This window comes from Olsenella profusa, from assembly GCF_016900315.1.
Lineage (GTDB): Bacteria > Actinomycetota > Coriobacteriia > Coriobacteriales > Atopobiaceae > Thermophilibacter > Thermophilibacter profusus_A.
The window spans coordinates 57,480-115,150 of the sequence record NZ_JACSNQ010000005.1 but is presented as its reverse complement, the minus strand read 5'-3'; the positions used below and the strand labels follow the sequence as shown (position 1 = coordinate 115,150).

Below are 57,671 nucleotides of genomic sequence, written 5' to 3'. Positions count from 1 at the left end.
ACGACGGTCTCGGCCGGGAAGGCGCGGTGCGCGCCGGCGTCGTCCAGCCGGTAGATGCCGGGGTAGACCTCGCCGCGCATGGCGTCGCCCGCCACGGCGAGCTGCCCGCGCACGCCGGCGTCCCACGCCGCCCACGCCATCGCGTCGAGCGCCGAGGCGCCAAAGAGCGGCCGTCCGAGCCCGCACGCGATGCCCTTGGCCGTGGCCACGCCGATGCGTACGCCCGTGAACGAGCCCGGGCCGCGGCCGGTGAGGACCGCGTCCACGTCCGCCATCGCAAGGCCCGCCTCCGCGAGCGCCTCCTGCGACGTGCTCACCAGCTCCACGTTGGCGCGACGGCGGCACAGGTGGTCGCGCGCGGCCAGCACCGTGACGGCGCCGTCCGCGCCCACGCGGCAGACGGCGCACGCCAGCATATCCGTGGACGTGTCGACGGCAAGGACGGTCTTCTCGGCGTTGTCGGCAGGGGCGGCGGGCACGGCGTCAACGGCGGACGCAGCCGACCCAAGGTTCTTCTCGCTCATGGCGGCCCTTCTCACACAAGATGCAACCTCACCAGTTTAGCCGGTTGGGCTACCGCTGGCACAGCGCGCCCCGGCCGCGGCGAGAAGAACCTCAGCGCACGGAGGCTCGCGCGGCGACGCCCTCGATGAAGTCCGCCACCTCGGCGCAGACGTCGTCGAGCTGCTCGTCGGTGAAGCCGTGGCCGGCCCCGGCGACCACGGTGAGCTGGGCGTCGCCGTAGACCTCGGCCGCGCGCTCGGAGTAGGAGAACAGCACCACGTCGTCGGCGTCACCGTGGTAGATGCGCACTGGCCCCTCGTAGGCGCCGATCAGGTCAAGCGGGTAGAGGTCCAGGATGTCGGCGTAGTAGCGGCGGCCGACCGTCGTCCCAAAGAGGCCCTCCGCGGTCTCGGGGACCTCCTCCTTGCTCGCAAAGCGCTCCCGCGCGTCGTCGGGGATGGAAAAGGCCGGGTAGATAAGCACGAGGCCCGCAACGTCTTCCGGGCGCCTCGCCGCCACGAGGGCCGAGACCATCCCGCCCTGGCTCTCCCCCATCAGAAAGAGGTTCTTCTCGCCAATAAGGCCCTGCTCACGAAGGCCGCCCATGACCGCCTCGAGGTCGGCCTCCTCCGTGAGGACGGACATGTCGAGGAAGTCGCCCTGGCTTGAGCTGCCGGGCGAGCCGCCACAGAAGTCGAACACGTAGCAGGCTATCCCCACCGCGGCAAGGCGCTGGGCGTCGCGGGCGGTGTCATGGTAGCTGCTGCAGAAGCCGTGCGAAATCACGACAAGCGGGGTCTCGCCCGCCTCGAAGCCGCGGGGCCTGAAGAGCTCCCCGTAGATGCGCATGCCGTTACGCTCAAAACAGAGCTCCTCGCGCCGATAGCCGAGGGCGCTCATCTGGTCCCCCGGCCCCGCGCAGCCCGGAAGCGCGGCGACAAGGACCGTCAGCGTCGCGGCGATCGCCGCTCTCCTTGAAACGCACCGTGGCATGTGAGCCTCCTTCGTTTGTGCGGGGCGGCACCTCTGGAGGCGACTCCCGATGCCGGCCCCCTACCCTTGCAACACACTCTGGCGAGAAGAACGTGACTTTGAGCGAGCCACGCCAACGCACCTCGTGCAAAGTCACGTTCTGGTAGTCCGTTCCGTGATTTTGAGCGAGTCGCCTTAGCGTATCTCGTCCAAAGTCACGCTTCCCGCCTCAAAAGCGTGACTTAAAGCGAGTCGGCACGGCACGACTCGCGCGAAGTCACGTTCTTCTCGCCAGAAGCGTGAGTTTGAGCGAGCTGGCGCTGCACGTCTCGTACAATGTCACACTTCACACCACCGAAGCGTGACTTCAAGCGAGACGAAAAGACGCGCGGGGCGCCGGTCCACCCGGACCGACGCCCCTCATGATACGAAGGGGCTGTCCCCTTGTCTCACCGGTGCTTGAGGACGCTGCGGGTGACGAGCGCGGCGATCACCACCAGGCCCACGGCGCCCACGGCGGTGGCGCCCCAGCGGATCTGGTCGGCCTTCTGCATGCCGCCCACGCCCGAGGAGTACGTGCTGCCCGGCATCGCGCCGTTCATGGAGTGCGTGTTGGCCATCACGTAGAGCAGGTGGTGCACCGCGTCGCGCGCGTAGCGGTACTGCGTGGCGTCGCTGGAGTCGAAGGACCAGGTGTTGGTGGGGTCACTGGCCGAGAGCTTGGAGTCGGCGCCGGACTCGATCATCTGGCCCGCGTTCATGAAGACGCCCGTATCCGCGTTGTCCGTGATGATCCAGCCGTCAAAGCCCCACTCGTTGCGGACGATGCCGGTGATGAGGTCGTAGTCGCCGCCGACCCACGTGGCGCCGATGCGGTTGAAGGCGGTCATGAGACCCTGGCACGCACGGATGGTGGTCGTGGCGTTCTCGTAGGTGCCGTCGCCCGCGTCGCGGACGTAGTTCACCTCCACGTCGCCGACCTTCATGCACATCTCGAACGGGCGCAGGTAGAGCTCACGGGCAGATTGCTCGTTAAGCCAGGTGGCCATCGAGAACTGGCCGTTTCGGTCGCCGCGGTGGTTCTCCTGGTCGTTGAAGGCAAAGTGCTTGATGAGGGTGTACACGCCCTTCTCGGCAGCGCCCTTGACCTCCTGCGAGGCCATCGCGCCGGAGAGGAAGCCGTCCTCGGAGAAGTACTCGCCGTTGCGGCCGGAGTAGGGGGTGCGGTGGATGTTCATGGCGGGCGCGTACCAGCCGGTGGCGCCGCCGTAGAGGCTCTCGTTGCCGATCATGAGGCCCAGCTGGTAGGCAAGCTCGACGTTCCAGGTCTGCCCCACCATCATCGGGTTGCAGAACGTCATGCCGATGCCGCCCCAGCTCCAGCCGGAGGTGGAGTCCGCGTCCGTGCCGGCGGGCTTGTCCACGGAGGCGATGTAGTCGGTGCCGTAGCCGGCCCTCCTGATGAGTGACTCGTAGTCCTCGGGAGTGAGCTGGTCGAGCAGGTCCTCCCACAGCGGGTCGTCGTAGGAGAGGCCGCGCATCTCGATGAGCGTGAGGCCGTTGTCGGCGCCGTAGGTGAGCTCGCCGTCCCAGGGCTGGACGTCCGGGTTGCCGGAGTCGGTGGAGTCGAGCTGGGCGATGAGCTCGTCGGAGGCCACCTTGCCGTAGGTGTAGCTCACGCCGTCGTCACCGTTGATCTCGTTGCCCCAGGTGGAGACCTGCGAGGTGGGCTCGCCGTCGTGCGTGGGGAAGGTACCGGTCCAGTCGGAGCGGGTAAGGTAGGCAAGGTCGCCCGCGGCGTCGTCAAGACGGTTGGTGACCTCCTCGCCCGTCAGCGTGTCCGTGGCGTAGGTGGTGGTGTCGACCTCGGTGTTGTCGGGCACGTAGGTGGCCACCAGCGCGGCGTTGCCGTCCACGGCCGCGCCCTTGGCGGCCAGCACGTTGTTAACGGCGTCGTGGGAGTTGCGGCCGGCGGTCACGTAGTAGGTGCCGGCGTCGAGGATCCACGTGCGGGCGCCCTGGTAGTCATAGGAGGCAAGCTGGGACTCGTCGAAGGTGACCTCGACGGTCTGGCTCTCGCCGGGCTCCAGCAGGCGCGTCTTGGCAAAGCCTACGAGCACCACCGAGGCCTTCTCCACGCCGTTCTCACGGTCGTAGTCGGTGTAGGGGCTCTGGGCGTAGAGCTCCACCACGTCCTTGCCGGCCACGTCCCCGGTGTTGGTGACGGTCACCGTGGCGGTGCACTCGTCGCCGTCCCAGGCGGTGGAGAAGCCCGACCAGTCGAAGGTGGTATAGCTGAGGCCATAGCCGAACGGATAGCACACCTCGGCGTCGTAGTCATAGTCACCGGCGTTGCCCTGTCCGAGCACCGCGTCCTCGTAGCGGGTCTCGTAGTAGCGGTACCCGACGTAGATGCCCTCCTCGTAGCTCACGTAGTTGTACTTGGTGAGGTTGCCCTCGTCGTCAAGGTACTGGTAGTCGCCGAAGTTCTGGGCGGCCGGGGACGCGCTCGCGTCGGCGGCAAAGGTGTCGGTCGTACGGCCCGAGGGGTTCACCGCACCCGTGAGCACGTTGGCAAGCGCGTTGATGCCGTAGCTGCCCAGAGACGGCACGAACAGCACGGACCTGATGTTGGGGAACTGCTCGAGCCAGTCGAGCTCCACCGCCGCGTTGCTCGTGATGAGCAGCACGGTGTTGTCGAAGTTGTCGTTCAGGTACTGCAGGATCTCCAGCTCGGTGGAGTCCGGCTCGATGTAGCTCCGCGCCTGGTCCTCGGGATTCGTCGCGTGGTTGTACATTGAGCGCGGCATGTCGCGGCCCTCGCCCGCCACGCGGCGGAGCACAAAGACGGGAGTTGTGCCCTCCATCGAGTCGAGCACGCCGGCGTCCTGCATCACGGAGAGCGGGCACTCGTTGATGGAGAAGTCCTCGTCGTCGCCGTAGCTGACCGAGCCCTGACCCATCACGTACTCGGACCCCTCACCGTTGGCGTAGAAGTCCACGAGCGTCTGGTTCACCTTGAGGCCGGCCGCCTCCATCGCGGGGGTCACCGCGTCGACGGTCTCCCCCTCGACGCCGAGCGTGGAGGCCAGGATGCCCTGTGAGCCCGCGCCGAGCAAGCGCGAGTTGCCGCCCACAAAGGAGAGCGTGGTGCCCTCGGCCAGCGGCAGCGAGCCGTCCCTGTTCTCGAGCATCACGATGCCCTCGCCTGCGATCTGCTCGTCAAGCGCGTGCTCCACCTCAGCGAGCTCCTCGCGGGAGGAGTAGTCAGCCTTGTTGTATTCCAGGTCCAGGCCCTCGGTGTTGACGCCCGAGTTGTCCCAGCCCTGCTCCACGCCCAGGTAGGAGTTGATCATCTGCGCGTAGCCGGGCAGGATGGCGTTGGCGGCCACGATGAGGGCCACGCACACCACGGCCAGGACGCCGCCGACGGCATAGCCGACGAAGCGTCCCTTCCCGCCCTTCTTCTTACTCTTGTCTGCCATGTGGTACTCCGTTCACAAGGGCCGGACCGGGCGAGAAGAACCTCTCGCCCCGGCCCGGCTGAAGATGGGTCTTTTAGAAGAAGTCAACGTAGAGCGGCTCGCCGGTCGGTGCAAGCTCAAATTCCGCCGACCCCTCCTCGACGTCGAGCGAATCGTAGCTCGTACCGTTCGCATCGTTATAGGCGCTCAGGAGGTCGTCAAGCGAGATGCGGTGGGTGAGCATGACGGGGAACGTGCCGTCACCATAGCCCTGGTTGGGCTGGTGCCAGTCGTAGACCAGGCCCTCCTGCTCGTAGACCATCTCGCCGTCGGACTCCTTGGCGGCAACCGCCTCGCCCTTCTCGTTCTTGATGACGAGCGTGCCCGCGCCGGAGCCGGAGCCCTCGACCTCCCAGGTTCCCGAGCAGGCAAAGCTGTGGAAGTTGCACAGCTTCACGGTGCCGTCGGCATAGAGTGCCATCGGGATACCCTCGGACTGGTGCTCGGAGTAGAAGTAGGCGTCCTTGGTCGTCGCCGTGCAGAGCGGGACAACGGTCCAAGTGGCTTCGGCGGCAACGTCCTCGTAGCCGGAGGGCACGTACTCCGCACCGGCCGCCACGACGCTTCCGCCAACCAACCAGCCGGCGAACGTCTTGCCCTCAAGCGTGAACGGGCACTCCGGTATCGTCACCGCAACGCCGTTGTGAATGTCCATGGCCGCCGGGGCGTCCCCGGTCGCAGCGTCGTCGCCCGCGGAGAAGGAGAGCTGGTATGTTGGCTGCTCGCCCGTATCGAAGCTCGTCCCCAGGGCGGAGTTGCAGGCGCTCACAAGGTCGTACTGGGCGATGCTGCCCGGCGCGACGGCGCCGCCCTCCAGCGTGAGCTCCCAGCTGATGAAGCCGTCGGAGACCGTCGGCGCGCTAACTGAGCAGCCGTCCTCCATCGTCATCGTGAGGCCGTCCTCGGTATAGTCCCAGGTCCCATGATAGGAGGTCTTGGGCAGCACGTCGAAGAAGCCCGCAGAGCGCGCCGCAACGAAGGTCTTGTCGCCATAGAAGGAGACAGGCGCGGAGACCTGGGTGTCGTCGGCCACAGAGACCGCAGTTGCGATGGGCAGATTGCCCGTGAAGACGTAGTCGCTCGTCAGCCCGTTGACCGCGAAGGAGTGCGCATAGTTGTACATGACGCGGTGCACGGCCTCGAAGAGCGCGTCCTGAACGACGGGGTCGTTCTTGTACTCGTCGCGCAGGAGAATCTCGTGGCAGTTCTTGCGGCCGGCGTTGTCGCTCGTGGTGCCCAGCCAGAGGTGTGTGCCGTTGAGCAGGCCGTCAGGGGAGTCCATCTGCGGAGCTTCGAACTGGTCGGTGATCGTGATGCCCTTGTAGCCGAGCTCGCCCTCGAGCCAGTCGACCAGGAACGCGCGGTTCTCGCCGGTCCAGTTGATGCCCAGGCGGTTGAAGCCGCTCATGACGCCGTTGGCTCCGCCCTCGACGATTGCCTTCTCAAACTGACGGAAGTAAATCTCACGCCACGCCTGCTCGTTACCCCAGGACGGAACGCCGTGACGGTACTCCTCCTGGTCGTTGCCGGCGCAGTGCTTGGTATAGACAAGGCAGCCCTTGTCAACGATCGCCTTCGTCTCCTCGGCGCAGGAGCGACCACCCAGGTAGGGGTCCTCGGAGTAGTACTCCCAGTTACGCCCGGAGTACGGTGCACGGTGGGTGTCGCAGCTCCAGCCGTAAAGCGAGACGTTCTTGTCCTCCACGGTGGAGGAGTGGAGCATGGTCTCACCGGTCAGCTTGCCGGCAAGCTCGTGAATTTCGGAACTGAAGGTGTTGGTGACGGTCTCCTTGGAGGTCATGATGAAGCCGCAGATTCCCGACGCGGTGAACACGGCGCCGAACCAGCCCGAAGAGCCGTTTCCGGCAGTTGTGCCAGGCTTGCCGAGGGAGGTGACGGGGGCCTCGGGCTCGTTGATGAAGTCCACCATGTCCTCGTAGCTCATCTGCGAGACGAACTTCTCCCAGTCCCCGTCGTCGTAGTCCTTGTCCTTCATGTCAACGAGCTTGAGGCTGCCCGAGGTGCCGAACTCGTGCGTGGGCACCGAGCTTGCATCGCCAGAGCCACCCTGGTAGGTAATCGGCTTGGCGAGGTCGGCGATGGCGTCGGTGTAGACGAGGCGGCTCGCCTCCTTGGGGAAGGTCCCCTCCCAGTCGGAGCGGGACAGCCATGTGATGGAGTTGTTCTCGCTCATGAGCGGGTTCTTGTTGGGGTCGACGTCATCGAAGAGGTTTGTGATCTCGACACCGGTCTGAGCGGAGACGGAGTAGGTGTCGGCATCGAAGTCGGGGCTGCTCCAGACCCAGACGAGGGAGTCGTCGCCATCTGCCGTCATACCATCGGCCGTGGTCTTGCCCTTGGCAGCAAGAACGTTGTTCACGGCGTCGTGCGCAGAGCCGGCAACGGTGAAGTAGTAGTCGCCGTCCTCGAGAACGTAGGTCTTGGCGGTGTTTGCGTCATAGGTGGCGAGCTCGTGCTTGGAGACGGTGATGGTAAGCGTCTCGGAGGCGCCGGGCTCGAGCTCCTGGGTCTTCTCGTAGCCCTTGAGCTCCACGGAGGCCTTCTCCACACCGTTCTCGCGATCGTAGTCGGTATAGGGGTTCTGCACAAAGACGAGCGCGGCGTGCCTGCCAGCAACCTGCCCGTCATTGGTGACGGTCACCGTGACAGTGAAGGCGTCGTCTCCCTCCTCCACGGCAAAGTCGGAGTACGAGAAGCTCGTGTAGCTGAGTCCGTAGCCAAACGGGTAGGCCACGTAGGAGGCATAGTCGAAGTCACCGGCGTTGCCCTGGCCGAGAACCTTGTCCTCGTAGCGGGTCTCGGGGTAACGATACCCAACATAGATTCCCTCGGCATAGACGTAGTCGTGACGCCAGTGGTTGCCATAGAACTGACCGGGCTGCCACTTGTCGGACTCGGCCTGAACCTCGGCAAGCTTCTCGTCAGAGACCTGGGAGAGGTCGGCGTCGATGCGACCGAAGTTTGCCATGACGGGGTTGGCCTGGTTGTCCTTATAGATGGTGTCGGCGAGGCGGCCGGAGGGGTTGGCGGCACCGCTCAGCACGTCGACGAAGGCGGGGCAGCCGTATGCGAGCGGGGAGCCGTAGCCGGTGGAGGTGATGTTGCCAAACCACAGCAGGGCGTCGATGGCGTCGGACCAGTCACCGTCCTCCCAGCTGATGGTGTTGGAGGTGGTCACGGCAACGATCATCTTGGAGAAGGTGCCGTCACGACGCAGCGCGGCCACCTCGTTGAGCATGTCCTTCTCCTCCTGGGAAAGCGCGAGGTAGTCGTGGTCGACGTACCACTGGGCGTCGCAGCCCTCGTGGTCGCGGCGGCCCAGAAAGACGATGGCAACCCCGGAGGCAGAGTCGAGAATGCCAGATGCCTCGACGTCAGCCCAGGGGTTCTCGTTGACCTGCCAGCTGTTGGAGTACGTGGAGCCGTTCGTATAGAACTCCCAGGACGCGTCATCGAAATCGAAGCCGGCATCCTTGGCCGCGGCGTCAAAGCCGGTCATCATGGACGGGCCCGCGTTGCCAAACGCCATAATCTTGCCGTCGGCCGGGGAAATCGGCAGCGCGGAGCCCTCGTTCCTAAGCAGGACAGTGCCCTCAGCGACGATGCGAGAACCAAGCGCCATACCATCGTCCACGAGCTTCTGCTCGCCCTCAGCGGTGTAGTCGTACTCACTTTCGTAATAGAGGTTGTCGGTTACGGCAGCCGGCGCCACAGACTCGCCCGAGGTCGCCTCGCCCTGCTCGCTGCCAGGTGTGCAACCCGCAAGCCCCGCCATCACGGCAGCGGCCGCGGTGCCCAGCACGAAGCCCCTGCGCGTGACACCGCTCTTCATCCTTCTCATGGTTCCCTTCCCTTCTATACCGCCCGCCCTGCGGGCGCTCCCACCTGCCCTTTGTTGGCAGGATCTACCGCGTCCCCTTCAAGGGGCCAATCACGAGGACCGGCCCGGGGAAGGGGGAGGAGAAGCGCCGAGGCGCCCCGTACCTACGATAGGAAGCTGAAGGCCCGCCAAATTCCCCAAACGCCAACCCACCCGTTCGCGCGCACCACGGGTGCGGCATGTCACCAACCGCGCTTTTCTCGTCACGAACTGCAGATTTCGACTCACCGCGAGCGGCAACACATTGCCGGTGAGCGGCAAACACCTTTTGGCAGGCGAGGCGTTGCGACTTGTTGTCATATGCCCCGCCGCAGGGTACGTACACTCCCCAGCGTTCTTCTCGCCATGTTGCCCGACGTTTTCCCAGGTAGACAAGCTGGCGAGAAGAACATCAATGATGCAATAGTGTACGCACCCGAATTCGGCCGGATGTCAGGCGTACGTACCTGGGAGCCGCATCCGGCGCAGACGGGACGCGTCAGGCGGCACCTTAGAGCATGATTGCGTTCTTGTTGCTGAGGTAGTCCATGTAGGCGCGCCGTGCCTCGGCGACCTTTGAGCGGCCGATGGGCACGAGGTCCTTTCCCACAACGAAGCCCTGGGGCGTGAGCTGGCGCACGTGGGCAAAGTTGACGAGGAATCCCTTGTGCACGCGGAAGAACCCGTACGGCGCAAGCCTCTCCCCCATCTCGTCGAGGGTCGTGAGAACCTCCTCGGTCCGGCCGTTCACCAGGTGGACGATCTTCTCGCGCCGGTGCGCCTCCACGTAGGCGATCTCGTCGATGTCGAAGGTACCCATGGCATGCGCCATCTTGAGCGTAATCGTCCGGTTGGTGCCCTGCTTGCGGCGCTCGCGCACGAAGGTCTCGATGGCCTCGGCCATGTCAGCGTTGAAGTGGCTCTTGCGCACAAAGCCGAGCGGCCGCAGGGAGAGCGACTCGAAGACGCGCTCCTCGCTGTTCGAGACATAGATGATGTCAGTGCCAAAGCCGATCTCGCGCAGGGCTCGGCCAAACTGGATGCCGTCCACACCGGGCATCTCGATGTCAAGGAGCACGAGGTCAAAGCCCACGGAGTCCATGCGCTTGGCCAGGTCCTCAAGCGCGGTGTAGACCTCGATCTCGGCCTGCACGCCGCGGTGCGCAAGCTCGCGCTCGGCAGCGGTGGCGATGGCGTCCGCGGCGAAGCGCTCGTCGTCACAGACGGCAACGTGGTACTGAAGCATTTCCCGTCCCTCCCCGATGGGGCCCTCCCCGGCCCCGCGAACGGCGCAAAGCGGCTGTCACCTGGCGTCGTTCGGCAGTGCAAGCATCACCCTAGCCACAAACTCACCGTCTGCGTAGGAGAAGTCGGCAGCCCCATCGTACTTCTCGGCGACGGTCCGGATGATCGAGGTGCCAAAGCCGTGCCGCTCCCGGCTGCTCTTGGTGGTCACCAGGCCCCCGCGCCCGTCGAAGGTGGGCGCCTGGGCCGATGGGTTGGAGACGGTCACCACGAGCGCGCCCTGGTCGGCGACGATGCCCAGCCGCACGCACTTCTCGTCCGTGGCCGAGCACGCCTCGATGGCGTTGTCCAGCAGGTTCATCAGCAGGCTGCAGAGGTCGATTTCCTCATAGGGCAGCTCGCCCGGCACCGCGATGCGCGAGCTGATCTCCACGCCCGCCGCACGCGCCTTGGAGACCTCGAGGTTCACGATGTCGTCCACGAGCTCGTTGCCCGAGCTCACCCAGGAGAACGTGGGGTTGGCGCGCATGGACATCTCGCCGAAGAACTTCTCGGCACGGTCGTACTCCTTCTGCTCGAGCAGCATGCGGATGTAGGCGTACTGGTTCTTGACCTCGTGGCGCAGCTGGCGCAGGCTCTCCCCGCTCTCGCGGTAGGCCATCAGCGCCTCGTGACGGCCCTCCATGAGGTGGCGCTCCGCCTGGAGGCGTTCCTTCTCGTGGACGAGCGACGCCAGGTGCAGCTCGGCCCAGTAGACCACGAGCTGGGCGATCTGCCCGTTGAGGCAGGAGAGCAGGCTCTCAAGCGCGCTCGACGAGTACGGGACGAGCCCGAAGTCCGAGCGCAGGTAGAGGATCGCGCGCTCCGCCAGGCCCGAGACGCACACGATGAGCACGGGCACCACGAAGGCCAGCGAGACGCCCTCCTCGTCGAGGGTGGTGCTCCGCTCCAGCAGGACGAGCGTGCCGCGCAGCAGGAGCATGTAGGCAAGCGAGGTCACCGAGGCGAGCCAGATGCCGCCGTTGAGGCTTGCGTTAACGATGTCCGCCACGGAGAGCGAGTAGAGCCAGGCGCACATCACAAGCCCCATGCGCACGAGCTGCGCGGGAAGCCGGCGGTCACAGAACAGCGCCCCACACGCGAGCGCGGGCAGGATGGTCCACGTGATGGAATTGGGGAAGATGACGTCACTTAGGGTACCAAGCATCCACACGATGGGCAGCGCCAGGGCAAAGCGCAGCGGCAGCAGCCACAGCAGTCGCCGGCCCGCGCCATGGAATCGCGTGAGGAGAAGAACGAGCGAGAGCGCCCAGGCGATGTTGTAAGGCGAGCCGACGCTTCGGACGAAGGTCGCCGCAAAGTGCGCCGCGAACCCCTGCAGCAGCTCGACCATGACGCCCCTCCCCTCGGTAGATTTCAGGCGAGTTTAAGTGTACCCACCGGCGTCGGCCGCACGGGGGAACGAGGGAACGGGAGCGCACCACCCGCGCGGCTTGCGTCACAAGCGAGGGCAACGGGCGACGCGGCGAGACACACGACGTGCGGACACCTCACCCGACGTCACGTTCTTCTCGCCAGAAGCGTGACAATCAGCGAGCCGCCAGCTGGCAACTCGCGCGAAGTCACGCTTCCTGCCCCAAAGCGTGACTTGAAGCGAGTCGATACAGTGCACCTCGTCCGAAGTCACGTTCTAGCAGCCTGTTCCGTGACTTTGAGCGAGTCGGCGCTGCACGTCTCGTCAAAAGTCACACTTCGCGACTCCAAAGCGTGACTTCAAGCGAGCCGACAAGATACAGCTCGTCCAAAGTCACGTTCTTCTCACCAGAAGCGTGACAATCAGCGAGTCGGCGCCTATGTGTTGGCGTCGTGCTCGGCGGCAACGGCGCTCATGAGCCGCACGAGCGGCCAGGCGCGGTTGAGCTTGGTGAGCATGGCCTTGTGCCCCACCACGCACCCGGCCTCGCGCGAGCGGGCGAGAAACTCGTCCACCTGCACACTCGTCAGACCGCAGAGCAGCACGAACTCCGCGCATGGCGGCTCCGGGCCCGCGTAGGGCACCGGCGTCGGGCGAAAGCCCACGAGCCGCGCGAACGCGCCGGCAGGGTCCCCCAGCCGCTCGTAGGTCGCCGTCCGGGCCACCACGCCCATCTCGCGCAGGACCGCGCGCACCGCCGCGCCCTTCTCGCCAGAGGGGTCAAGCCCCCAGAGCACCGCGCACGGCACGGGCCCCGAGGGCTTGACCTTCTTGGCGTGGGCAGCCTTCTTCTTAGGCTTGCCGGCCATGTCTTAGCCGAAGTAGCGCTCGAGCAGGCCCTTGAGAGCCTTGCCGTGGCGGGCCTCGTCACGAGCCATCTCGTGGACGGTGTCGTGGATGGCGTCGAGACCGTTCTTCTTGGCGCAGGCGGCGAGCTCCGTCTTGCCGGCGGTGGCGCCGAACTCGCAATCGACGCGCCAGGCGAGGTTGGCCTTGGTGGAGGCCTTCATGTTGGGCTCGAGCTCCTCGCCGAGCAGCTCGGCGAACTTGGAGGCGTGCTCGGCCTCCTCGTAGGCGGCCTTCTCCCAGTACAGGCCGATCTCCGGGTAGCCCTCGCGGTGGGCGATGCGGGCCATGCAGAGGTACATGCCGACCTCGGAGCACTCGCCGGTGAAGTTGGCCTTGAGCTGCTCGAGGATGTAGGCCTTGTCCTCGTCGGAGATGTCGGGGTTGTCCTTGACGGTCTTGGCGTAGATGCCGTACTCGTGCTCGGCGGCGAGCTTCAGCTCACCCTCGACCTTCTCGAACTGGCTGGCGGGAGCCTTGCAGACCGGGCACTCCGCCGGCGGCTCCTCGCCCTCGTAGATGTAACCGCAGACCTTGCAGACCCACTTCATGGTGTTCTCCTCTCGTCGTTTGTGGGGCGAGGCCCCCTCGGCCTCTCCGCCCTCTCCTATGCACGCGGCCACGGGCACACCCGCAGCCGTTGATGCCCTACGCGACCTCCCCCGAGGCCGCCTGCCGGCACGCCGGGCAGATGCCGTCGAACTGCAGCGTGTGACCGCAAATCTCATAGCCCGTCGCCTCCGCGGCAGCCTCGTTCACGCCCCTGACCTGGGGGATCATGACGTCGTCCACCCGCCCGCAGCTCACGCAGCGCACGTGGTAGTGGTCGAACGTCTGGTGGTCGAAGCGGTCCGCGCCGTTGTTGATGCGCACGCGCAGGACCTTCCCCTCGTCCGAGAGCCGGTTGAGCGTCCGAAAGACCGTGGCCCGGCTGATGGACGGGTGCTCGGCGTGAACGGCCTCGAAGACCTCGTCGGCGGTGGGGTGGTTGGCCAGCTGGCGCAGCTCGTCCTCAATGATGGCGCGCTGGATGGTGTTTCTCGTGGCCATGTCCCCTCCCTTCGACTGAGTACAGTATACCTTATTGAGATTAGATTGCAATTGAGAATCTATATTAGTTTTGGTGTGGCGAGACGGGCGGCCGCCCGTTAGGAATCAGGGCTCGTTAGTGCGAAACCCTCTCGTCTGGTTAGGATTCCAGGGATGTTAGGGCCCCGAAAACCAAACTCCCCGGGATTCCTAACGCTCCACGTAGCCGAGAGGGACGGCGAGAAGGAACGGCGAGAAGAACATCAACCAGAAACCCGGCGAGAAGAACCTCGCGCCGCACCCCTACGCCAGCGCGGCGAGCAGCTCCTCCCCGCGCGCGTCGTGCGCGACGAGACGAACCTCGCGCGGGGGCTCCTCGCCCGCCGCGGCGGCGTCCTCAAGGCGTGTCACGAACACGTCCACGCGGGCGTCGCCGATCTCGTCGGCGAACTGCTCGCCCCACTCGATGGCGCAGACGCCGTCGGCGCCGAGCACGTCGAAGATGCCCGTGTCCTCGAGCTGGTCCGCCGAGTCAAGGCGGTAGAGGTCGAAGTGGTAGAGGGGCATCTCCGCGCCCTCGTAGACCATCTCGATGGTGAAGGTGGGGCTCGTCACGTCGGCATCCACGCCCAGGCCCGCGGCGATCCCCTTGGTGAGCTGGGTCTTCCCGGCCCCGAGGTCGCCCGTCAGCACCAGGACGTCGCCCGCCCTCAGGGCCCGCCCGACCTTCTCGCCAAGGGCGATGGTCTCCTCGCGCGAGCCGGTCACAAAGCGTCTCTCGCTCACTGGGCACCTCCCGCGGGCGTAGCGGGCGCGGCCGAAGCACCCGGGGCACCCGGCACGCCTGGCGCCGCCTGCCCGGCCTGCGCGCTCGGCGCCGCCTCGCCCTCTGCCGGGTGCTCTGCGAGCCACGCGCCCACCATCCGCAGGTCGGCCTCGAGCATCGGCTGCCAGTCGGAGTGGTAGATGCAGGCGGCCGGGTGGAACGTCGGGCACACCACGAAGTGGCCGGTCTGGTAGAGCTGCCCGCGCAGCGACGTCACGCCCGCGCTCGTGCGCAGCACGAACTGAGACGCAAAGTTGCCCAGGCAGACGATGACGTCCGGCCAGATGCTGCGAATCTGCTCGCGCAGGAACGGCGAGCAGGCCTCGATCTCGTCCGGCCTGGGGTTGCGGTTTCCGGGCGGGCGGCACTTGATGACGTTGGCGATGTAGATCTCCTCGCGCGTGAGGCCGGCGCAGGAGAGCAGCGAGTCGAGCTTCTTGCCCGCCGCGCCCACGAAGGGCTCGCCCTGGAGGTCCTCGTTGCGGCCGGGGCCCTCGCCGATGAACATCACGCGGGCGCGCGGGTTGCCCACGCCAAACACCAGGTTGGTGCGCGTGGCCCCCAGCGGGCAGAGCTGGCAGTTGCCCATGAGGTCGCGGATCTCCTGCAGCGTGACCTCGCGCGGCCGCTGGTGCTCGTGGCCAGGAATGTGCATGACGGACATGAGGTCGAGCCCCCTTCTCTGCGCGGCGCTGCCCCGTTTGCCGGTACCGCTAGGTGTAGATCTTCTCAAGGCGCATCCCGAAGTCGCAGACAATCTCGTAGTTGATGGTGCCACGGAGCTGGGCCATCTCCTCGGCCGTGATGCGCTCGTTGCCGTCCGTGCCGATGACCGTGACCACGTCGCCATACTCCACCGGACGGGACGGCCGGTACGCGCGGGCGCTGTTGACGTCCACCGCGAACATGAACTGGTCCATGCAGATGTTGCCCACCTGCCGACAGCGGCAGCCGTCCACGATCACGTCCATCTGGTTTGAGAGCTCGCGAGAAAGGCCGTCCGCATAGCCGATGGGCACAGTTGCCACCTGGATGTTCTGCTTGGGCACGCGCCACGTGAAGCCATAGCCCACGCCGTCGCCGACGCTGGGGTAGATCACGCGTGTCACGCGGCCGCGCACGCTCATGACCGGCTCGAGCTCAATGCGCACGCGCGTGGTGTCAGCCGGGTGAAGGCCGTAGAGGCCGATGCCCACGCGGCACATGTCGAAGTGGCACTCCGGGTGCAGCACGGTCCCGGGCGTGTTGTCGCAGTGCACGAGGCCCGTCTCAAGCCCCGCCCCCTTAAGGGCCGCCACCGCCTCGCGGAAGCGGTTGAGCTGGAGGGCAAAGTCCCAGTCGTCAGGGACGTCGGCGGTGGCGAAGTGCGTGAAGGTGCCAGCGCACTCCAGTCCGCGGTGAAAGTCGATGGTGCGGCGCAGCTCCACCACGTCCTGGCGGCGCACGCCAATGCGCGTCATGCCGGTGTCGATGGCCAGGTGATAGCGCGCCACGCGGTTCTCGGCGGCCGCCGCCTCGCCCAGGGCCAGCGCGAAGTCGGCCGTGTAGACCGAGGGCATGAGGTCATGCTGCACGAGGGTGCGCACGCAGTCCACTGGGGGCTCGGAGAGCACCAGGATGGGCCACTCGATGCCCGCCTCGCGCAGCGCCACGCCCTCGTCCACGGTGGCGACGGCAAACTGGCTCGCGCCGGCGGAGTGCATGGTCTTCACGCAGGGCACCGCCCCGTGGCCGTAGGCGTCCGCCTTGACCACGCACATGAGCTGAGTCCCCCGGGTGAGCTGCCGCCGGAACGCCGTGGTGTTGCGACGCAGCGCGGCGAGGTTCACCTCGACCCACGCCCACCTGTTGGCGGGGCTCACGACCTTGTCCACAGCTGACCTCCCCTGACGCCCACGTCTCGCGCGCGGCAAAGTGCCCGCGCCCCTAGAGTCTAGCCCTCCTGAGCCCCGTCGGGGTACGTCACGTGCTCCTCGAGGGAGTCGGAGGCAAGGCCGATGACGTCGATGACGTCGGTTGCCATGACGGCGCGCGTCCCCACGCGCTCGGCGGCGAGCGTCCCCGCATAGCCGTGGACCTCGCACACGTAGGCAGCGAGAAGGGCCAGGTCGACGTCCTCCCCCGCGTGCTGGGCCAGCATCGAGGCCATCATTCCGGCCAGGACGTCACCGGAGCCCGCGGTGGCCAGAGAGGCCGGGCCGGGCTTGGGCAGGACCGCCCGGCTCACGCCCACGCAGCCCGTGGCCGTGCCCTTGGCGACGACCACCAGCTCGGAGCCACCGTCCGCCCAGATGATCTTACGCGCCGCCTCGAGCTGCTCTGCCAGGGAGTCCGGCGAGGGGACGTCCTTGGAGACGAGCCGGCCGAGCTCGCCGCGATGAGGCGTCAGCACCAGAGGAGCCCTGCGACGCGTGACCTCCGGGTAGGACGGCAGGTCATTGCTGGTGAGGCGCGCGATGCAGTTGAGGCCGTCGGCGTCCACCACCAAGGGGACGTCCGTCTCCAGCAGAGCGGAGACCACGCCCACCGTACCCGCGCTCACGCGCAGCCCCGGGCCCACCAGGACCGCCGAGGAGCGCTCGGCGAGCTTGACCACGACGTCACGGGCCTCCGCCGTGAGCACGCCGTCGGCGTCCTCGGGCAGCGGCACCACGGGAATCTCGAGCAGGTGGGTCTGCGCCGCGAAGGCGGCCGAGGCGGGCGTCGCCAGCGTCACGTAGCCGGCACCCATGCGCGCCGCCGCGCGCGCGGCCATGACGGCGGCGCCGGTGTAGCGCCGCGAGCCACCCACCACGAGCACCGAGCCGCGCGAGTACTTGTCGACGGAGGCAGCGTGGGAGGGGAGCACCTCCAGGTAGTCCCCCAGATCGGTACGCCAGGCAACCGGGTCGGCGTCCACCACGAGCCGCTCGGTCTGCTCGGCAAGCGGGGCCACCACGATGGCACCGCACACGTCCCGCCCGTCGTCGGCGAGAAGACCGGGCTTGAGCGCGAGCATCGTAACCGTCATGTCGGCGACCACGCACGAGCTCGCGGCGTGACCGGTCTGGCCGGAGAGGCCGCTCGGGACGTCCACGGACACCACGCGTGCCGGGCTCGCGTTGACGCACTCGATCCAGATGTCGAAGGGGGCGCGCACCTCTCCGTGGAAGCCCGTCCCCAGCATGCAGTCAAGCACCACGTCGGCCGTGGAGAGCAGGTCCTCCAGCTCGTCGCGGGACGGTCCCACCACCAGGGAGACCCCTGCGCGCACCGCGCTCTGCGCGACCTGGCGCGCCAGGTCGCCTGAGAGCTGGTCGGGCTCGATGGGGCTCACCACCTTCACGTTGGCGCCCTTGCTCAGGAGGACCTCGGCGGCCACCCAGCCGTCGCCGCCGTTGTTACCCAGGCCCGTGAGCACCACCACGTTGTCGACTCCGCCGAGCTCCAGGACCTCCTGCGCCGCCGCGTAGCCGGCACGGTGCATGAGCTCCGAGACGCTCACGCCCACGCGGGTGAGGGCAACCTCCACGCACTTGACGTCCTCGATGTTGAGTACGGGCTGCATATGCATCACTCCTCGGAAGAAGGCTGTTCATGAGGGTCGGCGTCAGGGGACGCGCCACCAGCGGGGCCGGCGCCCCCGGAAGCATCGTCGGCGGGTGCGGCGTCGGCGTCATCCAGCGCGTCAAGCTCGCCCTCCTGGATGCGCTCGAGCTCGTCGAGAATCGAGCGCGCCTCCTTGAACGAGCTCGCGAGGGCGCGGGCGGCGTCCCGGCGCTCGTCGGGGGCGGGCCGTACGTCGTCGGTCACGGCGATGGCGTTGGCCACGGCGACGTCATGGGTGTGGGAGATGGAGAGCGCTATCTCGCACACGCCGAGCTCGCGGGCCACCTCGGCGGCACGGCCGACGAGCACCGCGCGGGGACGACCGGCGTCGTCACGCGCCACGGAGACGTCACGCAGGCCGATGCCTTCGGAAAAGCCCGTCCCAAGCGCCTTGAGCACCGCCTCGCGGGCGGCGAAGCGGGCGGCGTAGTGCTCCGCTGGCCGGGCGGACCTGTCGCAGTAGGCGCGCTCCTCCTCCGTAAAGACGCGTCGCGCGAAGTTGGGACGGCGCGCCAGCACGCCCTCCATGCGCGAGATCTCCAGCATGTCCACGCCGATGCCCGCCGTCGCCATGGCCTACTCCACCGTCACGGACTTGGCCAGGTTGCGTGGCTTGTCCACGTCACAGCCGCGGGCGCGCGCCACGTAGCGCGCCAGAATCTGCAGGTGCACCACCGCCACGATGGGCACGAGCAGCTCGTCGGCGACCGGCGGAATCCAGAGCACGTGCTCCACGAGCGAGGCCACGGACTCGTCGCCGTCGGTGGCCACCGCCACGCACACGGCGCCACGCGCGATGACCTCCTGGATGTTTGAGACCGTCTTGTCGTGCACGCGGTCCTCCGGGACAATCGCCACCACCGGGAAGCCCGGCTCCAAAAGCGCGATGGGCCCGTGCTTCATCTCTCCGGCCGGATAGGCCTCGGCGTGCAGGTAGCTGATCTCCTTGAGCTTGAGCGCGCCCTCGTAGGCCGTCGTGGAGTTGACGCCGCGCCCCAGGAAGAGCGCCGAGTGCGCGCGGCGGAACACCGCAGCGGCGCGCTTGTCCTGCCAGCCGCGCGAGATGACCTCGCGGATGAGGTCCGGCAGCGTGCAGAGGTCACGATAGTGGCGCTCCACCTCCGTGCGGTCCATCTGTCCCTGTGCCTCGGCCAGGCGCAGCGCCAGGAGCGCGCTCGCCACCATCTGCGCCGTGTAGGCCTTCGTGGAGGCGACGCAGACCTCCGGGCCCGCCTGCACGTAGAGCGTACCGTCGGACTCGCGCGCGGCGGTGGAGCCCAGCACGTTGGTGATGGCAAAGACCTTGCAGCCCATCCCCTTCATGCGGCGCGCCGCGGTGAGCGTGTCGGCCGTCTCGCCGGACTGCGTGATGATGACGCAGAGGGTGTTGGGCGTCACGAGCACGTCCTGCTCGTAGTTGAACTCGGAGGCGTAGTCGCAGATGACCTGCACCTTGGCCCAGGTCTGAATCAGCGTGCGCGCAATGAGGCTCACGTGATAGGACGTGCCGCACGCAATAAGGTAGACGCGGTCCACGGCGGCGAGGTCGGCCTGGCTCATGGAGAGCTCGTCGAGGTGAACGCCGTGCTCGCCAAGACGCCCCGCAAGCAGGCGCTCGATGGCCTCGGGCTGCTCGGCGATCTCCTTGGCCATGAAGTCCGCGTAGCCGCCGAGCGTGGCCGCCGAGGCGTCCCAGTCGATGTCGATCGTGCTCGGCACCTCGACGAGCGTGCCGGCCTCGTCGAAGACCTCGACGGCGCCCGACGCCTCAAGACGCGCCACCTGGCCGTTCTCAAGCTGGATGACGTGGGAGGTCACGCTCGCGAGCGGCGTCACGTCGGAGGCGGCATAGGCGCCCTCGGGCGTGGAGGCCACCACGAGCGGCGAGCCGTTGCGCGCGCACACGATCTGGTCCGGCGCGTCGGCACACACCACGGCGAGCGCCCAGGACCCCTCGAGGCGCCGGCAGGCGTTGCGCACGGCCGCCACGAGGTCCCCCTGGCACGGGCCGGCCCACGCGTCCTCAACGAGGTGGGCGATGACCTCGGAGTCCGTCTCGGAGACAAGGGTGTGGCCCTCGCGCTGCAGGTAGCGGCGCAGCTCGCGGAAGTTCTCGATGATGCCGTTGTGCACGATGGCGATCCGCCCCGTGCAGTCGCGGTGCGGGTGGGAGTTCCTGTCCGTGGGGGCGCCGTGCGTCGCCCAGCGCGTGTGCGCTATGCCGGTGGTCCCCACCAGGTTGGCGGTCTCGCAGCGCTCGACCAGGGTGGCCACGCGCCCCGCGCACTTGACGCCGTGGAGCTCGCCGTCGGTGCCGACCACCTCCACGCCCGCCGAGTCGTACCCGCGGTACTCCAGCGTCTGCAGCCCCTCAAGAAGATAGCCGACCGCCTGGTTCCTACCGGTATAGCCAACGATTCCGCACATGCGGGACCTCCTTGGGGTGAGTGCGTTTAGGGTACGGGCACGATTCTAGCAGTGGGCGCAGGAAGCTGGGGGTTCTTCTCGCCATGCCGCCACGGTCCTGGCGAGAAGAGCCTTGCGGCTCGCGGCCGACCCTGCGCCCCAGGCCGCCGCGAGCCGGCCCGGGACACTAGGCCTTGAACGGCTCCAGGGCCTTGAGCACGATGGCGTTGGCCTGCTTGCAGAGCTCGGCCGTGGGGGCCTCGGCAAGCACGCGCACGAGGGGCTCGGTGCCGGAGGCGCGCACGAGCACGCGGCCGCGGTCGCCGAGGAACTCCTTGGCCTGCTCCACGGAGGCGAGCACTGCCTCGTCGGACATCGCCGCCTCCTTGTCCGTCACGCGGACGTTGGCGAGGTCCTGCGGGTAGAGCTTGACCGGCGCGCAGAGCTGGGAGAGGGTCTCGCGCTCGGCGCGGATGACCTCCATGACGCGCAGCGAGGTCATGATGCCGTCGCCGGTGCACTCGATGTCACCGAAGATGATGTGGCCGGACTGCTCTCCGCCGAGGCTGTAGCCCTTCTCGCGCATGCAGGCGTAGACGAAGCGGTCGCCCACCGCCGTGGTCTCGTAGGAGAGATGCGCCTCGTCGAAGGCCTTGAACAGACCGTAGTTGCTCATGACGGTGGGCACCACGGTACCGGCCGTGAGGCGACCGTGCTTGTTGAGGTAGACGCCGCAGATATAGAGGATGAGGTCGCCGTCGACCACGTTGCCGCGCTCGTCCACCGCGATGCAGCGGTCGGCGTCGCCGTCGTAGGCAAAGCCCACGTCCAGGCCCTGCTCCACCACGTGGCGGCGCAGGCGGTCGATGTGGGTGGAGCCGCAGTCGACGTTGATGTTGAGGCCGTTGGGCGCGTTGTTGATCACGCGGACGTCGGCTCCCAGCGCGTCAAACACGGGCTTGGCCACGGAGGACGCGGCGCCGTTGGCGCAGTCCAGGCCGACCTTCACGCCCTGGAGCGAGAAGTTGGCGCTCGCGATGAGGTGGGCGATGTAGCGGTTGCGGCCCTGCATGTAGTCGATCGTGGAGCCGATGGCGTCGCCGGTGGCCAGCGGCACCTCACACTCGCCGTCGATGTAGGACTCGATGAGCTCGAGGACGTCCTCGTCCATCTTGTAGCCCTCGCAGTTGACGAGCTTGATGCCGTTGTCGGTGTAGGGGTTGTGCGAGGCGGAGATCATGATGCCGCAGTCAAAGCGACCGTCGAGGGTCTCGTAGGCGAGGCCCGGCGTGGGAATGACGTGCAGCATGTAGACGTCGGCACCCGAGGCGACGAGGCCCGCCGTGAGGGCGGACTCGAACATGTAGCTGGAGCGACGCGTGTCCTTGCCCAGCACCACCCGGGCCTTCTTGTCCTGGCGGGCGCCGTAGTACCAGCCCACGTAGCGGCCGATCTTGAAGGCGTGCTCGACCGTCAGGCCCACGTTGGCCTCCCCGCGGAAGCCGTCGGTGCCAAAGTACTTCATCATGAACCCCCTTGGGGACGCTGGATCGATGGTCAGACGCCTCTTATTGTCGCACAGGCTGTCGCTCTGCCAATAATCGTCACAGGGCTGAGGCACGAGGGGGCGCCGCCGGCCTCAGGTGCACCCGTCATGTGCACCCAGCCCATAAGCCGTCCTCCCAAGTGCGCTACCAAGCCACCCTGCCGGGTGCACTTGCGCGCCGCTCTCTCATGTGCACCCGTCAAGTGCACTCACCTCTCGGTGCACTTGGCGAGAAAAACCTCGATTTCGGTGCACTTCTCGCCAATTCCGCCTCTTTGGCAGTGCACTTGAGGAGTGCACCTGGAGGAGCGTCAGAAGTGCACCCAAACGTGCTGCAAAACGTGCCTTGGGATCGGTGACGGCGCCCCCGGAGCCGGAAGCACGCCCCGCGGGGCCCAGAGGCACCCGCACCCCTGCCCAGTCGCCCCTGCACGCAAAAAGCGGCCCGCCGCTCGACGCGACGGGCCGTCCTGCAAAAGCCAGTGTAAGACGTAAGGCCTAGCGCTTGGAGAACTGCGGGCGCTTGCGGGCCTTCTTGAGGCCGTACTTCTTGCGCTCGACTGCGCGGGCGTCACGGGTGAGGAAGCCAGCCTTCTTGAGGTCCTCACGGTACTCGCCGGCGTCGAGCAGGGCGCGGGCGATGCCGAGGCGCAGGGCGCCGGACTGGCCGTTGATGCCGCCGCCGTCGCAGTTGGCGAGCACGTCAAAGCGCTCGGCGGTCTCGGTCAGGCGCAGCGGGGCAACGGCGTTGTCCACAAGCTGCTGACGACCAAAGTACTGGGCGGCGTCGCGGCCGTTCACGACGACCTTGCCGGTGCCGGGAACGAGACGGACGCGGGCGACAGCCTCCTTGCGGCGGCCGGTGCCGGTGTAAACAACGGTGTTCTCAGCCATCGGTTAGGCCCTCCAATCAATCTTGACGGGGTTCTGGGCCGTGTGCGGGTGCTCGGGGCCAGCGTAGACCTTGAGCTTGGTGCCCTGCTTGCGGCCGAGGGCGGTCTTCGGCAGCATGCCCTTGATGGCGTGCTCGACGACGCGCTCGGGGTGCTTCTCCATGGCCTCGCGGAAGCTCTCGAACTTGAGGCCACCGAGGTAGCCGGAGTAGCGCCAGTAGCGCTTGTGGTCCGCCTTGACGCCCGTGAGGACGACCTTGTCGGCGTTGATGACCACGACAAAGTCACCGGTGTCGGCGTTGGGCGTGTACTGAGGCTTGTTCTTGCCGCGCAGAGCCATCGCTGCGGTGGTGGCAAGACGACCAAGCGTGGCGCCCTCGGCGTCGATGAGCACCCACTTGCGCTCGACTTCGCCGTTCTTGGCGAACTGAGTCGACTTCTTCACTTGACTCCTCCTACGTGCCTGTTCAGGGGCGGCTTCTGGACAAACCGCCTTTGCTTTTTATCAGAGATTACGGGGCTCTGTGGAAAAGCCGTAAAAGTATACAGCATCGTTCGCGCTGCGAGCTGGGAAATTTCTCGCACACAACCCGTTCAAATGCGGCTCCTCCGACGGCCCCCAGCAGTCACCCCGACGGCCCTCCAACGGTCCCGCGTCAGGCGAGAAGAACCTCCTGCGCGCAGGCGCTCACGTCGACGCGGGCAAAGCGCACGCTCACCCGCGGGGCGCCATGGGCGTCGCCAACTAGATCGGCAAGCAGACGCTCCTCCCTCGGGGCGTGCGTCTCCACGGCCGGGGCCTCCTCGTAGAGCCAGGCCGCCTCCCCGGGTGCAAGCCCCGCGGCGGCAAGCTCAGCCGCGCTCGAGACCTCGCGCAGCTCGAGGTCCTTCTCGCCGGAGCGGACTCTGACCGAGGCGGGACGGCCGTCAACGCGGATGCGGAAGGTGGTTGCGCGCAGCGGGTCGTAGCCCGGGTAGCCGCCCTGCGAGGCCTCGGCCCGAAGCACCGTCTGCCCCTCGCGCGAGCTCAGCGAGAAGACCGTGGAGACCGAGCCGCCGTAGGAGACGTCGTCCACGACGCCGTAGCCGGGCTCGCTGACGGCGCGGTTCTCGAAGGCGTCGCCGTCGTCCTCCTGGAGCACGTAGCGGCCGCTCACGCCCGGGGCCGGGTAGAAGTCCACCACGCGCCGCGTGCGGTCGAGGCCGCGCGGGTTGGACTCGGTCGCGGGGCGCGGGTTGTTGTGGGCCTCGTAGCGCGGCAGGATCGCGCCGGCCCGCACGAAGAGCGGGAGCTTCCAGAGCGGCGCGTCGAAGCCGTCGAGGGTCTGGCCGCCCGCGTAGGCCGCGCCGGAGAAGTAGTCAAACCAAAGGTCCTTCTCGCCGCCGGGGAGGTAGATGGCGTCGCGGACGTCGCCGCCCAGGGAGTCCGGGCGCGTGGCGCGCCACACGGGGGCCACGAGCAGGGAGTCTCCCAGGAGGAACTCGTAGCTCAGCTGCTCGGGGCCCAGGCCCGCGCCCTCGCAGCCGGCCAGCAGGAGCGAGCGGACCATCGGCAGGTGGGCGTCGCCGTTGCCGGCCTCGACGCCCGCGGCCGCCACGGCGCAGGTGTGCAGATAGGGCATGAGCTCGCTCTTGAGCTTGAGGTACATGCGGCAGACGCCGGTGTAGGGGTCACCGTAAGTGTAGGGGGTCTTTGCGAGGGAGCCCCAGCCGTCCATGTCCAGCATGAGCGGCGTGAGCGCCTTCCACTGGAAGTCGCGCGTGGCCACCAGGGGGTCGCCGCCGAAGATCCCGTCCACGTCCGAGGCCACGTTGGGGTTTCCGGAGAGGCCCTGACCCAGGTAGGTGGGAAGGTGCATGCGGATGTACTCCCAGTCCGTGCCGTCCTGGTCGCCGCTCCAGACGGCGCCGTAGCGCTGCGTGCCCGCCCAGCCGTCCACGGTGAGGACGAAGGGCCGGCGGCGCGCCTCCTCGCCCAGGATGTGGTAGGCCTGGCGCGTCGCGTCGAGCGCGAAGGAGTAGCCCGGGCCTACCCACTCCTCGTCGGTCTTGAGCGCGCTGATGCCAGCACGGCCCACCTCGACGCGGAAGTCGCGCAGGTTCTGCCAGGTGACCTCCGGGTCCGGCGAGGGCGTGAGGGCGGACTGGGTCCAGAGCCCCGTCTCCACGCCGCGCCCGGCCGCCCAGGTCGAGAAGCGCGCAAGGTTCTCCACGTTGGCCGCCACCGCGGCGAGGCGCTCCGGCGAGCTGGCGCCGTCCTCGTCCACGCCGCCGGTCATCTGGTAGCCGTTGTGACCGTAGCCGGTGTCGTAGCCGTCGTTGGGCAGGATCCAGCCAAGCGGCATGTCGTGGGCGGCGTGGGCGTCCACCACGGCGCGGGCCGAGAACTCGTAGGGCGTCACGCCGCCGAAGTTGTCCGCTGAGGCGCGGAGCACCTCGTCCGGCCCGTTCAGCGACTCGGCCAGGCACCCCCGCGGCACCACGTAGCCGCGACGACGACCGAGCTCGTAGCGCACGGTCCCTGCGCCGTCCGCCGGGGCCGACCCGTGGACGCACCAGGCCTGGGTGCCCTCCTCCGGCTCAAAGGACCAGGCGTCGCGGTTGTAGGCGTTGAGGTGCCCCAGGTAGAAGGCGTAGTCCGGGAGCAGCGCCGGGTTGCCGGTAAGCTTGTGGTAGGCCGCCAGAAGCACCTGCGCCACCCCGCGCAGGCCACCGCGCAGGGCGCCGGGCGCGGCTAGCAGCAGGTAGGCGTCAAACACGCCGTCCTCGTGGGTGGCCGCCACGACGTCCCCCACGCTGCCAAAGTCGTAGGCGCCCGGGGCAAAGGTGTTCCGCACCACGCCGTAGCCCGCGCTCGACCAGAAGAACGGGCACGGCGAGGCAACCGCGCCGTCGCCCCACTGGTTGCTGTTCATGGGGGTGCTCACTACGCGCACCACCGAGCCGCGGTGCTCGGCGCGCCCGTTCTGCGTGCCCCCGCCAAAGAAGCGTTCCCCCGCCCCAAGGGTCAGGCGCTGCATGGTCGCCTCCGGGGCAAGGGCCAGCGGGGCGGCCTCCCGGAGCAGGCTCACGCCGTCCCGACGCACCTCCACCAGCCCCGATTCCCTGGCGAGAAGAACCTCCACGTCGCCGGCTGCAACGCAGAAGGCGTCCGACCGCTCCGTCACCGTGACGGAGGGGTGTTCGTAGCGGGTGGAGTCATCCGGCTGGGCGGGGATGCGCGCCAGGTGCTCGGGCGAGCGCGGCCGCGCGTAGGGCGAGAACGCGCCCGTGGGGTCCACGGTCACGCGGACGATGCCCGCGTCGAGGAAGGTGATGCGCGCCTCGAGGGTGCGCACGGCGGAGTCGGGGGCCGCGGCATCGGGGCCGGGGGCCGCGGCGAGGCCGGAATCGGCACCCACGCCGACGCCCGCGCCCGCCGCCCGCGCGCACAGCGTCACGAGCGCGCGGCTCGGAAGCGCGGGGTCCGCCCGCACGTCCACCACGCCGGTTACGACCAGCGCGTTCTTCTCGCCAGCCGGTGTCTGCGAGCCCGCCGGGCCGCTCATCGGAGACTGCTTCACGGGACCTCCCCTTGCCGGGAAGCCGCCTAGCGCGCGCTCCCCTCCGCCTCGGACCCCGACAGTGTGCCACGTTCGTCGCCGCAGAGGAAGGCGTCGATCTCCGCGAGGCGCGCCTCGGTCTGGCGGCGCCCGGCGAGGTAGAGGCTGAGCAGCGGCTCGCCGGAGCGCTCGGTGGTGCCCACCGTCACCGGCTCCTCCGGGGCTATGACCAGGCAGCGACCCGCGCGCTCGAGCTCCCAGAGGCGCTCGCGCTGGGCGTTGTAGCGCGGCCCGCGGGTCCGCAGCGCCTCGAGGTAGTAGGGGTAGGCGTCGTAGCGGTGGGACTTGAGCGCAATGGCCTCGCTGCCGGCGCCGCGCACGAAGCCGCGGTCCTGCGTGAGCACCACGAGGGCGCGCTCTGCCGGGACGTGGCCCTCCACCTCGCGCGCGCCGGGCAGGCCCATCGCCGTCTCGTAGGGGATGGAGTCGGTGGTGCCGCCGTCGAGGTAGCGGTGGCCGTCGATCTCCACGGTCTGCGAGACCATCGGCAGCGAAGCCGAGGCGCGCACCTTGGTGATGTCCTCGGGGTAGCGGCGCACGGGCAGGTAGTCCGGCGTGCCAAAGGTCACGTCAGAGACCACCACCCACATGGGAAGCCCGCTCGTGTTGAAGGTGTCCACGTCGCAGGGGTCCAGGTGGTTCTGGACCTCGTCGTACATGAAGTCGGCGCCGGCCATGTTGCCCGTCGTGGCGAGCGACCACAGGGACATGAAGCGCTTGTCGTCGCGGAAGGCGAGCATGTCGCGCATGGTGCGGCCGATCTGGCGCGAGCGGAAGTTGGACGCGTTGACGGCGCCGGCCGAGACACCCCACACGCTGGAGAAGCCGTAGAGCCCGCGCTCCTGCAGCACGTCGAGCACGCCGGCCGTGAACACCCCGCGGAAGCCGCCGCCCTCAAGCACGAGCGCCGGCACGTTGGTGGTCTCCTGCGGCATCTGCTCTCCCTTCGTCGTTTTTCTCGCCATTGTGGCACGGACGCGGGCGCCCCAGCGGCCAGAAAACGCACGAGGGCCCCTCCGTGGGAGGGGCCCTCTCCTATGCGGCGACGATAACAATCGTGCGCCTCAAGGCAAACGCCACGAGGCGTTCGCCTACTACAGCCATGGTGGAGGTGCGGAGAATCGAACTCCGGTCCAGAGCAAATCCCTGACAGGTGTCTCCAGGCTCAGTCGCCGGTTAGGTCTCAGAGGCCGCGCACCCGGTGACCCGCGCTTGGCCTCCCAGTCGGTTCGGGCTTAGCACGCGGCATACCGACTACGTCCGCGCGCGCATCTCCCTGAAATGACGTCGCCCCGGGAACGGGAGCGATCCCCGGTTTGACGCGCCGCTATCTAATTAAGCAGCGAGAGCCAGCTGAGGCTCAAAAGAGTTGTTGTCGTCAATTCAATTTGACGGTACCCCTGTTTAACGTGGCGAGGAGACCACGGCCTGCTGCCCATCTCAGACCCACCCTGTCGAAACCAGTCACCCCCATGAGATGGCGTGGGGACGCTGCCACCATGCGCTTTTCAACGTACAGGCCCTGCGGCCGTGGGGACATTCTACCCGTTTTGCCGGGCGGCACGCACGACACGCAGCGGCGAGAAGGACGTGCGGCGTGCAGCCGACTGCCGCCAGGCGCGCGGCCGACGCAAGGGTCGCCACCAGACACAGGAGCCCCGCGCCCAGCCAAAGGCCGCCCATACAAACGGGCCGCCGCCAAGCGCACTCATACATCAGTGCACTTGGCGGCGATTGTCCCCTTTTGGGTGCACTTAAGCGCCCACGCGCGACTTGCTCGGTACACTTGGCGTCCTGAAAGCCCACCGACGCCTCGCCCGACCTTTCACCGCCCGAGCAGGCGGGTTCTCCCCGCCACGTTCTTCTCGCCGCGCGCCTTTTGCCGGACGGTCCTCGCCGCGGCTACTCCTCGACGAGCTCGAACATGTCCGGGCCCACGCCGCAGACCTCGCAGACGAAGTCCTCGGGCAGCTCGGGGGTGTCAACGGTGACCTCCCAGCCGCAGACGGTGCAGCGGAACGTGTACTTCTTCTCCTCGGCCATGTGCCTCTCCTCTCATCTGCCTCCCGGTCGGGAGGTTGCTGACAAATGCTATCACAGCGGTTGCACCTGATCCGGCGCGGCGTCTGGCGCGCGCTCCCCACGACCAACGCTTCCCGCTCTTCCCGCTAGGCCAAAACCCAAGCCTAGCTCACGCCCTCCACGTACGAGGACGCCTTCGGCGGGGTCTTGCCCTTGAGCGTACCGTGGTAGTAGGCGTAGGTCATCGGCGGCTCGTCCGAGAGGTTGCCCGCGTCCACGACCTCGCCGACGAAGGTGAGGTGCGTCCCCACGTCGACGGCCTGGACCACCCGGCAGCACACGTAGGAGCAGACGTGCTCGGTGGGGTACGGGTCCCCCGTGGCGGCCACCGCGCTCTCGATGCCGTCGAACTTGTCAAAGTCCGCCGAGCTCCTGAAGCCGAAGCGCCCCACGAAGATCATGTCGGCGGTCTCGTCCACCACCGCCAGCGAGAAGTGCCCCGCGTCGCGGATGACGCCGCAGGTGATGTTGTCCTTGTTCACCGTGACGCTCACCTGGAGCGGCGCCGCGGTCACCTGCAGGCCGGTGTTGACCAGGCAGCCCGCCCGCCGCTCGCCGTCGGCTGCCGAGACCACGTAGAGTCCCGACGAGAACTTGAACAGTGCTGTTGCGTCCATGCCCCCTCCTCTCTGGCGCCCGCGGGCGCCCCGCCGGGCCAGGCCCTAGCGGTTCATCTCCTTGAGCGCGCGGGCGATCTCGCGGTCGGAGTCGCGCCTCGCCATGTCCGCGCGCTTGTCGTAGAGCTTCTTGCCGCGTCCGAGCCCGATGGCGAGCTTCACGCGGTTGTGCTCGTCAAAGTAGAGCTCGAGCGGCACGAGGGCCACGCCCCTCTGGCGCAGCTTCCCGTCCAGGTAGTCGATCTGCCGACGGTGCAGCAGCAGGCGCCGCTTGCGGTCCGGGTCCACGTTCCACACCCCGCCGTTCGAGTACGGGTGGATGTGCACGCCGTGCAGCCACGCCTGGCGCCCGCGGATGAGGCAGAACGCGTCGGTGATCTGGCAGGCGCGCTCGCGCAGGCTCTTGACCTCGGTGCCCGTGAGCTCGATGCCCGCCTCGAAGGTCTCGTCGATGAAGTACTCGTGGCGCGCGGAGCGGTTCTTGGCGATGGCCTTCTTGCCCGGCCGGGCGTCGCGCGCGGCCTTGGGCTGGCGCGTGAGCTTACTCTTGGCCATCGCGCGCCCCCTTGCCGGAGGCGGCCGCGTCCGCCGCGCCCGCGTCGCCCGTCGCGTCATCTGCGCCGTCCGCGCCCGCCTCCGCGGCGACCTCCTCGTCCGCGTCCCGGATGAGCTCGAGCAGCGCCTTTGCGGCTGGCTCCCCCACCAGGTCGCGGGCGCGCAGCGTGAGCGTGGCCGCCTCGTTGCGCTGACCGGCGGCCGCAGCGTCGGTGGCGCACATGAGCAGGCACACGGCAATCTCCGCGTTGGCCCCGTCGGGCAGGCCCTCGGCGGCAAGGAGCTCGCTCATCTCGGCGTCGCTCACGAGGTCGGGGTCATGCTCGGTGCCGGCGGCCTGGTCAAGGGCCGCTTCCAGGGCGCCGTCCCGCACGTCGAGGGCGCGCGCCGCGCGCAGGGCGGCCGCGGCGGCACGGGGCTTCTCGCTTGTCTCGAACCAGCCCGCAAAGTTCACGAACGCCCGCGCAAGGTGGCGCGCGTCGCTCGCGCGCTCAAAGACGCTGTAGGTGAGCGCCAGGTACTCCTGGGTGTCCCCCGCCACGCGATAGAGGTCCGCGAGGTTAAGGCGGTAGCTGCAGTCCATGGGGTTCCAGCGCACGGCGCGCTTGAGCGCCTCGGTCGCCTCGTCGTAGTCGCCCGTCTGCACGTTGGCCAGGGCGAGGTCCCCGTAGAGGCGGTCGAGCGGCTCGCCCACGTCGCGCAGCTCGCGCGGGTCGCTCTCCACGCGGCGGTACGCCAAGCGCTCGAAGAGCGTCGGGAAGCTGAACCACTGCACCTCGTCGGTGGTGGGGCAGTTTCTGTCCACGTACTCCTCGGCGTCCTCGGCAAGCCGCGCGAGCAGCTCGGCGGCGGATTCCGCCTCGCCCTGGAGCAGGAGGCCCTCGGCCCGCTCGAGCTCCTCGGTCAGCGTTGTCTGGTTCTGGCTCATATGCCCTCCTGGCGGCGGTGCCGCACGGGTCGTCTCAGTCTGGCTCAGCTCTATGTGTTCCCATTATCGCGCAGCAGCATCCGCGCGGCGAGAAGTACCCCGCGGGCGGCCGCCCTTCCGGACGGGCGTGAGGTCGATCTGCCCGCGCGCCACGTTCACGCCCGCGATCTCCACCGCGATGCGCCGGCCGAGCCCCCAGACCTCCCCGGACTCCTCGCCGGTAAGCGTGAGGCGCGCCTCGTCGTAGGTGAACCACTCGTCGCCGAGCGCGCGCGTGGGCACGAGCCCCTCGGCGCACGTCTCGTCGAGCGTCACGAAGAGGCCGAAGCGCTCGCACCCCGAGACCACGCCCGCGCAGCGCTCCCCCACGCGCCCCTCGTAGAGCTCCGCCATCTTTATCTTCTGCGAGGCACGGCCCGCGGCGTCGGCGGCCCGTTCGCGCTCCGAGCACGTGCGGCAGAGCTGCGGGAGCGCCGTGGCCTGGGCGCGCATCTCGGGCCCCTCGACGCGTCCGGCGAGAAGCGCCTTGAGGGCGCGGTGCACGAGCACGTCCGGGTAGCGGCGGATCGGCGAGGTGAAGTGGCAGTAGGCCGGCGCGCCGAGCGCGTAGTGGCCCTCGTTCACCGGCAGGTAGACCGCGCGCCGCTGGGCGCGCAGCAGCAGCGTGCTCGCCAGCGGGGCGCCGGGCGTGCCCTTGGCGCGCTCGAGCACCGCCTGGATGGCAAAGGGGTCGCCCGCGAGCAGTCCCGCCGAGGTCTCCGCGTCCAGGAGCCCGAGCTCGCGCAGCGGCGGCACGCACGCCTTGAGGTCGTCCGGCGCGGGCGGCTCGTGCACGCGGTAGGCGGCCGGCGCGTCCGCCTCGGCCAGGCGCCGCGCCACGCACTCGTTGGCCACGAGCATCGCCTCCTCGATGAGCCCCGTCGCCCGGGTGCGCCGCCGCACGGAGACGCCCGTCGGGCGGCCGCCCTCGTCCAGCGCCACCTTGGCCTCCACGGTCTCGAAGTCGATGGCGCCCCGGCGGCGGCGCACCTGCTCGCGCAGGGCACGGATCTCGTCAAGGGTGCGCAGCAGCTCGGCCACCTCGCGCGCCCGCCCGTCCGCGCAGGGGAGCTCCCCCTCGGCAAGGCGCCCCTCCAGCAGCGCGTCCACCTCATCGTAGGTGAGGCGAGCCGCCGAGCGGATTGCAGAGGCACACGCCTTGTACGAGGTCACGTTGCCGCGCGCGTCAAGGCGCGCCGTGACGCTCATGGTCAGCCGGTCCTCGCCGGGGCGCAGGGAGCAGACGTCGTTGGAGAGCCGCTCCGGCAGCATCGGGATGACGCGGTCCACCAGGTAGGCGGAGCAGGTGCGCCGCTTGGCCTCGTTGTCTATCGGGGTGTCCACGCCCGCGTAGTGGGAGACGTCGGCTATGTGGACGCCCAGCTCAAAGCCGCCGCCCGGGAGCCGACGCGCGCTCACCGCGTCGTCGAAGTCGCGTGCGTCCACCGGGTCCACGGTCACGCAGAGCACCTCGCGCAGGTCGCGCCGGCGCGCGTCGTCGGCAAGCGCGCCCTCCACGTCCGCGACGATTCCCTCGGCCTGCTCGAGCACGCGGGGCGAGAACTCCCCCGGCAGCCCGAAGGAGGCGATGACGGACTCCACGTTGAGGTCGAGCTCGTCGGAGGAGCCCAGGCAACGCTCAAGGGTCACCACCGGCGCGCTCCGGCGGGTGGGGTACTCCGTGATGCGCGCGAGCACCACGTCGCCCTCGCCCACGCCGAGGCGCTCCGGGCTCGGGTCCTCCGGCACCACGAAGAAGTCGTGGCCGATCCGCGCATCGAGCGGCACCACGGCCCCCAGTGGCCCGGCTGGCGAGAAGCGCCCCAGGAACGTGGTCACCGCGCGCTCCAGCACGGAGCGGACCACCGCCCGCGGGGCGCGTCCGCGCTGCTCGATGATCGCGGCCTCCACCACGTCGCCGTTCATGGCCTCGCGCTGCCCGTGGCGCACGAGCTCGAAGTCCCCCTCGGGGCTCTCCACGTGCGCCGAGCCGGGGCGCGACACCACGAGCGTGCCCGTGACGGAGCGCCGGCGCTCCCGCGCGCCGCCCGTGCGGCCCCGGCGCCTGTTCCCGTGGTGCGGCCTGCTCCGACCCATGGGGCCTCCGTTTCCTCGAGCGGTTGGGACAAGTGGGGGTGCGGGCCACGTGGGGTCGGCCCCCTTGACCAAGCATAGGCCAACGCGCCGAGGGGGGACCGCCCTCAATCGGCCCACGGTGCGTCATGGACCCCCGTCCAGGGGGATAACGCCCCCGGCCCCAGGTTCTTCTCGCCAGCCAGCAGGGCTTTTGTCGAAACTTCGATGCTTTATTCACCTGAGCCCAGCCAGACGAAGGAGCCCCCGGCCCCAGAGGGGACCGAGGGCTCCGAGCAGCCATATGGCGCGGGGCTACACCTTCAGGTAGCGCCGCATCGCGATGGCCGAGCCGAACAGGCCGATCACGATGCCAATCACCAGCAGCGCGCCGAACGTGGCGTAGAGCATGTTCGCCGGAATCTCGAACGAGAGGAACGAGAGGTTGCTCGCAAGCACCGGCATCACCACGTTGAGGCCGCCCCACAGCGCCGCGATGGCGAGAAGGGCCGCGATGAGCGCCTCGAGTGCGCCCTCCATGATGAACGGCCCGCGGATGAAGCCGTTGGACGCGCCGACCAGGCGCATGATGGCGATCTCGCGCCGACGGGCGGTGATGGCCAGGCGAATCGTGTTGTTGATGAACACGAAGGCCACGAAGGTCAGCATCACCACGAGCACCACGGCAGCCAGCCGGATGTAGTTGGTCACCTCGAAGAGGCGGTCGACCGTGCCCTGTCCGTAGAGGACGTCGTCCGCGGCGCTGCTTCCCTCGTCGCCGGCACCGTCACGGATCTGGGCGAAGGCGTCGTCGTCCATGATGCGCTCGGCCGTGGACTCGACCTGCTGCGGGTCGTCAAGGGTGATGACCAACGAGGCAGGAAGCGGGTTCTGGCCGTCGAGCGCCGCCACGGCGTCGCTCGCGTTGCGGTTGGACATCGAGGTGCGGAACTCCTCGAGCGCCTCGCCCTTGGACTTGTAGGTCACGGACGCCACGTTGTCCCAGCCCTCGATCTCGGACTGGAAGGAGTCGATGGTGGCCTGGTCGGCGTCATCGGAGAGGAACGCCTGGATGGTGACGCTGTCCTCCACGCCGCCCACCACACCGTTGATCATGACGGAGCCCAGGATGAACAGGCCGATGATGAACAGCGAGAGGAAGATGGTCACAACGGCGCCGAGCACCGTCGTCCAGTTGCGGCGGAAGTGGTGGCCGGCCTCTCGCAGGGAGTAGCCGAAGTTAGAGGGCACCATAGTAGCCGTAGCCTCCCTTCTCCTGGTCACGGACCACGTGCCCGGCCTCGAGCGCGATGACGCGCTTGCGCATGGAGTCGACCATCTCGCGGTCGTGCGTGGCCATGACGACGGTGGTGCCGGCGCGGTTGATGAGGTCGAGCAGCTTCATGATGCCGAGCGAGATCGCCGGGTCGAGGTTGCCCGTGGGCTCGTCGCACACCAGCAGCGGCGGGCGGTTGACCATGGCACGCGCCACGGAGACGCGCTGCTGCTCGCCGCCGGAGAGCTGGTCGGGGAAGTGCTTCATCTTCTCGGCGAGGCCCACCAGGCGGAGCACCTCGGGCACCTGAGTCTTGATGACCGAGCGCGGCTTGCCGATGCACTCGAGGGCAAAGGCCACGTTCTCGTAGACCGTCTTGTCCGGCAGGAGCTTGAAGTCCTGGTAGACGGTGCCGATCTGGCGACGCAGGTACGGGATCTTCTTGTTGCGCATCTTCGTCAGGTCCTGGCCGGCCACGATGACCTGACCGGAGGTCGCCTTGAGCTCGCGCGTGATGAGCCTCAGAAGCGATGACTTGCCGGAGCCCGAGTGGCCGACCACGAAGACGAACTCCCCGGGGTAGATGTCAAGGCTCACGTTCTCCAGGGCGGGCTTGTTGGGCTGGGCCGGGTAGATGAGTGTGACGTTTTTGAACGACACGGTCGGGGTACCGGTGCGCGGGACCGCAGGCGCCGAGTCGTCGCCCGCAAGCGACGCGTAGACGTTTGCGGGGGCAGGCTGCTCCGCCTCGTCCGTCGGCTCGGCGGCGGTGACCACGTGGACCGCCTCGGGAGTCTCGGGGGTCTCGAAGGCGTCCGCGGGGACGTCGGCAGGATCTGCGTCCTGCGCATATGCGCCCGCCGCCAGGAAGGCGCCGGTGTCCTCGGGCGAGACCGCCTCCACCTGCTGAGCCGTCTCGGGCTCAAGAGGCTGCTGCTCTACGCCCTCGGACCCCTGTCGCTCAGTGCTGCGAAAGTGACTGGCCACAGAAGCTCCTTTTCTTGTGCTCGCAATGGGCAAATACGCCCTAAGTCTAGCAAAGGCGCAGTCAGGACGCCTCATACTGCAAAACCTCACCATACGCGAGCGCCCCCGTCGCGTGGTTCTGCGACGGGGGCGCGGGCTCGGGTGCCTTCGCGGCACACGGCCCCGACCTGCGGACGGCCCGTCCGTAGCGGACACGGAAAGGCAGTCGGACGAGCTCGTCACGTCGGTGCGGGGACGGCTCGCGGCCGAGAGTGGCTCAACCTCCCGGCAAGGGTCCAACCCGGCGGGACGGGCGCCTAGTGGGCGCCGCCCTGGCCGTAGTAGGCGTTGGGGCCGTGCTTGCGCAGGTAGTGCTTGTCAAGCAGGTACTGGGGCGCGGGGCCGCAGTGCGGGGCGAGTGCCTCGGTGCCGATGGCCATGCGGGCCACCTCCTCCACCACGACGGCGTGGTAGACCGCCGCAGCGGCGTCCTTGCCCCAGGTGAACGGGCCGTGGTTGCGCACGAGCGCCGCCGGCACGGCCACCGGGTCGATGCCGCGCTCGGTGAAGCCCTCAATGATCACGTTGCCGGTCTCCAGCTCGTAGGCGCGCTCGATCTCCTCCTCGCTCAGGCCGCGCATGCAGGGCACGGGGCCATAGAAGTAGTCGGCGTGGGTGGTGCCGTAGGCGGGGATGTCACGGCCGGCCTGCGCCCAGGCGACCGCGGAGCGGGAGTGGGTGTGCACGACGCCGCCGATCTTCTCGCCCCACGCGCGGTAGAGCGCGGCGTGGGTGGCGGTGTCGGAGGACGGGTTGAGGTCGCCCTCGACGACCTTGCCGTCCAGGTCGCAGACGACCATGGACTCGGGCGTCAGCTCGTCGTAGTCCACGCCGGACGGCTTGATGACGAAGAGACCCTTCTCGCGGTCGAGCTCAGAGGCGTTGCCCCAGGTGAAGACGACCAGCCCGTGCTTGGGCAGGTCCATGTTGGCCTCGTAGACCTTCTCGCGAAGCTCCTTGAGCATCATGAGTGCTCCTCCTTTCACATGAGCCAAAAGGGGTCTGTCCCCTATTGACCGATCAGTCCGAAGTGCTCGAGGGCCGTGGCCACGCCGTCGTCCAGGACGTCGTCGGTGACGTAGCCCCCCAGCTGCCGCACGCGCTCGATCACGTGCGGCTTCGCGTTGCCCATGACCACGCCGGTGTCGGCGGCGGCGAGCATGGGCAGGTCGTTCTCCGAGTCGCCGAAGGTGTAGGTGTGCGCCGGCGGCTCCTCCAGGGCGCCCACGTAGGCGAGAAGCCCGGCGCCCTTGTCAATCCCCTCGACCGTCACTTCGTTCATGCCGTCCCCCAGACGGAAGAGCACGAGGCTCTCGCGCAGAAGGTCGCTCGAGAGGAACTTCTCGAGCTCGTGGTCGTGGAAGACGGCCTTGGAAAAGCGCAGGCCCGGACGCACCCGCTCGACCTCCGCGGCGGTGGTGACGGTGGTGACGTGCGGGAACCAGTTCTCGCCGCGGTCGAGCGAGACGTTGACCTCGGCGCTCTCGAAGATCGCCGAGATGTCCAGGCGCTCCATCTCCCGCAGCACGGAGCGCACGAGCCCCTCCGGCATGGCCACGTCACGCACCACGCGCCCGTCAAGCTCCACGTGGGCGCCGTCCATGGTCACGTAGCCCGAGAAGGGCAGCGAGGCCACCTCGGGAACCACGAGCCCCTGGGGGCGACCGGTGCACAGCACGCAGGTGCCGCCGGCGGCCGTGAACTCCTCGAGGGCGGCGCGGACGCGCGCGGTGGGCACGCCGTTGAGGTGGCGCTCGTCGCGGTAGACGAGCGTCCCGTCGATGTCGAAGAACGCGTAGGCGCCGGCGGCGGGCATGCTAGAGCCCCGCGCGCTCGAAGGCGGCGTCGATCTTGCCGCGCACGTAGCTGGCTGCCTGGGCGGCCTCATCGCGCCAGGCGTCGGAGCCCACGTACCAGAACTCCGCCACGTAGCGGCGCACGCCCTGGGAGACGAGCTCGTCGAGGCCGCCGTCATAGTCCGTGGTGCCCGTGCCAAAGGGGATCTCGCGGTACTTGCCCGCAACGGTCTCCTTGCAGTGGGCCGCCACGATGTGCCCGCGGCCCGTCGCCACGTCGTCGTGGACGCTCTTGCCGTAGAGGAACGAGGCGTTGGTCAGGTTGCCGAGGTCGGGGTAGACGCCGAGGTAGGGGCTGTCGATGAGGTCCACGTAGTGCATGGCCTTCTCGACGGTGTCCATGAAGGGGGTCTCCATGGTCTCGAAGCCCATCAGCACGCCCTCGCGCGCTGCCATCTCCACGGCACGGACGAGGTTCTCCTCGAAGCGCTTGCGCGTCTCGTCGGTGCCCTCCTCGTAGTAGACGTCGTAGCCGGCGAGCTGGATCGTGCGGATGCCGAGGTCGCAGGCAAGCTCGCAGGCCTTCTGCATGATCTCGAGCGAGCGGGCGGCCACGGCGGGGTCGCTTGCGCCCAGCGGGTACTTGCGGTGGCCCGAGAGGCACATCGAGCGCACGGGCACGCCAGTGCTCTCCACGGCGCGGACGACATCGCGGCGCTCCTCAGGCGTCCACTCAAGGCGGGCCAGGCGCGCGTCGGACTCGTCGACGCTCATCTCCACGTAGTCGAAGCCGCTCTCGCGCGCCACCTCGAGGCGCTCGATCCAGGTGAGCTCGGAGGGCACGGCCTTCTCGTACATTCCGAGCAGGTACTTCTTGGACATTTGTCCTCCCCTCCTCCCGTCCGCTGGGCGGGAGCGACGCAAGGAGGTCCCACGGGGTCGGCCACCGAAACGGTGACCGACCCATGTGACCTGCGTTTTTAGGAGCTAGTCAGGTAAGGGGCGCTGCCCCTGGCGCGCTACAGGACGCTGCGGAACGGCACGTTGGGCTCGTGCTCGAAGCAGTCCTCGAAGCCGCGCTGGTAGACGAAGTACTTCTTGCCCGCCTCGTAGTCAGTCGGGTAGGTGTAGTGGCCGCCCACCTTCCAGTAGTACGGCTTGAAGGTGTAGCCCAGGCGCTCCTTGCGCATGTTGTAGAGAACCTCGATCTCGCGCAGGTCGGCCTCGAAGTTGGTCCAGACGTCCCAGTGGATCGGGATGACGACCTTGCACTGCAGGGCCTCGGCCATGCGGATGATGTCGGAGGCCTCCATCTTGTCCTGCATGCCCACGGGGTTGCAGCCGTAGGAGCCGAAGGCCACGTCGACGCCGCCGTACTCCTTGGCAATGTCCTTGCCGTGCTTGGCGAAGTAGATCGAGTAGTGCGAGTCGCCGGAGTGGTAGATGTTGCCGCCCGGGGTGCGGAGCAGGTAGTTCACGGCCTTCTCGTCCATGTCCATCGGGCACTTGCCCCAGAGGTCCTCGCGGTCCTCGCCGGTGGAGTCGGTCGTGGTGATGCAGGTGCGGTCAAAGGAGTCCATCGCGATGATCTCGATGTCGCCGACCTTGATCTTGTCGCCGGGCTTCACCGTGATGCAGCGGTCCTCGGGCACGCCCCACTTAAGCCAGAACTCGACGGACTTCTTGGGGCCGATGAACGGCACGGGGATCTCGTTGCCGTTCTCGTCGGTCGTCGTCATGCCGGACTGGATGACGTGGGCCGCGAACTCCTTGGACATGTGGTCCTGGTGATAGTGGGTGGCAAGGACCGCGTCCACGTGCTTGATCGCGAAGGGATCGAAGACGTAGGGGATGTTGCGCAGGTTCGGCTGCATCTTGCGGCAGCCGGCCATGTTGGCCATCTGGTGGCCGGGCTTCATCTTGCCGTCACCGTGGGTGCGCTTGCCGTTGCCGGTCCACAGGTCGATGGTGATGGCGGTGTTGGACGGCGTCTTCATGTAGATGCCGGTGCAGCCGAGCCACCACATCTCAACGGTGCCGGGGGCGGGCTGGGCCGCCTCCATGTCCTCGTTCAGCCAGGTACCCCACTCGGGGAAGGTGTTCATGATCCACTTCTCGCGAGTGACCTCGTCAATGGCGGACATTTCGTGCCTCCTTCTTCTTTCGGGGGCGGGGGCGTCTGCCCCCGCCCTGCGGAATGGGGTGAAAGGGGTCTGTCCCCTTCACCTCCTCGTCCTAGCGGGTGACGTCGTAGAGGGCGACCTCGTCGGTCTCGCGGTTGGCCGCGATGACGCGGGTCGTCTCGCCGTCCTGGATGACCCAGCAGTTGGCCGGGCCACGGTCGTGGTCGATGACCTCGAGCTGGTAGGCGCCGTCAGCGTAGAAGACGCGCAGCAGGTCGCGACCAGCCTTGCGGTTGCCCACGATGGCGCACTTCTCGCCCGCGAGCTCGCCGCTCCAGATGGCGTGCAGGAAGTCGCGCTTCTCGGGGTCCTCCCAGACCTTCTCGTAGGTGTCCTCGACGTCGGTCTCGTGCCACACGGAGAGCGTGTCGCCGTGGAAGGCGGAGAGGGTGAGGATCTCGTCCTTGCCGTCGCCGTCGAAGTCGACCATGCAGATGTCGCTGGTGGGCCGGACGATCAGGCAGGTGACGGACCACTCGCCGTCGGCCGTCGCGGGCGGGACGTAGCGGAAGACGCCGGCCGCGGTGGACACGAGGGCGAAGCTGTGGTCGGGCGCGTACCAGAAGCCGTGGTTCTGCAGCTGGCAGCTGGCGAGCAGCGTCGGCTCAATCGTGGCGGTCTCGAGGTCGTCGCCGAGCTTGGCCACGTAGACCGCGCCCGGGGTGAGCCAGTCGTTCTTGACCTGGCGGCAGGCGCTCTTGATGGTGCAGGCGATCAGCCACAGCTGGCCGTCGGCGCCCTTGAGCAGGCCGAAGCGGTGGACGTAGGGCAGGTCGCAGATGCGGTGGCTGGCCCAGGTACCGTCGGCGGCGCGGGTGTAGCAGGCGATGCCGGCGGTGTCGGCACCGAAGTTCGGCGAGAAGAACTCGGTGGTCGCGAGGAGCTGGTCGTCACGGCCGGGAACCTGGGTGACGGTCATGACGCCGCCGGGGCCCTCGGTCACGGTCTCCATCGGGGTGCCGTCGAGGGCGAAGCGGCGGATGGGACCGTCCTTCTCGACGCCGATGACGAAGCTCCTGGCGTCCGCCCCGTCAAACGTGCCGATGGCGTAGGCCTTCGGCATGCTTGCGATGACCTTCTTGGTGTACTGCATGTGAGTCGCCGTCCCCTAGGCCTTGAACTTCTCGGCAGCGCCGGAGTTGACGAGGGCGTCCTCCATCTCCTTGTCGGAGAGGACGTTGCGCAGGCCGATGACGGTCACGCCGGCCTTCTCGGCGTCGTCGTACATGTTCTTGAAGTTGAGCGGGGCGAAGACGATGTCGTACTGGCGCGCGGAGGAGACGCCCTCGGAGAGCGCGCAGTGGTGGATGTCGGCGACGCCCATGCCGAGCTTCTTGGTGACGCGCTCAGCGGTCATCTTCATCATCAGGGAGGTGCCGGCTCCGTTGGCGCAAGCGACGAGGATCTTGGCGTTCATGTGTTTCTCCTTTTCTTTCCGGGCCGGGGCGGGGAATCCGCCCCGGCCGCTTACCTGTGAGTGAAGCAATGGGTGACGCGACGCCTGGCGATACGACCTCTAGTCCCCGTCAGGCGAGAAGCGCCCTCGTGCTACTTCGCAGCCTTGGCGGCAGCCTTCGCGGCGGCCTGCTCGGCGCGGATCTTCTTGCACTGCTCCCAGTCCTCGACCTCCATGAAGTAGGTGTCCTTGTGGGCGCGGTACTGGAGCTGCGGGATGGCGATCAGGGCAACGATCACGATGACGAGGCCGGCGTAGGACAGGAACTTCATGAGGCCGGTCATGATCGGCCAGACCACGGCCCAGTCCCACATGCCGAGGTAGCCGCCGTAGGCCGCCATGCCCACCCAGCCGGCGATGAGCGCCGAGCCGAAGACCTGGAGCAGGCCGGAGATGAAGGGCAGGAGCATGCAGGCGCGCAGGCCGCCCTTGTGGTTGGCGTAGACGCCGATGGTGGCGTTGTCAAAGAACAGGGGCACGAAGCCGGCCATGACCACGACGGGGCTGCCCAGGAGGATCAGCAGGCCGATGGCGAGGAACTGGCCGAGGGCGCCGAAGAGGAAGCCGATGGTCACGGCGTTGGGGGCGCCGAAGCCGAAGGTGACGGCGCAGTCGACGCCGGGCACGGAGCCCTTGAGGAGCTTCGAGGAGATGCCCTGGAAGGAGTTGGTGAGCTCGGTGACGAAGGTGCGGACGCCAAGCTGAAGGATGGACAGGTACACGGCGAACTCGAAGGAGGTGGTGATGATGTACATCACGAAGTCCTGGGACTCGGTCATGAAGCCCTGGGCGACGAGGAAGTCGCGGCCGAGGATGACGAGGATGATGCCGAAGAAGACGGTCATGAGGATGGCCGTGGCCACGAGGTTCTCGTTGAAGATCTTGAGGAAGCCGGGCAGCTTGATGTCATCGACGTTCTTGGACTTCTTCTTGGAGTGGTCGTTCATCCAGCCGGCGACCTTGCTGGAGAGGTAGACGCCGAACATCTGCTGGTGGGCGATCGTGAGGCCGGCGCCGTCGGTCAGCTCCTGCGAGGGGCCGATGCAGAGGTTGGAGCCCACGGCCCAGTAGAGGCCCAGGAGGATCGTCATGATGGCGAGGGTGGCCCAGTCCTGGTCACGCAGGGCGGGGAAGCAGAACAGGATCAGGAAGAACGCCGTGGAGGCCTGCTGCACCTGAACGTGGCCGGTGGTGAACAGGGCGCGGCACTTGGTGTACTTCTTGAGCGCCACGAGCACGATGTTCAGGATGAAGGCAAACAGCAGCAGGAACATGACCAGCGAGAACGACTTGCCGGCGATGAACGCGGGGCCGTTCGGGTCCTCCATGGCGGCCTGGACGGCGTTCTGGCCGAAGTACGGGTCGATGACCATGGCGGACATGTTGAAGCGCTCCTGCAGGCCAACGAGGATGGGGCGGAACGCGTTGGTCAGGCCGCTCGAGCCGACCGACAGGATCTGATAGCCGATGACGGCCTTGATGAAGCCGGCAAGGATGTCGTACCACGGCTTCTTGAGCAGGGCGTAACCGAGAACAACGATCACGCCGATGAAGTATGCGGGCTGCGTGAGAATGTTGTTGGCAATCCACGTCCAGATACCCATAAGGATGTCCATGTGGCTCCCTTTCTAGTTGGTGCGGGCAGGCCTAGGCCTGATCGTGCTGGAGCTTGTCCTCGTCGACCATCGCGTCGATCTCAAGCAGGTCCTCCGGCTTGGTCGCGGCCTTGAGCTTCTCGACCACGGCGTCGTCGGTGAGGATCGCGTAGAGGCGCTGCATGTTGGCGAAGTGCTCCTCCTGATTGGTGGAGCAAAGGGTGAAGAAGATCTGGGCGTCCTTCTCCGGGTCCTGGCCCTCCTCGTCAAAGTGGACGGCCTCCGAGCAGCGCATGAAGCCGATGGCGGTGCCATGGCAGCCCGTGGCGTTCTCGGTGGAGTGCGGCATGGCAACGCCCGGGATGAGCACGATGTAGGGACCGTGCTTCTCCACGCAGGCGACGATCTCCTCCGCGTAGATGGGGTCGACGGTGCCGTCGGCCTCGAGCGGCTTGCAGCACTCGCGAATCGCATCCCTCCAATCCGCGATTGGGCCCTCCGTAAAGGCGTAGTGGCCCTTCTCGTAAATCTCCTTGAGCAGCATTGGAACCTCTCCTTTCCTGATCTGCCTTCCTACTTGGTCATTTTGTTCTTTTTAGTAGAACAATCAGACCGTTTTGACACTTGTATTATGAATGAAGCGACAGAATCTTCATTCATTTGAATCGAGTTTACCGCAAACGGACGTATTTTATCCGTGAATGGTTATCAGACTCATTCATATCATTCATTTTTGTTTTTACCGAGGGGTGCCAGAATGGGCTCTTGAACTGAAACGTTCAAATTGTTCTAATGAGGAGTGAGTCCGAGGGGTGCATGTACCAGAAGTGGTTGGGGGAACCGTGGGCACCAGAAAGAGCCGCTCTTTTGTCGAGCAGCGCCGTGAGACCATTGCCGACATCCTGAGGAGAGAGGGCCGCGCGGGCGTCACCGAGCTCGCCGAGCGGCTGGGGATATCCCCGCTCACCGTCAGACGTGACCTTGACCAGCTTGAACGCGAGGGGGTCGTGATGCGTCGCTACGGGGAGGCGCTGCTCGCCGAGGGCGAGCGCGTCGACCAGGGGGCGGCCGCCTCGCCCTTCGAGGCGGAGAAGGCCGCGATCGCCCAGGCGGGCGCGCAGCTCGTCGGCAACCACGAGCTCATCTTCATCAACACCAGCTCGACGGCCCTTGCGATCGTCTCGCTCATCGACTCCGAGGGCGTTACCGTGGTGACCAACAGCGCCCGCGCCCACAAGCTGCCCATCCCGCCCAACGGGATGATCCTCGTCACGGGCGGCGAGGTCCGCCCGCCGCGCGGGGTGCTCTCCGGCGAGTTCGCGCTCGCCAACATCCGCAGCGTCTCGGCCACCACCTGCTTCGTGGGCTGCGCCGGCATCTCCCTCACCGCCGGCATCACCTCCACCACGCAGCAGGAGGCCACGGTCAACTCGCTCATGGTGGAGCGCGCCGACCGCATGGTGCTTCTCGCCGACTCGAGCAAGCTGGGGATAGGCGCGGGCTTCACCTACGCGCCGCTCGACCGCGTGACGCTGCTCATCACGGACACCGGGGCCACGGACGAGGACGTGGAAATCCTGCTCGAGGCGGGCATCCACGAGATCCGCCGCGTCGAGCCGCTACGTCGCTAGCCCCGCGTTCTTCTCGCCGGGGCTTCTCTTCAAATAGAGAAAGGGGGACGGACCCGAAGGCCCGTCCCCCAAAGACGGTCACGAAGACCCAGACGCTGCGTCAGGCTAGGCGAGAAGCCCCTCCACCGCGGCGACGACGCCCTCGGCGTCGAGGCCGTACTTGTGGAGCAGGTCCACGGCCGGGCCGGACTCACCGAAGGTGTCCTGGACGCCCACCTTGCGCACGGGCGTCGGGCAGCGCTCGGCCAGCACGTCGCAGACGGCGCTGCCAAGGCCGCCAATCACGGAGTGCTCCTCGCAGGTCACCACGTGGCCGGTCTTGGACGCGCTCTTGACGATGAGGTCGGCGTCGATCGGCTTGACGGTGTGCATGTCGATGACCTCGGCGGAGACGCCCTTCGCGGCGAGCGTCTCGGCGGCCTCGAGGGCAGCCTGCACCATGAGGCCGCACGCCACGATGGTGACGTCGGTGCCCTCGCGCATGACGATGCCCTTGCCAATCTGGAACTCAAAGGTCTCGGGGTCGTTCACCACGGGGACGGCCAGACGGCCGAAGCGCATGTAGACCGGGCCGTCAAGCTCGTAGGCGGCGCGCACGGCGGCGCGGGCCTCGGTGTCGTCGCACGGCACGATGACGGTCATGCCGGGGATGGTGCGCATGAGGGCGATGTCCTCGTTGCACTGGTGGGTGGCACCGTCCTCGCCCACGGAGATGCCCGCGTGCGTGGCGCCAATCTTCACGTTGAGGTGCGGGTAGCCGATGGAGTTGCGCACCTGCTCGAACGCACGGCCTGCGGCGAACATCGCGAAGGTGCTCGCAAACGCCTTGCGGCCGGTGGTGGCCACGCCGGCGGCCAGGCCCATCATGTTGCCCTCGGCGATGCCCGCGTCAAAGAAGCGGTCCGGGTAGGCCTTCTTGAACGTGGCGGTGTGCGTGGCCTCGGCGAGGTCGGCGTCAAAGACAACAAAGTCGTCGTGCTCGGCGGCAAGCTCGACGAGCGCCTCGCCGTAGCTTGCACGCGTGGCGACCTTCTTCACGTCTGCCATCTGTTACGCCTCCTTAGAGAGCTCGGCCATGGCCTGCTCGTACTGCTCGTCGTTCGGGGCCTTGCCGTGCCAGCCCACCTGGTTCTCCATGAAGGAGACGCCCTTGCCCTTGACCGTCTCGGCCACGATGCACACCGGCGCGTCCTTCACGCCGCGAGCCTCGTCGAAGGCGGCGCGGATCTGCGCGATGTCATTGCCGTCGGCGAGCTCGATCACGTGGAACTTGAACGCACGGAACTTGTCGGCGATGGGCATCGCGGAGTTGACCTCCTCGATGGTGCCGTCGATCTGCAGGCCGTTGTGGTCAACGATGAGGACGAGGTTGTCGAGCTGGTGGTTGCCGGCAAACATGGCGGCCTCCCAGACCTGGCCCTCCTCGATCTCGCCGTCGCCGAGCAGGCAGTAGACGCGGTAGGTGTCGCCCCAGTGCTTGGCGGCGAGCGCCATGCCCACGGCGGCGGAGACGCCCTGGCCCAGCGAGCCGGTGGACATGTCCACGCCCGGGGTGTCGTTCATGTTGGGGTGGCCCTGCAGATGGCTGCCGATGTGACGCAGCGTCTCCAGGTCCTCGACGGGGAAGTAGCCGCGCTGCGCGAGCGTGCTGTAGAGGCCGGGCGCCGCGTGGCCCTTGGAGAGGACGAAGCGGTCGCGGTCGGCCTTGTGCGGGTCGGCCGGGTCCACGTTCATCTCCTCGAAGTAGAGATAGGTGAGAATGTCCGCCGCGCTGAGCGAGCCGCCGGGGTGGCCGGACTTGGCCGCGTGCGTCCCGACGAGCACCCCCTTGCGCACCTCGTTGGCAACCTGCGCGAGCTCTGCGTCGGTCATGGTGCCTCCTTTTCCTCAGATACGAACGACGGGGACGCAGCTGCGCCCCCGTCCGATTGTAGTTGTTGGCGCAGTCTACTGAGCGGCCACGACCTTGGCCCAGTCGGCGTCGAAGTTGGCCATGCCCTGGTCGGTCAGCGGGTGCTTGAGGCACTTCTTTAGCGCGCCGAACGGCACCGTGGCGATGTCGGCGCCCATGAGCGCGGCCTGCGTCACATGGTTGGGCGTGCGCACGGAGGCGGTGATGATCTCGCAGACGTTGTCCACGTTCTTGCCGGTCCAGTCGTAGTTGCCGATGGCGGTGACCACGTTGGCGAGCTCAGCGATGCCGTCCTCCCCGATGTCATCGAAGCGGCCCACGAACGGGCTCACATAGCGGGCGCCGGCGTTGGCGGCGAGAAGCGCCTGCGGGGCCGAGAAGATCAGCGTCATGTTGATGCGAACGCCCTCGGAGGCGAGCTGGTGGGTGGCGGCCAGCGACTCGGCGCAAATCGGGAGTTTGACCACGATGTTCGGGGCGAGGCTCGCGAGGTGGCGGCCCTCCTCGATCATGCCCTCGGTGGTCTTGGCCTGGGACTCGGCGGAGACGGGCAGACCCTCGCACATCTTGGCGATCTTGACCATGTGGTCCTCGAAGTCGGCAAGCTTGCCGCCCGTGCGCGCGTAGAGCGACGGGTTGGTGGTGACGCCGGCCAGGCATCCCCAGGACAGGGCCTCCTTGATCTCGTCAAGGTCGGCGGTGTCGATGAAAAACTTCATACGTGCCCCTTTCCCATATAGGTTCCCCAACTACATGCTCAGGCCCCATCCGCTGCGGGTCCTTGTGCCCCTGAAGGCTCGTAAACGCTTGCTAGTCCCTATGATACCTTATAGAGAGCTTATTGAACGTTTCTTTTGAATGTTTAGGGCAACTTCATAAACATTACATGAACGTTCTGAACTACTTATTCAGATTGCTCAACGTACGGAGACCGGACAACCCTACCATACACGCGCGGCCTCCCGCCTCCCGCCGAGAGGCCGCGAACGGTCACGTTTCACAAGGCAAGCAAAGTACCTCCTACAGCGCGGCGCGCGTCTCGTCGATGATGCGGCGCGCACCGGTGGTGTTTAGATGCCTCTATTCGAACTTGTTGTTTTCTTTTTATGATTGCCTCACTCATATTTAATGATAATTTATTAATTAGATATTTTTCGTACTATTGCTCATTTGTTATTGTTTGTTCGAACTCAATTTATGAATGTTTTATAATTGGATAAATGCCCGGCAATCATATAAAGTAGGGACAGGCAAAGGGTTCGCGTCAGCGAGCGGAGGGGCAGCATGAAGCGAAGCAAGGCCTACGTCGCCTCACGACGCGACGCCATCATCGCCCTGCTGGAGAGCCGAGGCGAGGTCAGCGTGGCCGAGCTCGCCGAGAGGTTCGGGGTCTCCCCACTCACCATCAGGCGTGACCTTGACTACCTCGAGGCGCGCCAGATCGTCTCGCGCCAGTACGGCTCCGCGAAGCTGCTCAACCCCCTGGGCCGACCATCCGGCTCCCGTCAGGTGCGCGCCAACCGCGCCATCGCCCGCGAGGCGGCCCGCAACGTCGAGGACGGCGACTGCATCTTCATCAACACCAGCTCGACGGCGCTCGGCATCATCGACTTCATCACGGCCCAGGACGTCACGGTCATCACCAACAACGGTAAGGCCCTCATGCTCGAGGAGAGGCCCAACGTCTCCGTGCTGCTCACCGGCGGCGAGGTTCGACCGCCCCGCTCGTCGCTCACCGGTGAGGTGGCCCTGAACTACATCAGGCACGTCACCGCCACCAAGTGCTTTCTGGGAGTAACTGGGATCTCGGCCAACTACGGCCTCACCTCTGCCACCGCACCCGAGCCGGCGATAAACGCCCTCATGCTGGAGCGCTCAAAGCGTCACGTGGTGGTGGCCAACTCGTCAAAGCTCGGGCTCACGGCAAGCTTCCAGTTTGGCTCCATTGACGAGGTTGACCTGCTGATTACCGACACCGGCGCCACGGACTCGCAGGTGGCAAAGCTTCGTGCCTTTGGCGTGGGAGACATCGTCCGCGTGGACCCGAGCCTCATGGCCGAGGACAGCACCCCCGTCCCGCGCGCTTAGCCCTCTATCTGGCGGAAGCCCTCGCCAAAGACCTCGTGCACCTCGGAGATCACCACGATGGCCTCAGGGTCGCATGCGGCGACGATCTGCTTGAGCCGCACGCTCTCCGAGCGGCCGAGCACGCAGAAGAGCACCGGGCGGGAGTTCCCGCTCCAGACGCCACGGGCTTGCAGCTCGGTGCACCCGCGGTTGAGCGTATAGAGGATCTCCGCGGCGATCTGCTCGTGACGCTCCGAGATAATGTAGGCGGCGCGTTCTGCGCGGAGGCCGTCGACCACCGCGTCGATGACCTTGCCGCTGATGAACATCGCCACTGCCGCATACAGCGCCTGCTCAACCGAGAAAACCGTCGCCGAGAAGGCGATGATGACGCCGTCAACCACAATGACCGCAACGCCGACCGGCATCGCAAGGCGCCGCGCGAGGATCTGGGCGAGGATGTCCGTCCCACCCGTATTGCCGCCGGTGCGAAACACCAGGCCCAGCCCCACGCCCGTGACGACGCCGCCCCAGAGGGCGCACAGCAGGAGGTCGTTCTCGCCGCCTAGAACGGGCAGGAATGGGACGAGCACGTCAGTGAGGACGCCGCAGGCAATGATCCCGGCCACGGTACGTGCGATGTAGCCACGGTCTCCCGAGCGGATGACCAGCAGCAGGAGCAGGGCGTTCATAGCGATGGTCTGCAGACCGACGGGCAGGGTGACGCCCATGTTGCTTGCAATGGCCGAGAAGACCGTGGCAAGGCCCGTCACCCCGCCGGCCGCCAGGCCGTAGGGAATCTCGAAGCAGTCCACGCCTACCGCAAAGACGAAGGAGCCCAGGACGATAAGGACGGCGTCGCGGACGACGGTGCGCCACGGGACGCGGCTCACGAGGCCTCCCCGCCCCCAACCACCCAGCGGTGGTATCCCACGACGAACTTGTCCAGGTCGCCGTCCTCGAGCACGGACTCAACGTTGCCCGTCTCGACGCCCGTCCTCAGGTCCTTGACGAGCTGATAGGGATAGAGCACGTAGCTCCTGATCTGGTTGCCAAAGCCAATTTCGTGCTTGGGTCCGCGCAGCTCGTCGAGCTCCGCGGCGCGCTTCTGCAGCTCCATCTCGTAGAGGCGGCTCTTGAGGATCTTCATGGCGAAGGCCTTGTTCTGAAGCTGGCTTCGCTCGTTCTGGCAGGTCACGACCGTTCCCGTAGGTAGGTGCGTGATGCGGACAGCGGAGTCGGTGGTGTTGACGCCCTGCCCGCCGTGGCCCGACGCGTGATACACGTCGATACGCAGGTCATTGGGGTCAATCTCGACCTCGACATCATCCGGCAGCACCGGCAGCACCTCAACGCCGGCAAACGTGGTCTGTCGGCGCTTCTTGTCATCGGTCGGCGAGATGCGCACCAGACGGTGCACGCCCTGCTCGGCACGGAGCATCCCGTAGGCGTTCTTGCCGCTCACCGTAAAGGTGGCGCGGTCGATGCCAATCACCTCGGCCGCCGGGGCGTCGTTGACGGTGACCTTCCACCCGCGCCGGTCGCAGTAGCGCAGGTACATGCGGAAGAGCATCTCACACCAGTCCTGCGCCTCAAGTCCGCCCTGGCCAGGCGTCACCGTGACGATGGCGTCGCCGTGGTCGAGGTCGTCGGTGAACCAGCTTGAGAGCTCCAGCTCGGAGAGGTCTCCCTCCAGCTTGGAGGCGAGGGTGGCGGCCTCGGCGAGCAGGTCCTCGTCGCCCGTCTCGTCGGCGAGCTCGAGGGCGGCCCTTGCGTCGTCAAGGCGCTCGTGGGCCGTGTCAATACCGCTCACGTCGTCACGGGCGGCGGCGAGACGGGCCATCACCTCGCGCGCTGCCTCCGCGTTGTCCCAAAAGCCCGGCTCGGCGCTCTTGGCCTCAAGCTCCGCGACCTTACCGCGCTTCTCCTCGATGTGAAGGTACCCCTCGACCTCGGCAAGACGCGCAGAGAGCGCGCCGAGGTCAGGCCTTGCAAGGGCCGCCATCTACCTGTTCCTGCCGTGGCAGTTCTTGAACTTCTTGCCGCTGCCGCAGGGGCAGGGATCATTGCGCCCCACGCCGACGTAGGGGTCGGGATCCTCCGACTTGCGATAGGTCTGGGGCTTCCCGGCCCCGGGGTTGGCACCCTGTGGAGACGCCCCTCCCGGAACGGCGGCGCGTGCCCGAGCAACCACTCCTCGGCCGCCCTGGTCGCCATCGACCTCAGCTGGACCAGAGTACTGGGCGCCGCGCAGCTCCTCGGGCTCCGTCTCCACAGATGCCTTCTGAGCCGTAGGCTGCGGCGCAAGCTCGATACGCAGGATAATGCGCAGGAAGTCCTCGTACATGGTGCTGACAAGCATGGAGAAGGCGGCGTAGGCCTCGCTCTTGTATTCCACAAGCGGGTCACGCTGACCAAAGCCACGCAGGCCAATGCCCGTCTTGAGGTAGTCCATCTCCTGAAGATAGGCCATCCAGCGCGTATCGATGACACGCAGCATGACCTGTGCGGCCAGTGCGTGCATGGGCTCGGCGCCGATACGCTCGGCCTTCTCGGTGAAGCAACGCTCTACATAGGCGTTTACCGTCTCGATGACATCGCTTTCGGACACGCCTTCCTCAATCTGGGGCACGTCCTTGCGGCCCGTGAGGTCCTCGAGCCAACGGGTGAGGCCGTGAAGGTCCCACTCAGGGTGCTTCTTGCCCTCGGGGCAGTACTCGCTCACCTCGCGCTGGACGGTCTCGAGGGTGACCTCCCCCACGCGTGCCATGAGGTCCTTGCCATCGAGAATCTTGTTACGCTCCTCGTAGATGACCTGGCGCTGCGTGTTCATGACGTTATCGTAGTCGAGAACGTTCTTGCGCATGGCGAAGTTGACCTCCTCCACCTTGCGCTGGGCGCTCTCGACGGCCTTGGTGACGAGCTTTGCCTGGATAGGCATGTCGTCCGGCATCTGGTAGCGCTGCATCAGGGCAGCGATCTTGTCCATGCGGTCCCCGCCGAATAGGCGCATGAGGTCATCCTCGAGCGAAAGGTAGAACTGGGTCTCGCCGGGGTCGCCCTGACGGCCGGAACGGCCGCGCAGCTGGTTGTCGATACGACGGCTCTCATGACGCTCGGTGCCGATGACGCACAGGCCGCCCGCTGCCTTAACCCGCTCCTTCTCTACGTCACAGACCTCCTTGGCACGTGCGCGCGCGGCGGCGCGCTGCTCTGGGGTCGCCTCGCTGGGGTCGATGCCATCCTCGCGCAGATAGTCCTCGGCAATGAGGTCGGGATTGCCGCCCAGCAGGATGTCCGTGCCACGGCCAGCCATGTTGGTGGCGATGGTAACAGCGCCCTCGCGGCCAGCCTGCGCCACAATCTGCGCCTCGCGCTCATGGAACTTCGCGTTGAGGACGTTATGCTTGATGCCGCGCTTGTCCAGGATGCGGGAGAGGCGCTCGGAGTTCTCGATGGAGACGGTGCCCACCAGGCATGGCTGGCCCTTCGCGTGACGCTCCGCCACGTCGTCCGCCACGGCCTTGAACTTGGCATCCACCGTACGGTACACGAGGTCGTCGTGGTCGACGCGGATGACGGGCTTGTTGGGAGGGATGACCTGCACCGGAATGTGATAGACCTCGCGGAACTCGGCGTCCTCGGTCATGGCGGTACCCGTCATGCCAGAGAGCTTGTCGTACATGAGGAAGTAGTTCTGCAACGTGATGGTGGCGAGCGTCTGGTTCTCCTCGCGAATGGCCACGCCCTCTTTCGCCTCGATGGCCTGGTGCAGACCCTCGGAGTAACGCCTTCCCTCCATGATGCGGCCCGTAAACTCGTCAACGATCTTTATCTCGCCGTCGACCTTCACGTACTGCTGGTCGATATGGAACATGTACTCGGCCTTGAGAGCCTGCTGAAGGTGGTTGACGAGCTGGCCGGAAGCGTCACCGTAGATGTCCTTGCCCAGGGCAGCCTCTATCTTCTTGAGGCCCTCGTCGGTGGCCGCGATGGTGTGCTTTGCCTCGTCCATCTCAAAGTCAACATCGGGGGTCAGCCCACGCACCGCACGAGCGAAGTCCTTGTAGGTGCTTGCGGACTTGGTGCCCGCGCCGGAAATAATGAGCGGCGTGCGCGCCTCATCGATGAGAATCGAGTCTGCCTCGTCGACGATGGCGTAGTGATGCCCGCGCTGCACGCGCATGTTCGGGCGCGTGACCATGTTGTCGCGCAGATAGTCAAAACCAAACTCGGAGTTGGTCCCGTAGGTGACGTCCGCCTCGTAGGCAGGCTTCTTGAGCGGCAGGCGCATGCCGTTTTGAATGAGGCCCACGGTCATGCCGAGAAAGCGGTAGATTCTGCCCATCCACTCGCTGTCTCGCTTGGCAAGGTAGTCGTTGACGGTGACGATGTGCACGCCTTCGCCCGGGATGGCGTTGAGGTAACCGGCGAGGGTCGAAACGAGCGTCTTGCCCTCGCCCGTCTTCATCTCGGCGATGGTCCCGCGATGCAGCGCAATACCACCGATGATCTGAACGTCAAAGTGGCGGAGGCCCGTTGTGCGACGTGACGCCTCGCGCACAGCCGCAAACGCCTCAGGCAAAAGCTCGTCAAGCGTCTCGCCCCCGGCATAGCGCTCCCTGAAGACTGCGGTCATTCCGCTGAGCTCCTCGTCAGACATTGCCTGGAAGCGTGGCTCGAGCTCGTTGACCTGGGCAGTGATGCGCTCATACTCCTTGAGCTCCCGATCAGAGCCCATTGAGAGGAGCTTGGAGAGAAAATTGGGCATGTGTCTCCCTCTGACGTCGCACGTTGATGTCACCTAAGCATCCAACTTCAACACTCTACCCGTAGACGGGCGCAGCAGGAAGCACGAGCGACGCTCTCACCAAAAGCGCACCCTCTTGCTCCACCCGCTGCGCCCTGTTACAGATACGGCGCTATGCCTGGCCCCCAGTCGAAGGGGGCGCAGGGGTCTCCCCCATCAGGCGCCTCAGTCGTTCCGAGGGGCATGCGTGACCATTGGCGCGCAACAGTCTCCCGCTATAGCGGCGATACTGCTGCTCCGCCTCCACGGCACGCCCGCTTGTCCTGAGCGCCCTTATAAGAATGATGACCGCGTCCTCTCGCAGGTCGTTTATCGCAAGCGCATTTGAGGCCAGGCGAATCGCCGTCCTCTCCCTGCCGAGGCTCAAGGCAGCATCTCCCCCAGCCACCATGGCGTCTGCGTAGAGGTCACGAAGCTCGGAGCGTGCGTTTGCGATAAATCCCGTCGCATCGACCGAGGGTAGGTAGAGGTCGCCCACATAGAGCCTTTCGGCACGACGCGCCATCTCGAGGGCACGCGAAGGGTCCGTGCTGTCCGAGGCTTCGCGGGCGGCGGAGCAGAAGGCGTCGACGTCACACCCCACAATTCCCATGTCAAGGGCAACCTCGCGACTCGCACGTCCGGCCACAAAGGGGTCAAGGCCCGTCTCTATCTCCCCTATGGCACGACGCACCACACTTGTTGCCTGATAGGCGTGGTTGAAGCCAGTCGTATAGTCACAGCCTGGCCAAACCTGCTCCACTAGCTGATAGCGCTTCGCGACCCCTCGATGAAGAGCGAGATACTCGAGCATCGACTTAGCACCCCGCTGCTCAAGCTTCCAGTCGGGCACGCGCACGCCCCTCACGCAGACAGAGAAACCCCCAAGCAGGTGAATCTCAATCGGAACGGAGCCCTCGGCCGAATTCACGCCCTCGCTCATCGTGCCGCAAGCCCCCTCCACGCTCTCCGAACGTGCTGGAGACGAGGGGACGTCCGGGAACGAGGACTTGGCCGCTCTTCTCCAGACGGGCGGCATGCACTCCTTCACCAGCGCGGAGAACTCTCCCATGCCCCGGCTGAGGATCCCGAGAAGCCAAAGCGCGTCACGCGGGACCTCCCGGGCCGTCTCCACGTTCTGGAGGGATTCCTCGTCCGTCCCCATCACCTCAAGCAGAAAGGCGTGCACCGCAAAGAGATCGTCATGCACCACCTCGGCATCGGGGGAGGCGATCCGCTCACCAAGCTGATATCTCGCAACCTCGCCCAAAAGTTCCGCCACGCGGGCAAGATAGGCGAGGGACGTCCTTTTTGCCACGCTCTGTGCGAGGAGCGCCTTGACGTTTGCGCGCGTCAGCGTGCTCGTGCGCAAATCGCAGATACACCCCGCGATAAGCCCTATAACCTGGGGGACAACGTCTCCGCGGCGTTCCGCCCGCGCCGCAAGCGACGCCGCCTCTGCCCCCGCGCACGCGTCTCCTCTCATGGTGCGACGGACCACCTCGACCACTGAGACGTAACTTGAGAGCCCGGCGAGCGACGACCGGGAGAGAAGCTCTTCAGCATGATTTACCAGTCCCGCTCTCTCATCGCCCCTGTCGCCCACGAGCAGTCGAACCATTTCACGGTCAAGCTCCAGAAGCGCGCCCGAAACGGTTGTCGGCTCCTCGTCTCCTCCGTTTGACACCAGTGTCCCGAGCGCCTCCACGCTCCGCCCCGCAATCATGAGGTCACATGTCTTGCGATGGACAACCAGGCGTCGTGCGAGCGGGGAGTCAAAGGCTCTCCCGCCTTCGCAGCCAAACGGGAGACCCTGTGCCGCTCTCCGCGCGTCGAGCAACATGAACGCATCGTCGCTTAGCCCATCCGTCCGGGCCGTCTCCAGGCCACCCCTCGTCTCTTCATTAGCGACCGCTGAGATAACGTCGCCCAATGCATCGAGTTTTGCGGATACAACCTCATCATTCCGACACGCCTTAACGATCTTTTGGGCAAGCTCGGTCTCACCATAGTCAAGAAAGGCCGCCAGTTGGGGCAGAAATGCCTCGGGGTGCTCCCCGACGCCGACCATCCTCAGGAGGGCAGCGCAACGAGCGAAGGCGCCTCGCTCAACAAGAATCTGCTCGACGAGTTCGACGTCACGCGGAAATAGGGCGCACAGCGCCGAAAGCCTCGAAAGGATGAGAGAAAGCGCGTACGGCCTGTCTGAGCAGAGGCAATCAAAAGAGGACAGATCGGCTGAGATTCCGAAGACTGGAGTCATTGACCGAAGTCCGGCAAGTAGCTCAAAGGAGTCTCTCCCCAACACGCGACGCAGATCATCCGAAGAGCCACAGCCGAGTAGATACATGCACAGGCGCAGACGAAGCTCTTCATCGCTTAGCGATGGACGAACCGATAGGGCAGCAAGGGAGCTAAACACCTCCCAGTATGACTGCGGCAGAGTCGAGCCTCCGGACTCAGGGGCGCGTGCAAGGAGAGGTTTCACCAGACTTGGCACGCCACGCGACCAACGACGAAGCGCATCAGAGCCCGGGACATCTTTAAGCAGGTCAAGCTGAGTCCGAATGAGGTCACCCAGCCAGACCACGTGACAGCTCGGCAAGGCCTCGAGCAGTTGGCGCGCCTCCGGAGAAAGGGTCAGTAGCACCGTGACACCAGACTCAATAAGCTTATAGATGCCCCTAGCCTGGCGAGAGACACATGACTCATCCGAGGAGGGGACGTTCTCAAAAACGACGAGGCGTCGCCCGGCCTCGACCGGGAGCTCGCGAGCAGTGCGCGCAATTATACGGGCCGCCCGGTCAGGCGTCGAACCTGTCAGATCTTTTCGACGACATGAGCGTCTGTGCCCGCCATAAAGGAGTAGCAAAGCGTCCACCACATCACTAGAGCCCATGCCCGGCTCCACGCATATTGCCAACAGGCGCGAAGCTCCAGATCTACTCAGATCAAAAAGATCGCGCGCAACGTAGGCAGATGCCAGATGTTCGGTCCACGGCGAATGTAACTTAGCCTCATCATGAGAGCAATCCGTGTTAGCAGGTAAAAGTTTATCGTCCATACAGATACCTTTTTTGCGAGACTACTTCCAGTTATGAGCTCGAGCCAATAACAACGTACCAGTTAAACGAGTGTATGGCACGTGTTATTTGGTATCCGTTTGGATAAATTTTTGGAGAAGTCGGTAAGAAATCCGCAAGTTAGGCCCAAGACCGTCAGTCCCGTTCCGGCCCCGCGCCCCCGACGCGAAAATGCCCCTTGTTGGTCAGCGACGTCCTGCTCTCCCACGGACTACTCCGCAGTACCATCGGCGCTCGGGGGCTTAACTTCCGGGTTCGGAATGGGACCGGGTGTGCCTCCCCTGCCATGGTCGCTGACCAACAAGGGGCATTCTGCTGTCGGGGGCGCGTCGCCGTGCCCTCAGGGCCGCACAGCGTGACGTCGACCTCCCCCAGGACCGCCTCGAGCGCCTGAAAGGAAGAGAAGAGCTCGGCCGATTAGTACCGCTCGGCTCAACCCCTCGCGGGGCTTGCACCTGCGGCCTATCGAACTCGTAGTCTACGAGTGGCCTTACCGAAGGGAGAACTCATCTCGGGACTGGCTTCCCGCTTAGATGCTTTCAGCGGTTATCCGAACCGGACTCAGCTACCGGGCGGTGCCGTTGGTCGACAACCCGTACACCGGAGGTCCGTCCACCCCGGTCCTCTCGTACTAGGGGCAGCCTCCCTCAGTTCTCCTGCGCCCACGGAGGATAGGGACCGAACTGTCTCACGACGTTCTGAACCCAGCTCGCGTACCGCTTTAAATGGCGAACAGCCATACCCTTGGGACCTGCTCCAGCCCCAGGATGCGATGAGCCGACATCGAGGTGCCAAACCTTCCCGTCGATGTGGACTCTTGGGGAAGATCAGCCTGTTATCCCCGGAGTACCTTTTATCCGTTGAGCGACGGCCATACCACGCTGAGCCGCCGGATCACTAGAACCTGGTTTCCCATCTGCTCGACCTGTCCGTCTCGCAGTCAAGCCTGCTTATGCTCTTGCACTCAAAGGGACGGTTGCCGACCGTCCTGAGCAGACCTTACGTGCGCCTCCGTTACTCTTTAGGAGGCGACCGCCCCAGTCAAACTACCCACCTGACACGGTCCCCGCGCCGGATAACGGTCGCGGGTTAGGATGCCAGAACGCCGAGGGTGGTATTCCAAGGGCGACTCCCCAGAGACTGGCGTCCCTGGTTCAGCGTCTCCCACCTATCCTCTACACGGCGAACCGGCAGCCAATGTCAAGCTGCAGTAAAGGTTCACGGGGTCTTTCCGTCCTTCCGCGGGTAAGTCGCATCTTCACGACTAGTGCAATTTCACCGGGTCCATGGTTGAGACAGCGCCCAAATCGTTACGCCTTTCGTGCAGGTCGGAACTTACCCGACAAGGAATTTCGCTACCTTAGGACCGTTATAGTTACGGCCGCCGTTTACCGGGGCTTGGATTCGCCGCTTCGCGCAAGCTGACGGCTCCTCGTGACCTTCCGGCACCGGGCAGGCGTCAGACCCTATACGTCGTCTTACGACTTCAGCAGAGTCCTGTGTTTTTGATAAACAGTCGCTTGGGCCTATTTACTGTGGCCGCCCTGGGCTCGGGGAGCGAGTCCCTCCACCCGAGGCGGCGCCCCTTCTCCCGAAGTTACGGGGCGATTTTGCCGAGTTCCTTAACCATGGTTCTCCCGATCGCCTTGGTATGCTCTACCCACCCACCTGTGTCGGTTTGCGGTACGGGCCCCTGCGGGCTCCCTAGGGGGTTTTCTTGGGAGCATGGGCTCACTGGCTTCGCTCAGTCGCTTCGTCCGGCACCTCAGCCTCCGCGGGCGGCGCGTTTCACTACCGCCCGGCCTACGTGCCATCGCGGGGACGTCCAGAACCCCGTCCAGCTACCCTTCTCCGTCGCCCCATCGGTGATGACGCCCGTTCGGGGGTGCAGGAATGTCAACCTGCTGTGCATCGGCTACGCCTTCCGGCCTCGCCTTAGCTCCCGACTGACCCTGGGAGGATTAGCCTCGCCCAGGAAACCTTGGGTTTACGGCGGCGGCGTTTCCCACGCCGCTCTCGTTACTCATGCCAGCATTCTCACTTCCGGCCGGTCCACCGCGGGTCGCCCCGCGGCTTCGCCCCAGACGGAAAGCTCCCCTACCACTAGTCAAAAGACTAGTCCGCCGCTTCGGCACCATGCTTAGCCCCGTGTATTGTCGGCGCATGTCCACTCGACCAGTGAGCTATTACGCACTCTTTAAATGAATGGCTGCTTCTAAGCCAACATC

At 66.6% G+C, this 57,671-nt stretch carries 44 protein-coding genes, 2 rRNA genes and 1 other RNA gene (2 of these 47 cut by a window edge); 2 read left to right on the top strand and 45 right to left on the bottom strand.

Annotated elements, in window-relative coordinates; genetic code table 11:
• The 36 genes from tsaD to H9X80_RS04065 all read right to left on the bottom strand — a co-directional run.
• On the bottom strand, positions 1-416 hold part of the coding region annotated (gene tsaD, locus H9X80_RS04240; RefSeq protein WP_239471612.1) for a tRNA (adenosine(37)-N6)-threonylcarbamoyltransferase complex transferase subunit TsaD (this coding region is incomplete at its 3' end). 1,979 nt of the annotated region lie to the left of the window's left edge; 416 of 2,395 annotated nt are visible.
• A gap of 199 nt (positions 417-615) precedes the next feature.
• Positions 616-1,497 carry an alpha/beta hydrolase family protein gene (locus H9X80_RS04235; protein ID WP_204793096.1) on the bottom strand — a complete coding sequence of 294 codons (882 nt, stop codon included), beginning with the start codon at positions 1,495-1,497 and terminating at the stop codon, positions 616-618.
• A 428-nt stretch (positions 1,498-1,925) separates the two neighbouring features.
• Entirely contained in the window at positions 1,926-4,961 is a 3,036-nt protein-coding gene (locus H9X80_RS04230) for a glycoside hydrolase family 3 C-terminal domain-containing protein (RefSeq protein ID WP_204793095.1), read from the bottom strand.
• A gap of 73 nt (positions 4,962-5,034) precedes the next feature.
• Positions 5,035-8,862, bottom strand: a complete 3,828-nt coding sequence (locus H9X80_RS04225; RefSeq protein WP_204793094.1) for a beta-glucosidase — start codon at positions 8,860-8,862, stop codon at positions 5,035-5,037.
• Between the two features lie 529 nt (positions 8,863-9,391).
• The gene (locus tag H9X80_RS04220) at positions 9,392-10,126 is read right to left on the bottom strand and encodes a LytR/AlgR family response regulator transcription factor (RefSeq protein WP_204793093.1); all 735 of its coding nucleotides are present in this window, start codon (positions 10,124-10,126) and stop codon (positions 9,392-9,394) included.
• 57 nt (positions 10,127-10,183) lie between these two features.
• Positions 10,184-11,518, bottom strand: a complete 1,335-nt coding sequence (locus tag H9X80_RS04215) for an ATP-binding protein (protein ID WP_204793092.1) — start codon at positions 11,516-11,518, stop codon at positions 10,184-10,186.
• A 458-nt stretch (positions 11,519-11,976) separates the two neighbouring features.
• Positions 11,977-12,408, bottom strand: a complete 432-nt coding sequence (locus tag H9X80_RS04210) for a DUF3783 domain-containing protein (protein WP_204793091.1) — start codon at positions 12,406-12,408, stop codon at positions 11,977-11,979.
• Between the two features lie 3 nt (positions 12,409-12,411).
• Positions 12,412-12,996: an NADH peroxidase gene (locus tag H9X80_RS04205; RefSeq protein WP_204793090.1), complete on the bottom strand. Its 585-nt coding sequence runs from the start codon at positions 12,994-12,996 to the stop codon at positions 12,412-12,414.
• A 97-nt stretch (positions 12,997-13,093) separates the two neighbouring features.
• Complete coding sequence (locus H9X80_RS04200; RefSeq protein ID WP_204793089.1) at positions 13,094-13,495, bottom strand: Fur family transcriptional regulator; 402 nt, start codon at positions 13,493-13,495, stop codon at positions 13,094-13,096.
• Between the two features lie 282 nt (positions 13,496-13,777).
• Positions 13,778-14,260 carry a tRNA (adenosine(37)-N6)-threonylcarbamoyltransferase complex ATPase subunit type 1 TsaE gene (gene tsaE / locus H9X80_RS04195; protein WP_204793088.1) on the bottom strand — a complete coding sequence of 161 codons (483 nt, stop codon included), beginning with the start codon at positions 14,258-14,260 and terminating at the stop codon, positions 13,778-13,780.
• Entirely contained in the window at positions 14,257-14,964 is a 708-nt protein-coding gene (locus H9X80_RS04190; RefSeq protein WP_204793087.1) for a uracil-DNA glycosylase, read from the bottom strand. The genes tsaE and H9X80_RS04190 overlap by 4 nt, the downstream gene beginning before the upstream one ends.
• Before the next feature lie 49 nt (positions 14,965-15,013).
• Entirely contained in the window at positions 15,014-16,174 is a 1,161-nt protein-coding gene (gene alr / locus H9X80_RS04185) for an alanine racemase (protein ID WP_204793086.1), read from the bottom strand.
• A gap of 59 nt (positions 16,175-16,233) precedes the next feature.
• On the bottom strand, positions 16,234-17,847 hold the full coding sequence (locus H9X80_RS04180; protein WP_204793085.1) for an NAD(P)H-hydrate dehydratase: 1,614 nt from the start codon (positions 17,845-17,847) through the stop codon (positions 16,234-16,236).
• 5 nt (positions 17,848-17,852) lie between these two features.
• Complete coding sequence (gene acpS, locus H9X80_RS04175) at positions 17,853-18,461, bottom strand: holo-ACP synthase (RefSeq protein ID WP_204793084.1); 609 nt, start codon at positions 18,459-18,461, stop codon at positions 17,853-17,855.
• A gap of 3 nt (positions 18,462-18,464) precedes the next feature.
• Positions 18,465-20,315, bottom strand: a complete 1,851-nt coding sequence (gene glmS, locus H9X80_RS04170; RefSeq protein ID WP_204793083.1) for a glutamine--fructose-6-phosphate transaminase (isomerizing) — start codon at positions 20,313-20,315, stop codon at positions 18,465-18,467.
• 166 nt (positions 20,316-20,481) lie between these two features.
• A complete protein-coding gene (glmM, locus tag H9X80_RS04165; protein ID WP_204793100.1) occupies positions 20,482-21,819 on the bottom strand; it encodes a phosphoglucosamine mutase in 1,338 nt (445 codons plus the stop codon).
• A 519-nt stretch (positions 21,820-22,338) separates the two neighbouring features.
• A complete protein-coding gene (gene rpsI / locus H9X80_RS04160) occupies positions 22,339-22,734 on the bottom strand; it encodes a 30S ribosomal protein S9 (protein WP_204793082.1) in 396 nt (131 codons plus the stop codon).
• A gap of 3 nt (positions 22,735-22,737) precedes the next feature.
• Entirely contained in the window at positions 22,738-23,178 is a 441-nt protein-coding gene (rplM, locus tag H9X80_RS04155) for a 50S ribosomal protein L13 (RefSeq protein ID WP_204793081.1), read from the bottom strand.
• A 211-nt stretch (positions 23,179-23,389) separates the two neighbouring features.
• Positions 23,390-26,296, bottom strand: a complete 2,907-nt coding sequence (locus tag H9X80_RS09370) for a TIM-barrel domain-containing protein (RefSeq protein WP_204793080.1) — start codon at positions 26,294-26,296, stop codon at positions 23,390-23,392.
• Between the two features lie 26 nt (positions 26,297-26,322).
• The gene (locus H9X80_RS04145) at positions 26,323-27,270 is read right to left on the bottom strand and encodes a patatin-like phospholipase family protein (protein WP_204793079.1); all 948 of its coding nucleotides are present in this window, start codon (positions 27,268-27,270) and stop codon (positions 26,323-26,325) included.
• A 168-nt stretch (positions 27,271-27,438) separates the two neighbouring features.
• Positions 27,439-27,807: a transfer-messenger RNA gene (gene ssrA, locus H9X80_RS04140) on the bottom strand.
• Positions 27,808-28,237: 430 nt separating this feature from the next.
• A complete protein-coding gene (locus H9X80_RS04135) occupies positions 28,238-28,378 on the bottom strand; it encodes a rubredoxin (protein ID WP_087217962.1) in 141 nt (46 codons plus the stop codon).
• Between the two features lie 143 nt (positions 28,379-28,521).
• Positions 28,522-29,034, bottom strand: a complete 513-nt coding sequence (locus H9X80_RS04130) for a flavin reductase family protein (RefSeq protein ID WP_204793078.1) — start codon at positions 29,032-29,034, stop codon at positions 28,522-28,524.
• Positions 29,035-29,079: 45 nt separating this feature from the next.
• Positions 29,080-29,589 (bottom strand): SsrA-binding protein SmpB, encoded by a 510-nt coding sequence (gene smpB / locus H9X80_RS04125; RefSeq protein ID WP_204793077.1) that lies wholly within the window; start codon positions 29,587-29,589, stop codon positions 29,080-29,082.
• Complete coding sequence (locus tag H9X80_RS04120) at positions 29,576-30,517, bottom strand: hypothetical protein (protein WP_204793076.1); 942 nt, start codon at positions 30,515-30,517, stop codon at positions 29,576-29,578. The genes smpB and H9X80_RS04120 overlap by 14 nt, the downstream gene beginning before the upstream one ends.
• A 63-nt stretch (positions 30,518-30,580) precedes the next feature.
• Positions 30,581-32,653: a ribonuclease R gene (rnr, locus tag H9X80_RS04115; RefSeq protein ID WP_204793075.1), complete on the bottom strand. Its 2,073-nt coding sequence runs from the start codon at positions 32,651-32,653 to the stop codon at positions 30,581-30,583.
• Between the two features lie 291 nt (positions 32,654-32,944).
• Positions 32,945-33,883, bottom strand: a complete 939-nt coding sequence (gene ftsX / locus H9X80_RS04110; protein ID WP_204793074.1) for a permease-like cell division protein FtsX — start codon at positions 33,881-33,883, stop codon at positions 32,945-32,947.
• Positions 33,870-34,892: a cell division ATP-binding protein FtsE gene (gene ftsE / locus H9X80_RS04105; RefSeq protein ID WP_204793073.1), complete on the bottom strand. Its 1,023-nt coding sequence runs from the start codon at positions 34,890-34,892 to the stop codon at positions 33,870-33,872. Before ftsE ends, ftsX begins: the two co-directional genes overlap by 14 nt.
• A 296-nt stretch (positions 34,893-35,188) precedes the next feature.
• Complete coding sequence (locus H9X80_RS04100) at positions 35,189-35,899, bottom strand: L-ribulose-5-phosphate 4-epimerase (protein WP_204793072.1); 711 nt, start codon at positions 35,897-35,899, stop codon at positions 35,189-35,191.
• 41 nt (positions 35,900-35,940) lie between these two features.
• Positions 35,941-36,747: an HAD-IIB family hydrolase gene (locus tag H9X80_RS04095; RefSeq protein ID WP_204793071.1), complete on the bottom strand. Its 807-nt coding sequence runs from the start codon at positions 36,745-36,747 to the stop codon at positions 35,941-35,943.
• Position 36,748: 1 nt separating this feature from the next.
• Complete coding sequence (locus H9X80_RS04090; protein ID WP_204793070.1) at positions 36,749-37,609, bottom strand: L-ribulose-5-phosphate 3-epimerase; 861 nt, start codon at positions 37,607-37,609, stop codon at positions 36,749-36,751.
• A gap of 137 nt (positions 37,610-37,746) precedes the next feature.
• Positions 37,747-38,871, bottom strand: a complete 1,125-nt coding sequence (ulaG, locus tag H9X80_RS04085; RefSeq protein ID WP_204793069.1) for an L-ascorbate 6-phosphate lactonase — start codon at positions 38,869-38,871, stop codon at positions 37,747-37,749.
• Between the two features lie 91 nt (positions 38,872-38,962).
• On the bottom strand, positions 38,963-40,003 hold the full coding sequence (locus H9X80_RS04080; RefSeq protein WP_204793068.1) for a hypothetical protein: 1,041 nt from the start codon (positions 40,001-40,003) through the stop codon (positions 38,963-38,965).
• 15 nt (positions 40,004-40,018) lie between these two features.
• Entirely contained in the window at positions 40,019-40,327 is a 309-nt protein-coding gene (locus tag H9X80_RS04075) for a PTS sugar transporter subunit IIB (protein ID WP_204793067.1), read from the bottom strand.
• Between the two features lie 131 nt (positions 40,328-40,458).
• Positions 40,459-41,982: a PTS ascorbate transporter subunit IIC gene (locus H9X80_RS04070; RefSeq protein ID WP_204793066.1), complete on the bottom strand. Its 1,524-nt coding sequence runs from the start codon at positions 41,980-41,982 to the stop codon at positions 40,459-40,461.
• Positions 41,983-42,013: 31 nt separating this feature from the next.
• Positions 42,014-42,505, bottom strand: a complete 492-nt coding sequence (locus H9X80_RS04065) for a PTS sugar transporter subunit IIA (protein WP_204793065.1) — start codon at positions 42,503-42,505, stop codon at positions 42,014-42,016.
• 298 nt (positions 42,506-42,803) lie between these two features.
• Here H9X80_RS04065 and H9X80_RS04060 point away from each other — a divergent pair, with 298 nt between their 5' ends.
• Positions 42,804-43,592: a DeoR family transcriptional regulator gene (locus H9X80_RS04060; protein WP_204793064.1), complete on the top strand. Its 789-nt coding sequence runs from the start codon at positions 42,804-42,806 to the stop codon at positions 43,590-43,592.
• Between the two features lie 105 nt (positions 43,593-43,697).
• Here the strand turns inward: H9X80_RS04060 and H9X80_RS04055 are convergent, their stop codons facing one another.
• The 3 genes from H9X80_RS04055 to H9X80_RS04045 all read right to left on the bottom strand — a co-directional run bounded on the left by H9X80_RS04055 (position 43,698) and on the right by H9X80_RS04045 (position 46,223).
• Positions 43,698-44,639 carry a transketolase family protein gene (locus H9X80_RS04055; protein ID WP_204793063.1) on the bottom strand — a complete coding sequence of 314 codons (942 nt, stop codon included), beginning with the start codon at positions 44,637-44,639 and terminating at the stop codon, positions 43,698-43,700.
• A gap of 3 nt (positions 44,640-44,642) precedes the next feature.
• Entirely contained in the window at positions 44,643-45,464 is an 822-nt protein-coding gene (locus tag H9X80_RS04050) for a transketolase (RefSeq protein ID WP_204793062.1), read from the bottom strand.
• A gap of 75 nt (positions 45,465-45,539) precedes the next feature.
• Positions 45,540-46,223, bottom strand: coding sequence for a transaldolase family protein (locus H9X80_RS04045; protein ID WP_204793061.1), 684 nt, complete (start codon positions 46,221-46,223; stop codon positions 45,540-45,542).
• A gap of 565 nt (positions 46,224-46,788) precedes the next feature.
• Between H9X80_RS04045 and H9X80_RS04040 the strand changes: the two genes are divergently transcribed.
• Positions 46,789-47,592 (top strand): DeoR/GlpR family DNA-binding transcription regulator, encoded by an 804-nt coding sequence (locus tag H9X80_RS04040; protein WP_204793060.1) that lies wholly within the window; start codon positions 46,789-46,791, stop codon positions 47,590-47,592.
• Here the strand turns inward: H9X80_RS04040 and H9X80_RS04035 are convergent.
• From H9X80_RS04035 to H9X80_RS04010, 6 genes are all read right to left on the bottom strand, one after another.
• Complete coding sequence (locus H9X80_RS04035) at positions 47,589-48,464, bottom strand: YitT family protein (RefSeq protein WP_204793059.1); 876 nt, start codon at positions 48,462-48,464, stop codon at positions 47,589-47,591. The two genes, H9X80_RS04040 and H9X80_RS04035, sit on opposite strands and share 4 nt — an antisense overlap.
• Positions 48,461-49,576 (bottom strand): peptide chain release factor 2, encoded by a 1,116-nt coding sequence (gene prfB / locus H9X80_RS04030; protein ID WP_204793058.1) that lies wholly within the window; start codon positions 49,574-49,576, stop codon positions 48,461-48,463. Before prfB ends, H9X80_RS04035 begins: the two co-directional genes overlap by 4 nt.
• Entirely contained in the window at positions 49,577-52,342 is a 2,766-nt protein-coding gene (secA, locus tag H9X80_RS04025; RefSeq protein WP_204793057.1) for a preprotein translocase subunit SecA, read from the bottom strand.
• Positions 52,343-52,493: 151 nt separating this feature from the next.
• Positions 52,494-54,623: an AfsR/SARP family transcriptional regulator gene (locus tag H9X80_RS04020; RefSeq protein ID WP_204793056.1), complete on the bottom strand. Its 2,130-nt coding sequence runs from the start codon at positions 54,621-54,623 to the stop codon at positions 52,494-52,496.
• 1,003 nt (positions 54,624-55,626) lie between these two features.
• A 5S ribosomal RNA gene (gene rrf / locus H9X80_RS04015) occupies positions 55,627-55,741 on the bottom strand.
• A 99-nt stretch (positions 55,742-55,840) separates the two neighbouring features.
• Positions 55,841-57,671 (bottom strand): 23S ribosomal RNA (locus tag H9X80_RS04010) (it continues 1,107 nt past the right edge of the window).

Bases quoted from the DNA above. Each gene is read 5' to 3' on its own strand.
- H9X80_RS04070 (WP_204793066.1), bottom strand. From the start codon at position 41,982: ATGGACATCCTTATGGGTATCTGGACGTGGATTGCCAACAACATTCTC.
- glmS (WP_204793083.1), bottom strand. From the start codon at position 20,315: ATGTGCGGAATCGTTGGCTATACCGGTAGGAACCAGGCGGTCGGCTAT.
- H9X80_RS04055 (WP_204793063.1), bottom strand. From the start codon at position 44,639: ATGGCAGACGTGAAGAAGGTCGCCACGCGTGCAAGCTACGGCGAGGCG.
- ulaG (WP_204793069.1), bottom strand. From the start codon at position 38,871: ATGTCCGCCATTGACGAGGTCACTCGCGAGAAGTGGATCATGAACACC.
- glmM (WP_204793100.1), bottom strand. From the start codon at position 21,819: ATGAAGTACTTTGGCACCGACGGCTTCCGCGGGGAGGCCAACGTGGGC.
- secA (WP_204793057.1), bottom strand. From the start codon at position 52,342: ATGCCCAATTTTCTCTCCAAGCTCCTCTCAATGGGCTCTGATCGGGAG.
- H9X80_RS04040 (WP_204793060.1), top strand. From the start codon at position 46,789: ATGAAGCGAAGCAAGGCCTACGTCGCCTCACGACGCGACGCCATCATC.
- H9X80_RS04080 (WP_204793068.1), bottom strand. From the start codon at position 40,003: ATGCAGTACACCAAGAAGGTCATCGCAAGCATGCCGAAGGCCTACGCC.
- H9X80_RS04235 (WP_204793096.1), bottom strand. From the start codon at position 1,497: ATGCCACGGTGCGTTTCAAGGAGAGCGGCGATCGCCGCGACGCTGACG.
- H9X80_RS04130 (WP_204793078.1), bottom strand. From the start codon at position 29,034: ATGGACGCAACAGCACTGTTCAAGTTCTCGTCGGGACTCTACGTGGTC.
- rnr (WP_204793075.1), bottom strand. From the start codon at position 32,653: ATGGGTCGGAGCAGGCCGCACCACGGGAACAGGCGCCGGGGCCGCACG.
- H9X80_RS04090 (WP_204793070.1), bottom strand. From the start codon at position 37,609: ATGTCCAAGAAGTACCTGCTCGGAATGTACGAGAAGGCCGTGCCCTCC.
- H9X80_RS04180 (WP_204793085.1), bottom strand. From the start codon at position 17,847: ATGCAGCCCGTACTCAACATCGAGGACGTCAAGTGCGTGGAGGTTGCC.
- H9X80_RS04120 (WP_204793076.1), bottom strand. From the start codon at position 30,517: ATGAGCCAGAACCAGACAACGCTGACCGAGGAGCTCGAGCGGGCCGAG.
- acpS (WP_204793084.1), bottom strand. From the start codon at position 18,461: ATGGCGACGGCGGGCATCGGCGTGGACATGCTGGAGATCTCGCGCATG.
- H9X80_RS04205 (WP_204793090.1), bottom strand. From the start codon at position 12,996: ATGAAGTGGGTCTGCAAGGTCTGCGGTTACATCTACGAGGGCGAGGAG.
- H9X80_RS04230 (WP_204793095.1), bottom strand. From the start codon at position 4,961: ATGGCAGACAAGAGTAAGAAGAAGGGCGGGAAGGGACGCTTCGTCGGC.
- ftsX (WP_204793074.1), bottom strand. From the start codon at position 33,883: ATGGTGCCCTCTAACTTCGGCTACTCCCTGCGAGAGGCCGGCCACCAC.
- H9X80_RS04200 (WP_204793089.1), bottom strand. From the start codon at position 13,495: ATGGCCACGAGAAACACCATCCAGCGCGCCATCATTGAGGACGAGCTG.
- H9X80_RS04210 (WP_204793091.1), bottom strand. From the start codon at position 12,408: ATGGCCGGCAAGCCTAAGAAGAAGGCTGCCCACGCCAAGAAGGTCAAG.
- H9X80_RS04045 (WP_204793061.1), bottom strand. From the start codon at position 46,223: ATGAAGTTTTTCATCGACACCGCCGACCTTGACGAGATCAAGGAGGCC.
- H9X80_RS04225 (WP_204793094.1), bottom strand. From the start codon at position 8,862: ATGAGAAGGATGAAGAGCGGTGTCACGCGCAGGGGCTTCGTGCTGGGC.
- H9X80_RS04075 (WP_204793067.1), bottom strand. From the start codon at position 40,327: ATGAACGCCAAGATCCTCGTCGCTTGCGCCAACGGAGCCGGCACCTCC.
- H9X80_RS04135 (WP_087217962.1), bottom strand. From the start codon at position 28,378: ATGGCCGAGGAGAAGAAGTACACGTTCCGCTGCACCGTCTGCGGCTGG.
- H9X80_RS04190 (WP_204793087.1), bottom strand. From the start codon at position 14,964: ATGTCCGTCATGCACATTCCTGGCCACGAGCACCAGCGGCCGCGCGAG.
- H9X80_RS04215 (WP_204793092.1), bottom strand. From the start codon at position 11,518: ATGGTCGAGCTGCTGCAGGGGTTCGCGGCGCACTTTGCGGCGACCTTC.
- H9X80_RS04095 (WP_204793071.1), bottom strand. From the start codon at position 36,747: ATGCCCGCCGCCGGCGCCTACGCGTTCTTCGACATCGACGGGACGCTC.
- H9X80_RS04020 (WP_204793056.1), bottom strand. From the start codon at position 54,623: ATGACTCCAGTCTTCGGAATCTCAGCCGATCTGTCCTCTTTTGATTGC.
- prfB (WP_204793058.1), bottom strand. From the start codon at position 49,576: ATGGCGGCCCTTGCAAGGCCTGACCTCGGCGCGCTCTCTGCGCGTCTT.
- rpsI (WP_204793082.1), bottom strand. From the start codon at position 22,734: ATGGCTGAGAACACCGTTGTTTACACCGGCACCGGCCGCCGCAAGGAG.
- H9X80_RS04145 (WP_204793079.1), bottom strand. From the start codon at position 27,270: ATGCCGCAGGAGACCACCAACGTGCCGGCGCTCGTGCTTGAGGGCGGC.
- H9X80_RS04220 (WP_204793093.1), bottom strand. From the start codon at position 10,126: ATGCTTCAGTACCACGTTGCCGTCTGTGACGACGAGCGCTTCGCCGCG.
- H9X80_RS04050 (WP_204793062.1), bottom strand. From the start codon at position 45,464: ATGACCGACGCAGAGCTCGCGCAGGTTGCCAACGAGGTGCGCAAGGGG.
- H9X80_RS04065 (WP_204793065.1), bottom strand. From the start codon at position 42,505: ATGCTGCTCAAGGAGATTTACGAGAAGGGCCACTACGCCTTTACGGAG.
- smpB (WP_204793077.1), bottom strand. From the start codon at position 29,589: ATGGCCAAGAGTAAGCTCACGCGCCAGCCCAAGGCCGCGCGCGACGCC.
- H9X80_RS04100 (WP_204793072.1), bottom strand. From the start codon at position 35,899: ATGATGCTCAAGGAGCTTCGCGAGAAGGTCTACGAGGCCAACATGGAC.